This window comes from Bordetella genomosp. 5 (assembly GCF_002261315.1).
GTDB lineage: Bacteria > Pseudomonadota > Gammaproteobacteria > Burkholderiales > Burkholderiaceae_B > Bordetella.
The window spans coordinates 171,298-223,970 of record NZ_NEVP01000008.1; the positions used below are offsets into that span (position 1 = coordinate 171,298).

A 52,673-nucleotide genomic window follows, 5' to 3' on the forward strand; every position below is an offset into this window, starting at 1 on the left:
GGGTGCCGTCATCGAGCTCTAGGCTGGCCGCCCCGGCGTGGTCGTGCAGATTGAGCCGCAGCGCGCTGGAATAGGACCAGGCCTGCCAGAGGCCGTCGGCGTCGCGGGCCAGCAGGCGCTGGTCGGTGGCGAGCACCAACCCGCTCGCGTACCGCAGGCGCGCGTCGAGGTCGGTTTCGAGCCACGCCAGGATGGACTCGCCCTCGCCCAATTGGGCGTCGGCCTCGGCCCGCCACGACGAGGGCAACTCGCGCGTGTTGGCGCCGGAAGTTGTTTGGTGATTTTTCATCAGAACGCGTATTACACCGCTCCCAGCCGGCCATGAGTCATCTACTCAGGCCACGGACCGAAAACGTGTCCGTTCCTTACAACAGCGCGAGTTTATATGGGCAAAAAGGCGGCGTATAGTAGCAGCCGATTTTCGTATTTTCCACCGTAGGAAATCTCCACTCACCACACATAGGCTACACCCCGTCCGGCACCAGTCTGGCTCTACGGCCTGCCCCGGGAAATCCCTCCCCTGCCTATGTGTAAACGCACCCCAAGCATCCATGAAAAAAAAGGACATTGAATTTCTCGATGTCGTGGCTTTGCGCGGCCCGAACATTTGGACGTACCGACCGGTGCTGGAAGCCTGGGTCGACATCGGCGAGTTGGAAAACTACCCGTCGAATGTCATTCCCGGCTTCTACGAGCGGTTGACGGCCTGGCTGCCCACGCTGATCGAGCACCGGTGCAGTCCGGGTGTGCGCGGAGGCTTCCTGCAGCGCCTGCGCGAAGGCACCTGGCCCGGTCACATCCTCGAGCACGTCACGCTCGAGCTGCAGAACCTGGCCGGCCTTCCGGGCGGCTTCGGCAAGGCCCGCGAGACGTCCACGGTGGGGGTCTACAAGGTGGTGGTGCGCGCCTGGCACGAACAGGTCACCCGCGCCGCGCTGGCGGCCGCGCGCGACCTGGTCATGGCGGCCATCGAGGATCGGCCGTTCGACGTCGACGATGCGGTGAGCGACCTGCGCACCCTGGTCGACCGTCATTGCCTGGGTCCGAGCACGGCCTGCATCGTCGATGCCGCCGATGATCGCGATATTCCTTATATTCGTTTGTTTGAGGGCAATCTCGTCCAGTTCGGTTACGGCGCGCGTCAGCGCCGCATCTGGACCGCCGAGACCGACCGCACCAGCGCCATCGCCGAAGGCATCTCGCGCGACAAGGATCTCACCAAGTCGCTGCTCTCCACCGCCGGCGTGCCGGTGCCCGAGGGCCGTCTGGTCGAAACCGTCGAAGACGCCTGGGACGCCGCGCAGGACATCGGCCTGCCGGTGGTGGTCAAGCCGTACGACGGCAACCACGGACGCGGCGTCTTCACCAACCTCATGACGCGCGAAGAGGTCGAATCGGCCTACGCCGTCGCGGTCGAGGAAGGCAGCGGCGTGATCGTCGAGCGCTTCGTGCTGGGCATCGAGCATCGCCTGCTGGTCGTGGGCGACCGCATGGTGGCCGCCGCCGCCGGCGAAGAAGCCTGGATCACGGGCGACGGCACGCAGACCGTCGACGAGCTCATCGCGAGCCAGATCAACACCGATCCGCGCCGCGGCCGCACCGAAAACCACCCGCTCAATCCGGTCCGGCTGGATTCGGCCGCACGCCTGGAGATCGCGCGCCAGGGCCTCACCGCCGACAGCGTGCCGGCCGAAGGCCTGCGCGTCCTGATTCAGCGCAGCGGCAACGTCGCGTTCGACGTGACCGACAAGGTCCACCCCGACATCGCCGAGCTGGTCGTCCTGGCCGCCCGCGTGGTGGGCCTGGACATCGCCGGTGTCGACCTGGTCGTGCAGGACATTACCAAGCCGCTCGAGGCACAGCGTGGCGCCATCGTCGAAGTCAACGCGGGCCCGGGCCTGCTGATGCACCTGAAGCCGGCCGAAGGCACGCCGCGCCCTGTCGGCCGCGCGATCGTCGACCATCTCTTCCCCGACGGCGAGTACGGCCGCATTCCGGTCGTCGGCATCACCGGCACCAACGGCAAGACCGTGGTGGCGCGCCTCGTCGGCCGCATCCTGCACCTCTCCGGCAAGCAGACCGGCGTGGCCTGCAGCGAGGGCCTGTACCTGAACAAGCACGCGGTCCAGCAGGGCGATTGCGCCACCTGGGCAGCGGGCCGCCGTGTGCTGATGAACCGCTCGGTCGACGCCGCCGTGATCGAAAACGACAGCGGCGTGATCCTCGGCCAGGGCCTGGCCTACGACCGCTGCCAGGTCGGCGTGGTCACCAACATCGACGAAGGCGATCACCTCGGCGACTTCGACATCAACGAAACCGACCGTCTGTTCAACGTGTTCCGCACGCAGATCGACGTGGTGCTGCCGGGCGGCGTGGGCGTGCTCAACGCCCGCGACCCGCGCGTGGTCGAGATGGCCGAGCTCTGCGACGGCGAAGTGATGTACTTCGGGCTCACGCCCGACGTCCCGGCGCTCGCCTCGCACGTGGCCCTCGGCAAGCGCGCCGTGTTCGTGCGCGACGGCCGCATCGTGCTGGCGCGCGGCCGCGACGAAGAGCAGCTTGCCGACATCGCCGCCGTGCCGCTCACCCATGGCGGCCGGGTGCAGTTCCAGATCGAAAACGTGCTGGCCGCGGTGGCCACGGCCTGGGCGCTCGACGTCCCGGTCGAGGTGATCCGCGCCAGCATCGAGACCTTCGACATCGACCAGGCCGATGCGCCGTGGCAGTTCACGCTGTTCGAACGCGACGGCGTGTCCGTCGTGGTCGACGACGTGCACAACGTGCCCGGTCTGCGCGCGCTGCTCGCGTCGGTCGACCAATTTCCCAGCCAGTCGCGCACGGCCGTTTACTCGGCCGGCCAGGACCGGCGCGACGAAGACCTCATCGAGCAGGGTCGCCTGCTCGGCGCGGCATTCGATCGTGTCGTCCTCTACGATGACTGCACCGTGAAGAGCAAGCGCCCGGCCGGTCAGGCGCGCGCGCTGCTGCGTCAGGGGCTGGAACAAGGAGGCCGGACCGTCGAGATTCTCGACGAACCCGACCATGCGCAAGCCATTCTCCGGGTGCTCGCGCAGCCGGTGGCTGGTGAGTTCGTGCTGCTGCAATCCGATGAAGCGTTTTCTGGTCCGACCATAGACCTGGTGCGCCGCTGGATCCAACAAAACTGATAACCGACTCAGCGCCGTCGCAAGACGGCGCACTTTCCCGACAGGAATGCCTGCCATGGAAGTTTCTCGCATCCGCGCGCTGCGCGGCCCCAATCTCTGGAGCCGCAACACGGCCATCGAGGCAATCGCCTCCTGCGCCGACCAGGAATGTTCGCTGGCGTCGCTGCCTGATCTCGAAGCGCGGCTGCGAGCCCGCTTTCCCCAGCTCGGGCTGTTACAGCCCGAGGGTCACGCCGACTCCGTGTCGCTGGCCCACGTTCTGCAGATCATCGCGCTGTCGTTGCAGGCCCATGCGGGCTGTCCGGTGACCTTCGGGCGCACTTCGCCCACGATCGAACCCGGCGTGTTCCAGGTCGTTGTCGAGTACAGCGAAGAAGAAGTCGGCCGCCTTGCCATGACGCTGGCCGTCGAGCTGATCGAGTCGGCGCAGGCCGACACGCCGTTCGACCTGCCCGACGCGCTGCGCCGCCTGCGCGAGCTCGACGAAGACGTGCGCCTCGGTCCCAGCACCGGCTCGATCGTCAACGCCGCCACCGCGCGCAACATTCCCTACCATCGCCTCACGCAGGGCAGCATGGTGCAGTTCGGCTGGGGCCGGCGTCAGCGCCGCATCCAGGCCGCCGAGACCGACCGCACCAGCGCGATCTCCGAATCGATTGCTCAGGATAAAGACCTGACCAAGATGCTGCTCGACGCCGCCGGCGTGCCCGTCCCGCTCGGCCGCTCGGTCGACAGCGCCGAGGCCGCCTGGGAAGCCGCCCAGGAGCTCGGTGGCCCGGTGGTGGTCAAGCCGCGCGACGGCAGCCAGGGCCGCGGTGTCGCGGTCAACATCGAAACGCGCGAGCGCGTGCTGGCCGCCTTCGAGGCCGCCTCCGACATCAGCTCCGAAGTGATCGTCGAGCGCTACATTCCGGGCCACGACTTCCGTCTGCTGGTGGTGGGCAATACGCTCGTCGCCGCGGCCCGCCGCGACCCGCCGCAAGTCACCGGCGATGGCGTGCAGACCATCCGCCAACTGGTCGAGCAGGTCAATGCCGACCCGCTGCGCGGCGATGGCCATGCCACCTCACTCACCAAGATCCGTTTCGACGACATCGCGCTGGCCACCCTGCGCAAACAGGGTTACGAGGCCGACTCGGTGCCGCCCGCCGGCACGCTGGTCGTGCTGCGCAACAACGCGAACCTGAGCACCGGCGGCTCCGCCACCGACGTGACCGACGAAGTGCACCCCGAAATGGCCGCCCGCGCCGTGACGGCCGCGCGCATGATCGGCCTGGACATCTGCGGCGTGGACGTGGTTGCCGAGACGGTCCATCTGCCGCTCGAAGACCAGCACGGCGGCGTGGTCGAGGTCAACGCGGCGCCGGGTCTGCGCATGCACCTGAACCCCTCGTTCGGCAAGGGCCGCGCGGTGGGCGAAGCCATCGTGGGCCAGATGTTCGCCGACGGCGACGATGCGCGGATTCCCGTCATCGCGGTGGCGGGCACCAACGGCAAGACCACCACGGTGCGCCTGAGCGCGCACCTCCTGACCTGCGCCGGCAACAACGTCGGCATGACGAACTCCGACGGTGTGTACGTCGGCAAGCGCCGCATCGACACCGGTGACTGCAGCGGCCCGCGCAGCGCGCGCCGCATCCTGCTGCATCCCGAGGTCGACGCGGCCGTGTTCGAAACCGCGCGCGGGGGCATCCTGCGCGAAGGCCTGGCCTTCGACCGCTGCGACGTCGCCATCGTGACCAACATCGGCATGGGCGACCACCTGGGTCTGGGCTATATCAGCACCGTCGAAGACCTGGCCGTGGTCAAGCGTGTGATCGTGCAATACGTGAAGAACAGCGGCATGGCCGTGCTCAACGCGGGCGATCACATCGTGGCCGAGATGGCCAGCGCCTGCCCGGGCGAGGTCACCTATTTCGCGCTCGACCGCAACCATCCCCTGATCGCCACCCATCGGGCCCAGGGCAAGCGCGTGGTCTATCGCGATGGCGACCACATCGTGGCCGCTCAAGGCACCCAGGAAATCACCCTGCCGCTGGCCGCCATTCCGCTCACGCGCGACGGCGCGATCACCTTCCAGGTCGAAAACGCCATGGCCTGCGTGGGCGCGGCCTGGGCGCTCGGGCTGGATTGGCAGGTCGTGCGCGACGGCCTCGCCAGCTTCGTCAACGACGCCGCCACGGCGCCGGGCCGCTTCAACGTGTTCGACTACCGCGGCGCCACCCTGATCGCCGATTACGGCCACAACCCCGACGCCATCCTGGCGCTGGTGCAGGCGGTGCAGGCCATGCCGGCCAAGCGCCTGAGCGTGGTCATCAGCGGCGCGGGCGACCGGCGCGACGAAGATCTCAGCCGCCAGACCGAGATCCTCGGTGATGTGTTCGACGACGTGATTCTCTACGAAGACCAATGCCAGCGCGGCCGCGCCGACGGCGAGGTGCTCGCGCTGTTGCGCCAGGGCCTGGCCAACGCACAGCGCGCCAAGCATGTCGAAGAGATCCGCGGCGAGTTCATCGCCATCGACCGCGCGCTCGAACGCCTCAACCCGGGCGACCTCTGCCTGATCCTGGTCGACCAGGTCGAAGAAGCGCTCGCGCACATCGCCGAGCGCGTGGCCGGCCGCTGAGACGTCCCCCTGCCCGGCCTGCTGTCCGCGTGACGGCAGGCCGGCGCGCCCCCTCCGCCCGGCCTCAGCGCCTCCCCTCTTCGCTCCTCTTCGCCCGGTCGGCACCCCCATTCCAGATACATTCAGTTAATTAATCGGCGCGAAAGCGCCGTTTTGTTTATCTGAATGCAACTGACGCCTGGCTTTACTCCATCCCCGTTTATTGCCCGGCAAGCGTTACAAATTCGATTTTCGCTATGGCGTTTTACTGAAATCGCATTTGTAACAGCGACCTCGGGCACGACCCTTGCTCATGAGAAGTGTGTTGTCGATCAAGGGCTTACATTTGCCCACACCCCGGCTTTGACAGGCCGCGCCGGGGCCTCGTACGGTAGGAACCGTGCTGATCAGCAACCAAACATCCCGGCGGCACGAGACACCCAGGCCACGGTGGATCGGTCACCAAGCAACGCAAGGAGAGGCAGATGAACAACGACATCATCGCAGGCAAGTGGAAGCAACTGAGCGGTAAGGCCAAGGCGGCCTGGGGCGACCTGACCGACGACGAGCTGACGCGCACCGAAGGCAACGCCGAACGTCTGGCCGGCCTGATCCAGGAGCGTTATGGCAAGACCAAGGACGAAGCCAAGAAGGAAGTGGACGACTTCTTTGATCGCAATCGTTGATGGCGCGGGGCGTGCCTCGGGCACGCCCCTTGCTGAATAGGGTACGCCCCCCGATCGCATCGGGAAATTCCTCCGAGGAGCACCATCATGCTGTATTACGCAGCTGTCTTCTTCGTGATCGCCATCATCGCCGCTGTGCTCGGCTTTGGCGGGATCGCCGCCGGCGCTGCCGGTATCGCGAAAGTCCTGTTCTTTGTCTTCCTGGTCCTGGCCCTGCTCTCCATCCTGAGCGGCGCGCTGCGCAGGAAATAGGCGGTGGCGTGGCATCTGGCGCCGGTCTGATCCGCGCTCATGCTGGCCCGGCCTCACAGGCCGCCGCGTGAGCCCCCCTGGGCCGGACCGGCCCTCGATGCCAGGCCCGCAACGCCCCTAAGACCAACAAACAAATCATTCTGGAGTAATGCCATGAACACTCGCAAACTGATCGCCGCTATCGCTATCGGCAGCACCGCCATCCTGGGTACGACCGCTTACGCCGCCGACGACGGCAAGCCCAAGCAGTCGGTCGGCGAATACGCCGGCGACGCCGCCGTCACCACCAAGGTGAAGGCCGCCATCGTGGCCGAGAAGGATCTGAGCGCCCTGGACGTGGCCGTGGAAACCAACAACGGCGTCGTGACGCTGACCGGCACCGTCGGCACCGCCGACCAGGCCGACCGCGCCGCCAAGGTTGCGCGTGGCGTCGACGGCGTCAAGCAAGTCGAAAACAAGGTCAAGGTGGACCCGGCCAAGGCCAAGTAATAGGCCAACCGGAAGGCCGCGCCAGCGGCCTCCACGCACCGCCTCGCGCGGTCTTGCTTTGAGTGACCCCGTCCATCCCCGCGATGGACGAATCTTCCGGGCCCCTGTGGCCCGGTTTTTTTTTCTGTCTCGGGACCGTGCAGGTCGCGTCGTCATGCGGCCACGGGCGACGACACGGGCCGGGCGGCCGCGCTTCAAGCCGCCGCCGGCGGCTCCCCCCCGGCATGCGATTCGCACGCCATCCGCTCGGCCAGCTTCGCGTCCCAGCCCCGTTCGCGGCACAGCACATCGAATTCGCGCGCCAGATCGGCCAGCGCGATACGGCCCAGGCGCTCGACCAGCAGGGCCTCGGCCTGCCTGAGCGCGTCGTCCAGCGCGGCGTTAACCACCTGCTCCACCCCGCACTCGGGATTCTCGACCTCGTTGCCGATGGCAAAAATGCGCGGCCCGCCGACGGCGTTGTGCACGTCGAGCAGCGTCACCTGCGCGAGGTCGCAGGCGAGCGACCATCCGCCACCGTGGCCCTTTTCCGAACGCACATAGCCCGCTTGCCGCAGACCCGCCATGGTCCGGCGCACCACCACCGGGTTCGTGCCTAGCATTTTGGCGATCTGCTCGGAGGTGTACGGCGCGTCGTGCCGCGCCATGTGCAGCAGCACGTGCAGCATGCGCGATAGACGGCTGTCGCTTCGCATCGAATGCTCTCCCTGTCGAATACGAAACATTATAAGTTGCGTGATGCCCGGCGCGCGGCTACCATGACGGCACATCACGTAACTTTAAATGTTTCGATAGGCCGGCACACCGGCCGAACGCAAGGAGCCCGTATGTTTCATGACGCCCTCATCATCGGCGGCAGCTATGCCGGCATGGCCGCCGCTCTGCAATTGGCGCGCGCACGGCGGCGCGTGCTGGTCGTCGACGCAGGTCAGCGACGCAACCGCTACGCTGCGCACTCGCATGGCTTTCTGACCCGGGACGGCGAGTCGCCCGCTGCCATCGCCGATATCGCGCGGCAGCAGTTAATGGCCTACGACACGGTGACGTGGATCGACGGCACGGCGGAATCGGCCGAGCGCATCGAGGGCGGCTTCAGCGTGACAATCGGCAAGACGGGCGCGGCGCGCGCCCGGCGCCTCATTCTGGCCACCGGCCTGCGCGACCACCTCCCCGAGCTGCCCGGTCTAGCCGAGCGCTGGGGCCGATCGGCCTTCATGTGTCCGTACTGCGATGGCTATGAACTCGATCGCGGCCCGGTCGGCGTGCTGGCCACGTCGGCGCTCGCCATGCACCAGGCCCTGCTGCTGCCGGATTGGGGGCCGACCACGCTGTTGCTGAATGGGGCGTTCGTGCCCGATGCGGATCAGGCCGCACAGCTGGCGGCGCGCGGCGTCGTGCTCGAACCCGCGCCCGTGCTGCGGCTCGAGGGCAAGGCCGACGTGGTCATGGGCGATGGCCGGACGCTGTCTTTCGCCGCCGTGTTCGTCGCGACCCGGATCGAGCTTGCCAGTCCGATCGGCGCCTCCCTGGGCTGCGCCCTGGACGACTGGCCCCAGGGCCGGACGCTGCGCACCGATGCTCTCAAAGCCACCACGGTCGAAGGCGTGTACGCCTGCGGCGACGCGATCCGCGCCGCGGGCTCGGTGTCCCTCGCCGTCGCGGACGGCGCCATGGCCGGCATGGCGGTGCACCGATCGCTCGTGTTCCCCGCGCACTGAGGCAGGCGCGGGGGGCAGCGCATCAGGGCAGGCGGACTTCGCCCTGCCCCAATTCGATCACGCGGCCTCCGACCTGGATCGCACCCTCGGCGCTCAGGTCGAGCAGCAGGCGGCAGGGCCGGGACACCTGATCGCCCTGGCTCACGCGCAGGCTGGCCGGCGGGGATTCGCCGCGCGAGAGCAGCCAGCCGCCCAGGTTGGCGCACGCCGACCCGGTGCCCGGGTCCTCGGCCACGCCCCCGCCCGACTTGGCGAAGAAATAGCGCGCGGTCACGGGGCGTCGGCCATCGGCCTGCGCGTCGCCTTCGAACGCGAACACATAAGCGGTGCGGCGGCCCAGGCTGGACAGCTCCCATTCATCGAGCCGCGCGCCATCCGGTTGCGCGCGCAACACCGCCTCGGCGGTCTTGACCGGCACCAGCAGTTGGTCCGCGCCGGTATCGACCCAGCGCGGTGCATCCAGCAAATCCGACTCGGCCAGACCGAGGTGGCTCGCAATCGTGGCGGGGTCGAGCTTGGCCGCCGCCGTGCGCGGCGCGCCCTCGGTGGGCGCCGTGAGCGTCCAGGTATCGCCTTGTGCCCGCACGCCGACAATGCCGGCCGGGAACGACAGCCTGACCTGATCGCCCTTGCCTTGCAGCGCACGCACGACATGCGCCGTGCCGAGCGTGGGATGCCCGGCAAAGCGCATCTCGTAGCCGGGCGTGAAGATCCGCACGCGTGCATCGGCGCCATCGGTGGCCGGCAGCACGAACGTGGTCTCGGACAGATTGAACTGCAGCGCCAGGGCCTGCATGGTGGCATCGTCCATGCCTTGCGCGTCTTCGAACACGCACAGCGGATTGCCGCCGAACGTGGACTCGGCAAAGACATTGAGCAGACGATAACGATAGATCTTCATGGCGGGCCGCTCCTCGGGCACATCGAACGAGCGGCCACTATACCGGCGGCCCCGCGCGCCTCACAGATACAGTTCTGCCGAAACGCGCCGGCACAGCCGGGCCGGCGCACCGGTACAGCGAGCGCCCCGCCGCGATCGGCGAGGCGTGCTGGCGCTCACCAGGCGATGAAGAACAGATACCAGGCGAGGCAGAACGGCACGAGCCCGGCGGCGGCCATGCCCCACGCGAGCGCGCGTCGCGGCAGGCCGTGGCCACGCTGCGCCAGCACGCGCCACAGCAGGCGCAGCGTCCAGGCCACCGCGAGCGACAGCAGCGTGAGCCGTACCGGCGTGGCCCAGCCCGTGCGCACGCCTTCGTGCTGCAGCAGGGTGAGCGTGGTGGCCGACAGGCCGAGAAACACGCCGATGCCCGCCGTGGGAATCAGGGCCTGCGCCAGCTTGTGCAGGCCGGCGAATCGGCCGTGCGCGACGTGGTCGGGATGTTCGGCATCGGCCGGCGCGACGACCGCGGCGGTGAGCGGCGCGATGCGATCGGACAGCCACAGCGCCAGCCACGCCACACCGCCCACGCACACGGTGCTGCCCGCGCAGAACGCCAGGATCGCCCCGCCGTCGAGCCACGAGAAGCTGTCGTTCACCTCGGGATAGTGCGTGAGGATGAACCACGGCGCGTTGTCCGCCAGCGGCCACATGATGTCGTGCTCGACCAGCCAGGTGGCGGCCCATTGCTTGAGCGTGACGTACCAGGGGCTCGCGCTCCAGAGAAACGCGCCGATCGCGATGCCCATCAGGCCGAACAAGATGAGCGCGGTCTGCCAGCCGTCTCCCTGCGCCACCTGCACGATTTCTTCTTCGGGCGAGCGCGGCGTGAGCTGGATCGCGCCCCGGTAGTCGCTGCAGCGGCCACAGACATGGCAATCCCCGGCCCCCTTCATATGACGCAGCGGCACCAGCGGCGCGCAATTGACCGGTTCGATCCGGATCACCGGATGGCGCCAGGCCTCTTCATTGACCTTGAAATGCCAGGGCGCCAGCTTGGCGAGCAGATTGAACACGCCGTTGACCGGGCACAGATACTTGCACCACACGCGCTTGCTGCGGCCGTAGAGGTAGCCCACGATCATGGCCGCGACGGTCGAGCCGCCCAGCACCGCCAGCACGGCCAGCGGATACTGATACACGCTCACCAGCTGGCCGTAGACCGTGGTGAGCGCGAACGCCACGAACGGCCAGCCGCCCCAGCGCATCCACTTCGGAATCGCGCGGCCGCGGCCGCGCTCGCTGGCCCACTCCGTCAGCATGCCCTCCGGGCAAAGCCACCCGCACCAGGCGCGCCCGAGGATCGGCATCGACACCAGCACGAAGGGCCACCACACGCCCCAGAACGCGAACTGCGCCACGATGGTCAGGTTGTCGACCACCGATGCCGCGTTGTCGGGCAGCGGCAGACAGGCGGGCACGATGAGCAGAAAAGCGTAAACCGCGACGATCCCCCACTGCAGCTTGCGCAGCAACGGGGCATGGTCGCGGAGAAAGTCGGCAAAGCGGGCGGTCGCCCGCCCGAGCACAGCTGCCATGGTAGAACCTTAAAGAATCATCCGGGGTGGTGCCGCTCCGGCATGTCAGGAGACCGCGCGGGCCGGACGACCCGCGGCGCCGCGGCTGGCGCGGCCGAGCAACAGCCAGACCACCACCCAGTAGGCCACCCAGATCAGCACCGACGAGAGCGCAGGGAACGCGCGATAACCCGCGAAATCCGCCAGCAATTTGCCCAGGCCGCTGCTGTCGTCGAGCAGCCACGAGCTGTCCCACACCGGATCGACCAGCGTCGGCACGACGCCGAGCGAGATCAGGCGGTCGATGCCACCGACCAGCAGCGCACCGGCGAGCAGCAGCAGGAGCACTTCGGTCAGCACAAAAAAGCGGCGCCAGGTGATGAGCTTGCCGCCCAGCTGCAGCAGCCAGAACGTCAGCAGCGCGACGGCAAAACCACCGAGACCCGCGAGCGTGAGCGCCAGCGCGCCGCCCTCCTGTTGCGCGGCCGCCACCGTGCCATAAAGAAACACCACGGTCTCGCTGCCCTCGCGCGCCACGGCGATCATGACCAGCACGAAGAGGCCCCACCAGCTGTCCCGGACGAGAGACTCCTGCGCACCGCCTTCGAGCTCTCGCTTGAGGGTGCGGCCGTGGCGCTTCATCCAGACCACCATCTGCACGACGAGCGCGCAGGCGACGAGCGACATGCCCGCCTGGAACCACTCCTGGCCCTCGTCGCTCAGCCACTCGGACACGCCCAGCAGCACCAGCGCCAGCGCCAATGCGAGCGCCAGCCCGGCGGCCACGCCGCCCCACAGATAAGGCATGCCGCGGCGCCCTTGCGGCGCGGCGCGCAGCCAGGTGTACAGAATGCCCACGACGAGCAGGGCTTCGACGCTTTCGCGCCAGACGATGAATAGAACCTGTTCCATGAAACTCTCGCGCTCAGTCTTTGGGCTTGACCACCAGCGTGCCCTTCACGTCCTGGTGGAAGTCATCGAAGAACGGATACTCGCCGGGCCGCGAAATCGTGATGACCACAAAGGACTTCACGCCCGGGCCCAGCACTTTTTCCTTGCGCAACGGAATGCTCTCGAACTCGACGGGCGCGTTGCTCTCGTTGATGAGTTCGATCTTGAAGCGCCCTGCCGGCACTTCGAGCCGCGCGGGCTCGAAGGTGCCGTCGGGTTTGAAGGTCAGCGTGAACGTCGGCAACTCGGCGGCACGCGCGGCCTGGGGCCACGCCAGCGCCACGGCCAGCACGCACGCGAACAATCCTGCCCACAAGGCGCGCACGATCAGTACCCGCCCTTCTTGCCGGTGCCGGCGAAGACGAATTCGTAATCGATGTCGAAGGGTTCGAACCACGGACCCACGCCGGTTTCCTTGTCGACGTGGCGGCCGAAGTGGCTCATCTTGTCGGCCGAGGGCGGCAGGATCGAATACTTGAGCTTGTACTTGCCGGGACCGTCGAGCTTGACGTTGTCGCCGTAGTGCGGACCGTCGTTGGCCACCATGGGCATGAACGTGCCCTTCTGCACCTTGTCGCTACCGACCTTTTGCAGCTCGTACTTGACCACGAGATACGGCATCCATTCGCCTTCGGGGAAGCCCGTGACGTTGCCGGCGGTGGCGTGGATGTCGGCTTCGAGGTGCACATCGGAATCCTTGGCCGGACGCATCATGCCCGGAGGATCCATCTCGATCGGCTGCAGGTAGACAGCACCGATTTCCATGCCGCCTTTTTCCACGGGCTTGCCGATCGGGTACTCGGCGGCGATCGCGGCGGCGGAGAACGTCATGCCGGCGAGTGCCAGCACAAGGGCTTTCTTCATCATCAGGGGATCCTTGAAAACAGCGGGCAGTTCAAAAACAAACAAGAACTGTTTTCATTAATGTAGCCCCGATGAACTGACATTCTCCTTAAGTTAAAGGCTCCAAAACAAAGCGGCGCCGTATCAACGGCGCCGCTTTGCGGTGTATCAATCTCGGATTCGAGCGCGCAATTACTTGCGGCCGCCCGGGGGCGTGGTGCCCGGCGGGAACGGGAAATTCGAGAACATCGCGCGCGTCTGGTCCTGCATCTGATCCTGCATCTGCACGAACAGATTCTTGCTCTGGTCGATGTAGTTGTTCATCATTTTCTGCAGCATGGGCGTCTGCACATTCATGAACTGCGTCCAGGCTTCGGGACCGAACTGGCTGCCGTAAACGCCCTTGGACTGCTCGGCCATGCGTTGCTGGATTTCCATGAACGCCTGGATGTTCTTCTCGAGGTACGACCCCATGATGCCCTGCATCGCGTGGCCGTAGAAACGGATGATCTGCGAGAGCATGTTGGACGAGAACATCGGCATGCCGCCGCTCTCTTCTTCGAGAATGATCTGCAGCAGAATGCTGCGCGTGAGGTCTTCGCCGCTCTTGGCGTCGACGACCTGAAATTCTTCGTTGGCCAGCACCAGTTGCTTGACGTCGGCCAGCGTGATGTACGTGCTCGTCTGCGTGTCGTACAGGCGGCGGTTGGGATACTTCTTGATGAGGCGCAGGGCGGCGCCCGTTTGTGCTTGCGTCATGTCTGTCCCCGAGATCGGGAGATCTCTTTAACTTTGAATGATTTTACGTGCATTGCCGGATGCCCGCTGGCAGCGCGCATCCGGCCCTCCTGTGCATGGATGTATGACGTCAGCCCATATGCAGCCCGCCGTTGAGCGAGAAGTCGGCGCCCGTGGCGAAACCCGACTCTTCACCCGCCAGCCACGACGTCATGGAAGCGATCTCTTCGGGCGCGCCCAGGCGGCGCACCGGGATCGTGGCCACGATCTTCTCGAGCACGTCCGGACGAATCGCGCGCACCATGTCCGTGCCGATATAACCCGGCGAGATCGTGTTGACGGTCACGCCCTTGCTCGCGAGCTCCTGTGCCAGCGCCATGGTGAAGCCATGAATGCCGGCCTTCGCGGTCGAGTAGTTGGTCTGGCCGAACTGGCCCTTCTGGCCATTGACCGAGCTGATGTTGATGATGCGGCCGAACTGACGCTCGACCATGCTGTCGATCACCTGCTTGGTGACGTTGAACAGGCTGTTGAGGTTGGTGTCGATCACCGCGCGCCAATCGTCGACCGTCATTTTGCGGAATAGTCCGTCGCGCGTGATGCCCGCGTTGTTGACCAGCACGTCGACTTCGCCCAGCTCCGACTTCACCTTGTTGAAGGCATCCACGGTGGATTCCCAGTCGGACACGTTGCCCACCGACGCGTAGAACGTGTAGCCCTGCGCGGCCTGCTCGTCGATCCACTGCTGATAATTGCGGCTCGGCCCGCAGCCCGCCACGACGCGGAAACCATCCTTGGCCAGCCGTTGGCAGATCGCCGTTCCGATGCCGCCCATACCGCCCGTCACATATGCCAGTTTTCCGCTCATTTGAAACCCTCCTTGGGGTGACGCACGCATGTTGATGGATGTAGCACCAACGCCCCGCCATGCGCGGGGCGCGGTAGTGAGGTTTAAACCGCTCGCACTTTGACGTAGCTGCCAGGCGCCGCCTCGATCGGCGCAAAGCGTGCGTTGCCCAGCTTGCGGCGCGCGGCCACGCGCGTGCCGCCCTGGCCCGACAGCCACTCGGCCCAATCGGACCACCAGCTGCCTGGGCGCTCTTGCGCCTGCGACAGCCAGGCGTTGGGGTCGCCCGGAAGGCTTGCGCCCTCGGGAGCGACCCAGTAACTGCGTTTTTTCTTGGCCGGCGGATTGATCACCCCGGCGATGTGCCCCGACGCGCCCAGCACGAAGCGACGGGGGCCGCGCAGCAGTTGGGTGGAGGCATACGCCGACACCCACGGCACGATGTGGTCTTCGCGCGAGCCGAACAGATATGCCGGCATCTCGAGCCGCGTGAGATCGATCGGCGTATCGGCGGCCTGCGCGAGGCCAGGCACCTTGAGGTTGTTTTCGAGGTAGGTATTGCGGAAGTACCAGGAAAAAAACGGGCCCGGCAGATTGGTGCTGTCGGCGTTCCAGAACAGCAGATCGAACGCCGGCGGCGTCTGGCCCTTGAGGTAGTTGTTGACCACGTAGTTCCAGACGAGCTCGTTGGGCCGCAGGAACGAGAAGGTGGTGGCGAGATCGCGCGCCGGCATCAGGCCGCCCTTGCCGAACTGCTGCTCGCGCACCTGCGCATGCAGCTCGTCGACGAACACCTTCAGCACGCCGGTATCGTGAAAATCCAGCAGGGAGGTCAGCAGCGTGAGCGAAGCCACCGGCTCCTGGCCACGCGCGTGCGCCAGCGCGAGGGCCGAGGCCAGCATCGTGCCGCCCACGCAGAAGCCGAGCGCATTGACCTGCTTTTCGCCGGTGATCTCGCGCGCCACGTCGAGCGCGCGCAGCACGGCGTCATCGAGGTAGTCGGACCAGGTGGCCGTGTCGACCCCATCGGCATCCGACGCCAGCGGATTGCGCCACGAAATGATAAAGACCGTGTGGCCCTGCTCGACCGCGTGCCGCACGAACGAGTTCTCGGGCTGCAGATCGAGGATGTAGTACTTGTTGATGTTGGGAGGCACGATCACCAGCGGCCGGCGGTACACCTTGTCGGTGAGCGGCGCGTACTGGATCACCTGCATCAGCGGATTCTGGAAGACCACCGAGCCCGCCGTGGTGGCGACGTTGCGGCCGATCTCGAAGTGCGTCTCGTCGGTCTGCGTGATGCGGCCGCGCTTGATGTCGGCCAGCAGATTGGCCATCCCGGCGCTGAGCACCTTGCCCGCGCTGTCGATGATCGACTGCTGGGCGTCGGGGTTGAACGCGAGAAAATTGGCGGGCGAGAGCGCATCGATCCATTGCATGATCGAAAAGCGCAGACGCTGACGCAGCGGCTCGCTGACCTGCGCGGCATCGACCATGCGATTGAGCGCGCGCGCCGACAACAGATAGGCATGCACCATCAGCAGGTGCGGGCCGGCCTTGGCCCAGGCTTCACCGGCGAAGCGGCGATCGGCAGGCGGCGGCAAGGAGCCCGCCTTGGCCTGCTCGCAAAGGCGCAGCCACTCTCGCGAGAATTCGGCTTGGATGTCTGCCAGAGCGTCCGGTGCCACGCTCACCGGGACGGGCCTTGCAGCGGATAGATGGGCGTTCACTTCGACACCTTGTTATCGGAACTGCGCGAGTTGATGGTGCATGGCAGCGTCGATCACTGTCAATGCGGGTATACCTAGGATAATGCATCCGGCAGCCTGCCCTGCGGCGCCGCACGCACGGCACGGGCCGTGAAAATGCTGCGCTGCCTTGGCAGCGATCAAAGCGGCCGCAACCAGGCGAGCAATGCCATGCGTCCGGTGACGCGATCGCGCCGGTACGAAAAGAACCGCGCCGGGTCACTGACCGTGCACAGGCCGCTCAGTTCGACCTCGGCCACGCCGGCGCGCCGCAGGCGCAGCCGCGCCAATGCGGGCAGATCGGCCAGCCACTTGCCGGGGATGCCCGGCCGTGGCGTAAAGCACGCGGCGGCCTCCGGGCCGTCGGCGGTGAAGGCCTCGAGCACGTCGGCGCCCACCTCGAAATGCGCCGCGCCGATGCCCGGGCCGACCCACGCGCGGAAGTCGCGCGCCGCGGGGGCCTTGGCCTGCATGGCGGCCATCGTGTTTTCGAGCACGCCACCAGCCAGACCGCGCCAGCCCGCGTGGGCGGCACCCAATACGGTGCCGGCCGCGTCCGCGATCACCACCGGCAGACAATCGGCCACCATGACGGCCAGCACCTGCCCCGGCCGGGTGGTGACGCTCGCATCGGCAGCAATCTCGCCCTCGGGCGCCGGTCCGTCGGCATCGTGCACCTCGGCGCCGTGCACCTGACGCAGCCAGCGCGGCTCGCCCGCGACGGCCGCGCGCACGCGCCGGCGGTTCTCCGCCACGACCTCGGGTGCGTCGTCGGCCCGGATGCCGAGATTGAGACTGGCGTGAGGCCCCTGCCCGGCGCCACCGGCGCGCGTGGTGCAGAAATACTCGACGCCGGTCCAGGCCGCGCCGCTCACCACCGGCAAGCCGGCCACTATGCGTTCCATGTGATCGTCTCCTGTACGGCGCTCATGTCGGCCGGCACGGGCGCCTGAAAGCTCACTTCGCCGCCGCCACCGGGATCGTCGAAATGCAGGGCACGCGCGTGCAGCATCTGCCGCTGCGCGCCCGCCAGCGGCTTGCCGCCGTAGATGGCGTCGGCCAGCAGCGGATGGCCGAGGCTGGCGATATGGACGCGAATCTGATGCGTGCGGCCGGTTTCGAGGCGGCACACGATCTCGGTGACGCGCTCGCCTGCCGGCGCCGTGCCGCGGCGTTGGGGTTGGTAGTGCGTGATGGCGGGCTTGGGCGCCACCGGGCGCTCCACGCTCATGCGCACCGGCACCCGCGGATCCCGACCGATGGGTCGGTCGACGGTGCCGGAGGCCGTGAGCCAGCCGTGCGCCAGCGCCACATATTCGCGGCCCATGGAGCGGGCCTGCAGCTGACGCACCAGATGCGTCTGCGCGACATCGTTGCGCGCCACCACCATCAGGCCGGAAGTGTCTTTGTCGAGGCGGTGCACGATGCCGGCCCGGGCCACGCGGGCCAGTTCCGGGTATCGGTGCAACAGGCCGTTGAGCAGGGTGCCGCTCCAGTTGCCCGCGCCGGGATGCGTCACCAGGCCGGCCGGCTTGTTGACCACGATCCAGTCGGGGCTGTCGGCGATCACGCCGAACTCGACCGGCTCGGGCGCGAACGCCTGGCTTTCGGGGGAGGCCTGCTCCCAGACGGTGAGCACGTCACCGGGGCCGACCGTCTGGCGCACCTTGGCCGGTTTGCCGTTGACCTGCACATGCCCATCCTCGATCCAGCCCTGCAGACGGCTGCGGGAATGGTCCGGCAAAAGCCCCGCCAGGACCTTGTCGAGCCGGTCGGCCCGGACCGTTTCGGGCACCGTGAGCAGCTGGGGTTCGTCGTCGGAAAGCGCTTCTGCGCTGACGGCTGTATCAGACATGGAGACAAATCATATAATCAGCCCAGCATGCTAACACCAAGGAAACGACTCTCGTGATTCTCCGCCACGCTGCTCCTACGAATACCGCCCCTCGAAAAGGGGCGGTCCTTGCCGCGGCAATCGCGCTGGCCGGCGTTCTGCTCGTCTCCGGTTGCGGCGGCGCCGACACCAAGTACGACAAGACCGCCGGCTGGAGTGCCGAGCAACTCTACGCCGATGCCAAAGAAGAAGTTTCCGCTGGCAACTGGAACGAAGCGCGCGAACGCCTGACCGCGATCGAGAGCCGCTATCCGTTCGGGACCTACGCCCAGCAGGCCTTGATCGAACTGGCCTACGTCAACTGGAAAGACGGCGAAAACGAACAGGCCCTGGCTGCCTGCGACCGCTTCCAGCAGCTCTACCCGAACCATCCCGGCACGGACTACGTTCTGTACCTCAAGGGTCTGGTCAGCTTCACGCCGGCCAGCGCCTTCATGAGCAACCTGACGGGTCAGGATCCGGCCGAGCGCGACCCCAAGGGCCTGCGCGCGTCCTACGATGCCTTCGGCGAGCTGGTCAAACGCTATCCCGAAAGCAAGTACACGCCCGATGCGCAAAAGCGCATGACCTGGCTCGTGAACGCGATCGCGATGAACGAAGTCTACGTCGCCCGCTACTACTACGAGCGCGGCGCCTACGTGGCCGCGGCCAGCCGTGCCCAGACGGTCATCACCGACTTCGAGGGTGCCCCCGCCACCGAAGAGGCGCTGTACCTGCTGGTGCTGTCGTACGACAAGCTCAACATGACCCAGCTGCGCGACGACGCCAAGCGCGTGCTCGACCAGAACTTCCCCAACAGCCAGTTCAACCAAAAGGGCCTGGCCGCGGACAAGAGCTGGTGGAACCCCTTCAGCTGGCGCTGAGCCCGGCGCAGTTCATGCAAAAGGCCTCGCAACCCAAGGGTTGCGAGGCCTTTTGTTTGGCAGGCGCGACCGCGTTCAGCGGGTGCGCCTGCGACGGCGCGCGGCTCAGTCGCTGCTCTCGGCCTTGCGCTCCAGAAAAGCCAGCGCTTCGTTCAGCTCGCGCGTGCGGGCAAACGGCGGCAGGCCGCGCCACAGGCGCTTGCCGTAGGGCTTCTCGACCAGGCGCGCGTCGCCCACCATCAGGACGCCCCAATCGGACTCGGTGCGGATCAAGCGCCCTGCCCCCTGCTTGAGCGAGATCGCGGCTTCCGGCAACTGATACTCGGCGAACGGATTGCCGCCTTCGGCACGGCAGGCACGCAGCCGCGCCTCGATGACCGGATCGTCGGGCGGCGCGAACGGCAGCTTGTCGATCGCCACCAGCGTGAGGATGTCGCCGGGCAGGTCGATGCCTTCCCAGAAGCTCTGGCTGCCCACCAGCACCGGGTGCTTCAGCTTGGCGAAGCGCTCGAGCAGGTCGCGGCGGGTGGACTGGCCCTGGCGCAGCAGGGGCCAGTCGTGGCCGGCATCCTCGAAGGCATCGGCGAGCAGGTCGGCGACGCGCTCGACCGCACGCAGCGTGGTGCACAGCACCAGCGCGCCGCCGGGGCTCGCCTCGAGCAGCGGCATCAGGGTTTCGACAAAGCGCCCCACGAACTGCGGCGCGTGCGGCTCGGGCATGTCGCGCGGCACGAACAGCAGGCCCTGGCTGGGATAGTCGAACGGCGACTCCCATTTGCCGGTGCGCGCGCCCTCCAGGCCGAGCTGACGCAGAAAATGCTGAAAATCGCCCTGCACCGACAGCGTGGCCGAGGTCATGACCCAGGCCTGATCGCCCTTGCGGTAGCGCGAGAACGCCTTGGCCACCGAAAGCGGCGCGGCGTGCAGGCGCACGTGATGCTGTCCCTGCTCGACCCAGCGCACGGCCGGACCGCTCCAGCTGTGCTGGGCCTGATCGGCCAGCGCGGCGATCTCGCTCGCCACGGCGGGCGAGGTGTCTTCGGGCAGGTTGATGTCCTGGCCGAAACCGTCGTCGTCGGCGCCGGGCGCGCCATGCCGCGCCGGCGTGGCCCAGCGCGACAGACGCAGCGACAGGCCCGCCCCGGCGCGCGCGGCCGCCATCAGATCGGGATGCTTTTCGGCCACGCCGGTGAGCGCGCGGGTGGCCGCGTCGACGACTTTGCGCAGATGCGCCAGCGCCACGTCGAACTCCGCGGCATTCGGGATGGCCTCGAAGGTGGCCTTGCGGCCGGGCATCTGCTCCAGCGGCGCACAGACGAGGCGCAGTTCGCGCGCGGCGGTCTCGACCTGGCGGCTCACGTCGCTCCATTTGGCGGCCTCGCGCGCATAGGCGAGGCCCGCGGCTTCGAGGGTGCGGCCAAAATCGAGCAACTGGTGCGTCGAGACGCTGCTGCCCAGAAAACGCGTGGCGGTGTCGGGCAACTGATGCGCTTCGTCGAAGATGACCGTATCGACTTCGGGCAGCAGGTCCGTGACACCCTCTTCGCGCAACACCAGGTCGGCCATGAAGAGGGCGTGGTTGACGACCACGACGTCGGCCTCCTGCGCCGCCCGGCGTGCCTTCACGACGAAGCAGTCGCGGATGCGCGGGCATTCCTGGCCCAGGCAGTTTTCGCGCGTGGAGGTCACGCGTTGCCAGATCTCCGCGTCTTCGGGGATCTGCGCCAGATCGGAGCGGTCGCCCGTTTTGGTGATGCCCGCGAAGACCTGGATCTTGCGCAACTGGGCGACTTCGGAGCGCGACTTGAGCGCGCGTTCGTCGCCCTGCAGGCGGTCGAGGTGGTAATGACAGACGTAGTTGCCCCGGCCCTTGAGCAGCGCGGCCGTGACCGGTGCGCCCAGCGCGGCGCGCACGCGCGGCAGGTCGCGCGCATAGAGCTGGTCTTGCAGCGTGCGGGTGCCGGTGGAGATCAGCACCTTGCCGCCCTGCACGAACGCCGGCACGAGATAGGCCCAGGTTTTGCCCGTGCCGGTGCCGGCCTCGGCCACCAGGGTGGCGCGATCGACGATGGCCTCCTCGATGGCCTGAGCCAGCGCCACCTGGGCGGGCCGCGAGCGGTAGCCCGGCATGGCTTGCGCCAGCGGGCCGTCGTCGGCGAAGAATTCCGAAATGTTCAGGTCCAGCATCGATGCGGTGGGTGCGCTAAAGTGGCAGGCATTTTAGCGCGCCGTCCTGTAGGGGCCCGGCGCAGCCTCCCCGATTTGACGGGGAAATCCGCCTTTCTGCCAGAGTGACAGCCATGTCTCGTAACAGGGCGCCACGGGCAGCTTATGGCACAATCCGCCCCTTGTTTTCCCTTTGACGCCGTCTCGAGATGTCCGAAATTTCCGTCACCACGCCCGCCGTGCCGAGCGTCGATCACGCCCGGATCCTTGCCCAACTGGCCACCGAACTGGGCGCCCGCGCCGCACAGGTGTCGGCCGCCGTCGAATTGCTCGACGATGGCGCCACCGTGCCCTTCATCGCGCGCTATCGCAAGGAAGCCACCGGCGGCCTGGACGACACCGCGCTGCGTAACCTCGAAGTGCGCCTCGGTTATCTGCGCGAGCTCGAAGAGCGCCGCGTCGCGATCTTCGAATCGATCACGCAGCAGGGCAAGATGACGCCCGAACTGCACAAGGACATCACCGGCGCCGACACCAAACAGCGCCTCGAGGATCTGTACGCGCCGTACAAGCCCAAGCGCCGCACGCGCGCCCAGATCGCGCGCGAAGCCGGCCTCGAGCCGCTGGCCGACGCGATCCTGGCCGACCCGGCCTGCGATCCCGCCGCGCTGGCCGCCGGCTACCTCAACGCCGAAGCCAACATCACGGATGCCAAGGCCGCGCTCGACGGCGCGCGCGACATCCTGGCCGAACGCTACGCCGAAAACGCCGACCTGCTCACCGACATGCGCGAGCATCTCTGGGGCACGGGCCTGCTGTATTCGAAGATGGTCGACGGCAAGGAAAACGACGGCGCCAACTTCCGCGACTGGTTCGATTTCAATGAGGCGGTTCGCACCCTGCCCTCGCACCGCATCCTCGCCCTCATGCGTGGCCGCCAGCAAGGCGTGCTCGAACTGCGCCTGGGCCTGGACGCCGAGCTCGAAGCCCAGACGCCGCATCCCTGCGTGGCACGCGTGGCCAACTTCCTCAAGCTGGGCAATCTGTTCGCCCTCGACGCCACGCCGCGCGCGCGCTGGCTGGGCGAAGTGTGCCGCTGGACCTGGCGCGTGAAGCTGCTCACGGCGTTCGAGAGCGAGCTATTCTCGCGCCTGCGCGAGACCGCCGAGGCCGAGGCCATCCGCGTGTTCGCCGCCAACCTCAAGGATCTGCTGCTGGCCGCGCCGGCGGGCCCCAAGACCGTGCTCGGCCTCGATCCCGGCATCCGCACGGGCTGCAAGATCGCCGTGATCGATCGCACCGGCAAGGTCGTCGACACGACCACCGTCTATCCGTTCGAGCCGCGCCGCGACCGCGAAGGCACCATCTCCACGCTGGCCGCGCTGTGCAAGCGCCATCAGGTCGAGCTGATCGCCATCGGCAACGGCACCGCATCGCGCGAGAGCGAAAAGCTGGTCGGCGACATGATGAGCCTCTATCCCGACATGAAGCTCACCCGCGTCGTCGTGTCCGAAGCCGGCGCCTCGGTGTACTCGGCTTCCGAGACCGCGGCCCTCGAGTTCCCGGACCTCGACGTGACGCTGCGTGGCGCCGTGTCGATCGCCCGCCGTCTGCAGGATCCGCTGGCCGAGCTGGTCAAGATCGATCCCAAGGCCATCGGCGTGGGCCAGTACCAGCACGACGTGAACCAGCGCGAGCTGGCCCGTTCGCTGGACGCCGTGGTCGAGGATTGCGTGAACGCCGTGGGCGTGGACGTGAACACCGCTTCGGCCGCCCTGCTCGCCCGCGTGTCGGGCCTGAATTCGTCGCTCGCCAAGAACATCGTCGCCTGGCGTGACGAGAACGGCGCGTTCCCCACCCGCAAGCAACTGCTCAAGGTGCCGCGCTTCGGCGATAAGGCCTTCGAGCAGGCCGCCGGCTTCCTGCGCATCCCGTCGGGCGACAATCCGCTCGACGCCTCGGCGGTCCACCCCGAGGCCTACCCGGTGGTCGAGCGCATCGTCGCCCGCATCAAGGCCGACGTGAAGCAGATCATCGGCCAGCGCGAAGCCCTCAAGGGCGTGTCGCCGTCCGAATTCACCGACGAACGCTTCGGCTTGCCCACGGTGCGCGACATCTTCGCCGAGCTCGAAAAGCCCGGCCGCGATCCGCGTCCCGAGTTCAAGACCGCGCAGTTCAAGGAAGGCGTCGAGACCCTCAACGACCTGCATCCCGGCATGCTGCTCGAAGGCGTCGTGACCAACGTGGCCAACTTCGGCGCGTTCGTCGACATCGGCGTGCACCAGGACGGTCTGGTGCACATCTCGGCGCTGGCGGAGAAGTTCGTCAAGGATCCGCGCGACGTGGTCCGCGTGGGCCAGACGGTGCAGGTGAAGGTGCTCGAGGTCGACGTGCAGCGCAAGCGCGTCGCGCTCACCATGCGCCTGAACGATCCCGCCGAACCGGCACGCCGAGGCGGCGCCGCGGGCGCCAGCACCGGCGCACCGCGCGGCAACGACCGGGGCGGCCGCCGTCCGCAAGGCAGCGATGCCGGCCGCGGCAGCAGCCTGGGCAACAGCGCGATGGCCGACGCATTCGCCAAGCTCAAGCGCTGAGCACGCCCAAAACAGAAAAGCCGCCAGGGTAGACACCCCACCTGGCGGCTTTTTTCATGGCGCGGCGCCGCGGACGCGACGCCGTTGCGATGCGGACTACTGGGCCAGCGAGGCCAGCGCGTCCTGCACCTGCACGGCCTGCGCATCGGCGGCCGCCGCATCGGCGGCGGGCGCGCCACGGGCCACTTCGGCGCCGTCCAGGCTCGCCACCACGGCCAGCCCGTCCAGCGTGACCACCGCCACGCCGGGCTGCTGCAAACGCTTCGTGAGCGCGCCAGCGGCCTTGGGATCGGCATGGCTGCCCGACACCAGCAGCTCGTTGCCGTCGGCGCCGAGCAGGCGGAAACGGAACGAACCGTCGTCGTCGCGGAAGCTGACGAAGCGTGCGCCCTTGGCCGCCTTCTTGGCGCCCGCGGCCGCCTGGACCGGGCCGCTGGTGAGGTTGCGCAGGCCCACGGCCTCACGCAGCGCCTCGATGGCGGGTTGAGCCAGCTTGCGCGCCTTCTGGGCGCCGGCCTGCAGAATCTCCTCGATACGGCCGGGGTTGGAGATCAGCGCATCGTAGCGGTCGCGCATCGGCGCGATGTCCTGCTCCAGGCGCTGGATCAGCGCTTCCTTGGCGTCGCCCCAGCCCATGCCGTCGGCCAGTTGCGCGCGCAACTGGGCCGATTCGGCCTGGCTGGCGAAGGCGCGGTAGATCGTGAACAGATGCGCGCTGTCGGCATCCTTGGCCTCGCCCGGCTGGCGCGAGTCGGTCACGATGCGCGACACCGCCGCGCGCAGCGCGCGGGCGCCACCCTCGAACAGCGGAATCGTGTTGTTGTAGCTCTTGGACATCTTGCGGCCATCGAGGCCGGGCAAGGTGGCGACCTCTTCTTCGATGACTACATCGGGCAGCACGAAGAACTCGCGGCCGTACAGGTGATTGAAGCGCTGGGCGATATCGCGCGTCATCTCGATGTGCTGCACCTGATCCCGGCCGACCGGCACCTTGTGCGCGTTGAACATCAGGATGTCCGCCGCCATCAGAACCGGATACGAGAACAGGCCCATAGTCACGCCGTCATCGGCTTCCACGCCCTTGGCGGTGTTCTGGTCGACCGACGCCTTGTAGGCATGGGCACGATTCATCAGGCCCTTGCCGGTCACGCACATCAGCAACCAGCACAGCTCCGGAATCTCGGGAATGTCGGATTGGCGATAGAAGGTCGCGCGATCGGTGTCCAGGCCGCCGGCCAGCCAGGTGGCCGCGATTTCGAGGCGCGAGCGGGCCACGCGGGCCGGGTCGTCGCACTTGATCAGCGCGTGGTAGTCGGCGAGGAAGAAGAATGCGTCGACCCCCGGCTGGGTGCTGGCCTGGATGGCCGGGCGGATGGCGCCGGCCCAATTGCCGAGGTGAGGAGTGCCGGTGGTGGTGATGCCAGTGAGGACGCGGGTGTTCATGACGCGAGACGAAGCCTGAGGTGAACGACGATGGGCCTCAGTTTACCGTGCCCACGCCGGTGTCGAGGTGCGGCCGGCGAGGTGCGGCCGGCGAGGCGCGGCCGGCGAGGCGCGGCCGGCAAGGTGCGGCCGGCAAGGTGCTGCCGGCGAGGCATCCGATACCGGCGCGCTCAGCTCACCCAGGCGAACACGGGCGCCGCGACGGCGCACGCGCCGCCGGCGGCCAGCGCCACGCGCGGCACGTAGGTCAGCGCCCAGATCAGCAACAGACCCGCGAAGCTGAGGATGCCGATCCATTCGATGGTGCCGTAGCTCCAGCCCCAGGCGTGGGCCGAGGCCATGAGCGACAACGTGAGGCCGAGCCAGCCCAGCGTGCGCAACAGGAGCTTGTGGCGGCGCGGCAGGCTGCGGTCGAAGACATCTTCGTAGTGGCGGTCCATGCCCAGGCAAAGCGCGGCGAATCCCGCGTAGGCCAGGCAGAAAGCGGCGGCGTTCATGTCATCACCTCGTGGCGGCGGAAGGATTGCCGTCGATCGGCGCGGATTGGGGGGCGGGCTTGGGGGTGGGTTTGGCCCCGGCCTGCGGCGCGGCCTTGGCACCGCGCGCGGCGGGCTGCGGGCGGCCACGGCCGGACTTGTAGGCGATCCAGCCCAGCAGCAAGGCCGTGGCCAGGCAGGTCAGGTCGAAGCCGGCCATGACCCAGTCGCCCTTGGCCAGCGACACGCCGAGATGGCGCTGCGTCGTGAACGCGTTCACCACCGGCACCAGCGCGAACAGAATCGCGCCCAGCGCGCTCAGGTCGCGCCACTTGGTCTTTTGACGCAGGAAGGCGTAGACGAAGCACAGGCCCCAGGCCCAGAAGAACACGCGCACCTCGAGCCGGGCGTGCTGCGCGACCGTCGGATCGAGCAGGCGGTTGGCCCAGAAGAAGGCCGCGATGGCGACACCGATGCCGGCGATGGTGCCGGCGTTCAGACCGTCGACCAGGCGCAGCGAGAACGCCTCGCGCTGACCCTTCACGTTTTTCTGACGCCGTTTGGCGATCCACAACACCAGCCCGGTGCCGACCATGGCCGTGCCGGCCAGGCTCACCAGGAAGTAGAACCAGCGCAGCAGCGGTTCGGCGAAGAGGCCGAGATGCAGGCCCACGATCGTGCCCGCGGTGACCGCGGCCGCGCTCGGCGCGGCCGCCGCGCTGATCAGCTCGCCGGTCACCCCGTTGTAGCTGTTGGTGGGGGCCATGCGGCCGTACGACACGCGTTCACTCACCGCGCGGGTGACGGTGACGGTCGAGCCCGCGTCGAACGGGTGATTCACCACGACGCGGCCGGCGCGACCGCCCTCCCAGCCGGCTTCGGCCCGGTCGACCACGGTATTGAGGTCGACCAGCGTGGCGGGCTGTTTGGTGGGCTTGGGCACCGCGAACGCCGGGAACATCTCGTCGAAGTACTCGCGGTCGCTCTTGTAGGCCGACAACACGCTGGCCGGCATCAGCATGTACACGAACAGGATCAAGCCGCTGAACGTGATCATGAGATGGAACGGCAGGCCCAGTACGGAGAGCGCGTTGTGCCCGTCCATCCAGGCCCGTTGCCCGCCCTTCTTGGGCCGGAACGTAAAGAAGTCGGTGAATATCTTTTTGTGCGTGATGACGCCGCTGATGATGGCCACCAGCATGAACATGCCGGCGATACTCGCCAGCCAGCGTCCCCACGGAAAGCTCATCTCGAGCTCGAAGTGGAACCGATAGAAGAAGTCGCCGCCGCGGGTCTCGCGCGCCTTGATCTCGTCGCCCGACACCGGATCGATCGTGACGCGTTTGAATGCGCGCTCGCCAGGAGGCGGCTTGGCCCGCTGGTACGAGGCATGGATCGCGGGCTCGCGATCGGAGGGCAGCGAGATGAACCAGCGCGTCGAATCCGCGGCGTGGGTCTCGAGGTACTTGCGCGCGACCGCCAGGGCCTGCGCCTGCGGCACCTTCTGGACCTCGATCTCGGGCTGCATCCAGCGCGTGATTTCGGGGCGGAAGAACGCCAGCGTGCCGGTCAGGAACATGGCGAACAGCACCCAGCCGAAGATCAGCCCGGACCAGGTGTGCAGCCAGGACATCGCCTGGCGCAGCCCTTCGCCCTGCGCGGCGTCTTTCTTGGCGGAAGCGGCTTTGGATGCGGCGGGGCGTGCGGCCTGGGGCGTACCCGGGAGGTCGGACCCGGCGCCCGTCTTGGCGTCAGACATGGATTGCAGCGAAGTATCAGAAAGAGGCGTGGAACCGCTCACGGCCGGCCCACCCAATAAAGCAGCGCGAAAACCAGGGTGGGCGCGATCACGCCCACCCAGGCGCGCACCGTGGTGCGCGTTGCGAAGACCCATATCACGGCGCAGGCGTACACCACGAAGGATGTCAGTTGCGCGATCACGACGGCGTCGAGACGGCTGAGCGGCAGCCAGACCGCCAGGGCGGCTGCGACGGCCGACGCGAGCAGATATCCGCCGCCGACGGCGGCAAGCGCGCGAGAAGCGACGATGAAGCGATAGCGCAGCATGCCTGCGCCGGATACGGGCGCTTTCACTTTGAACGATCGAAGGTCAGGGTGGTGACGTAACGGACCTTGGTGTAGGGCTTGCCACCGTGGTCGCCGGTCTTGTCCTGGGCATGCGCCGCTTCGAGCACGTACTGGCCGGTCCAGGGCGTTTCGATCGTGAACTTGCCGGACTCATCGGTACGGAACTGCTTGAGCCACTTCGGCGGACCGAAGACGGTCACCTCGGTCTTCGGCAGCGGCTTGCCGTCGAAGGTCAGCACGAAGGAATTCGAGCCCGCTTCGGCCGGCACGATCTCCAGCGGCAGTTGCGCCTTGGTGTCCTGGCGGCCGACGCGCGCGCCGTACTCCACCAGCGTTTCCTTGAAGAGCGCGGCCTGGCCCAGACGCGTATCGCCGCGGGCGTCGAACTCGTAGTAGTCGGCACCCGACGCGGCCGGCTTGACGGCCTTGCCGTTGAGCTTGGGCTCAGTCAGCACCTTGCCCAGGAAGCCGTCGGTCTTCTCGCGCATGTCGTCGGCCCATTCGCCGAAGTAGGCACGAACCTTGGATTCACCGGCCGGCTCGAGCCAGACGAAGTGGGCCGATGCCATGCTGGTCCAGCCCAGCAGCGCGAGCGCCGCGACGGATTTGATGATGCGCATGTTGCTTTCCTTGTGGTGATACGGATTGCGCGCCGTCCCCCTCGACGGCTGCGCGTGCCCCGTGTCTCTTTGGACGCCAACGGAGCCCTTCTCCGATGACGATTTGCCAGTACGCCCTGCCCCGCTCCCGTCAAAAGAGCGCGCCAAAGCGAAAACACCCGCAAATTATAATCATTCTTAATTAAAGAGTCGCCCGCCTATCGTTGCGCGCGCCACTACTTTCCTGTTTCACACCATTGCGCCGCCTTTACCAGCGGTAGCGCAGCGACGCCTTGACGGTGCGTTCGTAGCCGTACCAGCACCACGCGCCCGACGAGCATGCGGCGATGTATTCCTTGTCGAACAGGTTCGACACGTTCAACGCCACCTGCATCCCCTTGAGCGCGGGGGAGGCCCGGCCCAGGTCGTAATCCAGCATCAGGTCGAACAGCGTGACCGACGGCACCTTGAAGCTGTTGACGTCGTCGCCGTAGCTCGAGCCGAGATAGCGCACGCCACCCCCCACGCCGAGACCGGCGAGCGGGCCTTCCTGCATCTGGTAGCGGGCCCACGCGGAAGCCTGGTGCTGCGGAATGCCGGTGGGACGCTTGCCCTTGAGGTTGAGGCCGGCGGCGTTGGGGTTGGCGCGCTCGTACTCGTTGTCGAGGTAGGAGTAGCTTGCGATCAGGCTCAGGCCGCGCACCGGCTCGGTCTTGGCTTCGAGCTCGATGCCCTGCGTGCGCAGTTCACCGGCCTGCACCGAGCACCGGCTCGCGCCGCACATGTGCGTGGGATCCGGATCGGTGGTGAGCATGTTTTCGCGGCGGATATCGAAGGCAGCGGCGCTCAACAGCGTGGCGGAACCCGGCGGCTGATACTTCACGCCCACTTCGTACTGCTTGCCCTCGATCGGCTTGAACGGCGAATTGTTCCAGCCCGTGCCCGACTGCGGCTCGAACGACTCCGAGTAGCTGACGTACGGCGCCACGCCATTGTCGAAGTTGTAGATGAGACCCACGCGGCCCGTGAACGCTTCGGCCTGCAGCGCGGAGCTGCTGTGGCTGCCGGTGATCGGGTTGTCCGTGCCGCTGTGCGTGCGCGACCAGTCGTAGCGTCCGCCGAGCAATACCGACAGACGATCGATCTTGATCTGATCCTGCGCGTACAGGCCCGTCTGATACTGCCACTGCGTCTGATCGCTGGTGAACGCCGGCGTCGCGATGTTCATGTGATTGTTCGGATTGAACACATCGATCGGAGGCGCCGTGCCGAAACCGGACAGCGTGTCGGTCTCGACGCGCTGGTAATCGAAGCCGAGCAGCACCTTGTGACGCAGCGGACCCGTGTCGAAGTCGGCCTGCAGATTGTTGTCGACGGTGAACGCGTTCACATCGACATCGGTGGCGATCACGCCACGGCCTTGGTAGCGGTAAGAGGCGTCGGTATAGCCATAGGTGTTGGCCGTCGACGTGCCGTACACGCTGCGATAGATGCCTTCGGAGTGCTGATAGCGCAGGCTCTGAGACGCCTTGAACGTGTCGTTGAAACGATGCTCGAGCACGTAGCCCAGCGCATAGCTCTTGCGGTCGCTGCGCTCGAAGTTCGCATCCCCGTCGTAGTAGCTGGGCGACAGGCGGCGGCCATCCGGCGCGGACAGCACGGTGCGCATCGCCGGCACGGCCCCATAAGAGCCCATGTCCGGATCTCGCTGGAAGTTGGTGAGCAGGGTGAAGGACGTGTCCGCGTTCGGCTTCCAGCTGAACGACGGCGCGATGAAGTAGCGGCGTTCCTTGGTGTGATCGACCTGCCCGTCCGCGCGGTAGCCGGCGCCCGTGAAGCGGTAGCCGAACTTGCCCGCCTCATCGATGGGGCCGGTGAAGTCGAAGTTGGCGCGGCGGAAATCGTAATTGCCGCCCATGATCTCCACTTCGTTGAAGCGCTCGCTCAACGGGCGCTTGCTGACCTGGTTGACCACCCCGCCCGGGCCGCCCTGGCCGTACATCACCGACGACGGGCCCTTCAGCACATCCACGCGTTCCAGACGATAGGCATCGACCTGCGGCAGCGCGTCGCGGCCACCGAACACCCGCATGCCATCCAGATAGGTGGCGGCCGAGAAGCCGCGCACATTGAACTGATCCAGACGCGTGGCCGTCGCGCCGCGCGCCTCGGTCGTGACACCGGCCGTGTAACGCAACACCTGATTGAGCGTCTGCGCGCCCTGCTCCGCGATCTGTTCGCGCGTCACGACCGAAATCGACTGCGGCGTCTCGATCAGCGGCGTATCGGTCTTGGTGCCGCTCATGCTCACCGTCGACACGTAGCCCAGCGTCGGGCCCGACGCGAACTCGGAGGCGCCCGTCACCGTCACCGGCGCGAGCGTGGTCGCGTCGCCCGACGGCGCGGCGTGCAGCGACCAGGCACGGTTGCCATCGGCGCGTGCCACGAGACCGGTGCCGGCCAGCAATTGCGCGAAGCCCTCGGCCACGCCGTACGAACCCGACAGACCATTGGAACGGCGCCCGGCCGCCAAGGCCGGATCGAAGGACAGGACGGCCCCTGCCTGACGGGCATAGCGCGTGAGCGCGTCTGCCAGCGGACCGGCGGGGATGCTGTAGGTCTGGCGTACCGGCTGCGCCTGGACCGGCGTACCGGAGCCGGCGAGCACGAGCGTGCCCAGCGTGGTGCCGCCGAGCGCGGCGATCAGCGCCCGGCTGGCGGCGCTGCGTTTCAGACGCAGACGCACGGGATGTTGCGACACAGGGTTCTCCTCAGAAATGCAGAAAGCAAAAGCGTTTACTCATGGCTTTCCGCACCAGCGAAGCAAACCTGCAGTCCCGCGACAAAAAAAGATGTAACCGTGGCGGCTCAGGCCTCGCGCGGCCCCACGCTGAGCCAGTAGCGGCTGCGGCGTTGCACCGCGATCGGCAGCGACTTCGCGACGGCGGCCAGCGCGCGCTCGGCGTCGTAGAGCGGGAACACGCCCGAGATGGGCAGCTCGGCCACGCGCTCGTCGACCCGGATCAGACCGACGCGATTATCGGCAAGCCGCCGCACCAGCCGGGCCAGCGGCCACGCCTGAGCCACGATCAGCCCCTGCGCCCAGGCCGCGGCATCCGGATCAGCCACGCCAGCGCGTGCCGCGCCGTCGGCGGCGATCGTCAGGCTCTCGCCTGCCCGCATCAACAGAGTGCCCGGCACATCGTCGCGGTGCAGCGCGACGAAGCCTTCATACACATCGATCCGGCAGCCCGAGACCATGCGCCGCACGCAGAAGCGAGCCTCTTCGGCGCTGAGCGTGCCGTAACCCGTATCGACATTCAGCACCGGCTGCAGCACCGCCAGATGCGCGGCACGCACCAGGATTTCCCCGCGCAGCAGGCTGACGGCGCGCCGCTCGTCCCGCAGTTCGGTGCGGATGGCGGTGTCACCCGCCAGCGTCAGGCTGAGGCCCTCGGCCAGCGCGATCTCGCGCGTCTCGCCGGTGTCGGTGCTGTAGTCCGCGACCAGGCGTTGCCAGGGCGCATGCCGGTACACCAGCCCGCCCGTACCCGCCAGCACCGCGCCCGCGACCAGGCCGCGCAATACGGCCCGGCGTTGTGGCCGCGGCACGCGCGGCGCGCGGTCGAGCGCGGCATGCGCCAGCCCCGCCGGCACGCGGCTCACGCCCTGTGCGACAAGGTCGACGCGCTGCCAGGCGGTGCGGTGCGCGGGATCCGCGTCGATCCAGCGGGTGCAGGCGGCGCGCAATCCATCGTCGGCCTCGCCCGACTGCAGCCGGGCCCACCAGGTGATGGCCTGTCGCACCACCACGTCGCTGGGCGTGGACATATCAGTCATGGAACGCGGCATAGCAGGCGCTCATCGCCCGCACCATGTATTGCTGCACCGAGCTCACGGACACGCCGAGGCGCGCGGCGATCTCGGCATAGCTCAGCCCATCGACCTGCGACAGCAGGAAAGCCTCGCGCGCCCGGGGCGGCAGGCCGTCGAGCATGCGATCGAGTTCGGCCAGCGCCTGCAGCAGTTCGATGCGCTGCTGCGGCGACGGCGCGGCCGCGGGCGGCAGGCTCTCGAGGTAAACCAGGTAGGCGGCTTCGAGGGCGGCATGGCGGTGATGGTCGATCACCAGGCCTCGCGCGATCGTAGTGAGCAGCGCGCGCGCCTGCTCGATCCGCACGGCCTTGCTGCCCTGAATCACACGGACGAACACGTCCTGCGTGAAATCCTCCGCGCGGTCGCGGCAACCGAGCCGGCGCCGGAACCAGCCGGCCAGCCAGGAGCGATGCTCGCGATACAGGCCCTCGACGGGCATGACATCGGACGCTGGCGCGGACGGGGAATGAAGCGTGGACACGGGCAAGGAGGGCAAGACGGTAAGACCAGCCGCCCATACTAGTGATAATCAACATCATTATCAATTTTCAGGCCCAAATCCGGCGGGTTGAACGCGCCGGGTGTGCCAAAAAAACAACCCGCTTAGAATCCCGGGATGATCTGGATCTCCCCTGGAAGGCGCTGATGCCACGGCTCGAATACCTGTCGCTCGATACGCCCGTGGGCACGCTCAGGCTGATTGCGCGCGGCGACCTTCTCGCGGCCGTCCTGTGGCCGGACGAACGTCCGGGCCGGGTGCCGCTCGACGCGCCGCTGGCCAACCCGGCGCATCCGGTGCTGCAGCAGGCGCGCACGCAGTTGCAGGCCTACTTCGCGGGCGAGCTGCGGCGCTTCGACCTGCCGCTGGACTTCGCGGGCACGGCCTTTCAACAGCGGGTCTGGCAGGCACTGCTGGCCATTCCGTATGGTCAGACGCGCAGCTATGCCGAGATCGCGCGCCAGCTCGATGCACCGGCGGCGGTGCGCGCCGTGGGCGCGGCCAACGGACGCAACCCGCTGTCGATCATCGCCCCCTGCCACCGCGTGGTCGGCAGCGGCGGCGCCTTGACGGGGTTTGCAGGCGGGCTGCCGGCCAAGACCTGGTTATTGCGTCATGAGGGCGTGGCGATCGACGCCGGCCGGATCACACGCCCGGCGTAACGGCGCCTTCGCCCGCCGCGGCATGGGCCGCCCCGACATCGGCCGCCGCGGCATGGGCCGCCCCGGGTTCGCCCGCCGCGGGGTCGCCCGCCGCAGCATCCGCCGCCGCGATTTCGATGTCCGCGGTGTCGCGCGCGGCGACGGGGCTTGCGGGGGTGGCTTCATGGCGGCCGGCCCCTGCGCCCGCCACGCGCCGCACCGGGTCCGGGCGAAAGAAATCGGCAATCACATCGGCGCCGTCCATCACGCCCCCACCCGGTAGTAGACGAAGCCCGCGTGATGCAGGGCGCCGTCGCGGAACACGCCATCGGCGGCGTGGCCGCTGTCGTCGCGGTACTCGATGTAGTTGCCCTCGATCCAGAAACGCCCGGCGGCGCGGCGGGGCTGGTCCCGGCGCGCCTCGTGATAGCGGCCGTTGGACCGCAGCTCGTGACGCACGCTGCCGTCGGCCGTGACCCAGGTGCCGAGAAACTGGTCGGGGTGCACCGGCGCATCGCGGTCGACACCGCGCGCGGCCATGGCCTGGGCGCCAAACATCGCCTGGGCGCCGCCGTGGCGGTTCGAAGGCCCTCGAGGACCTCGGGAGAAAAGCGCGGGATTCTTGATATTCATGGCTGGACTCCTTCAGGTACGACATCCGCCGGGAGGTTTCCGACGTTGATCGACATGTTAGGGATCACCCGAAACTGGGGAAATATCCAGGACTCCTGCGTTATTGCCTATTCCTCCAGGATTTTGATAGCAAGCACCATACGGGGGCATATTTATGGTCTATTGCTACTTTCCTTGCCGCCGCACGTAAATCATGACCGCGCATGTCGATCCCGCCCTCACCCGCCAGACCGTCGATCTGGTCCTGCAACTGGCGCCCACCGAAGGCTATACCCTGACCGCCCTGCCCGGGGTCAAGCTGATGCGGTCGCAGCGCTCGCTGCCGCGTACCCAGGTACTTTACGAGCCCAGCATCGTCATCGTGTTCCAGGGGCAGAAACGCGGTTTTCTGGGCGACTCGGTCTACATCTACGACGCGCAGCACTACCTCGTGCTGTCCGTGCCGCTGCCCTTCTCCACCGAGACCCAGGCCACGCCGGACCAGCCGCTGCTCGCCATGTCGATCCAGCTCGACATGACCGCGGTGGCCGATCTGGTGCTCGCGATCGACCAGTCCGGTCATCACGCGCCGGCGCCGCCTTGCGGCATCATTTCCACCCCGCTCGACGACACCCTGGCTCACGCCACGCTCCGGCTGCTGCGCGCGCTGTCCCATCCGCTCGAGGCCGAGGTGCTGGGCCCCGCCATCGTGCGCGAGATCAGCTACCGCGTGCTGATGGGCGAGCAAGGCGGCGCCGTGCGCGCCGCGCTGGCGCAGCATGGCCACTTCGGCAAGATCGCCAAGGCCTTGCGCCGTATCCATACCGATTACGCCCGCTCGCTCGATGTGTCGGGTCTGGCCGATGAGGCCGGCATGAGCGTGGCGGCCTTCCACCTGCACTTTCGCGCCGTCACCCAGACTTCGCCGATCCAGTACGTGAAGTCGACGCGCCTGCATCAGGCGCGGCTGCTGATGATCCGCGAAAGCCTGACCGCGGCGGCCGCGTGTACGCGCGTGGGCTACGAAAGCCCCTCGCAGTTCAACCGCGAGTTCAAGCGCTTCTTCGGCCGCACGCCGGGCGAAGAAGCGGAGCTCATGAAGGGGCTGTTCGCCACCGAGCGGCTGCAACCCGTCCTGACCGAGCGCTACGTGGCGACGCTGCGCTGATCCCGCCGCGCGGCCCGGGGCGAACCCGGCGGCGGCCGGTCGGGCGGGCCGGTGCGGGTCTGGCGGCGGCCGGTCGGGCGGGCCGTGATCAACGCGGCTTGCGCACGCGGGTGCGCGCCGGCGCGATCGGCTCGCCGGCGGCATCGCGCGGCGCCATGTAGGGCACGGCCTTGCCCGTGTCGGTGTCGAGCAGGACCGAACGCGCCTCCCCGCGCGCGAACAGATGATGTTCGCCCCACTGGCGCAAGGCCACGACCACCGGAAAAAGCGACTCGCCCCGGGGCGTCAGCACATACTCCTGATAGGCCGATCCATCGGAGGCAGGCTGCAGCGCCAGGATCTCCGCATCCACGAGACGACGCAGGCGGTCGGCCAGGATGTTGCGGGCCGCACCCAGGCTGCGTTGAAAATCGCCGAAGCGCCGCATGCCATCGAAGGCGTCGCGCACCACCAGCAAGGCCCAGCGGTCGCCCAGCAGCGCGGCGGAACGCGCCACCGGGCAGGTCGAACCCTCGGCTTCTTTCGTTGCTGCCATCACACCCTCCGCTCACGCCATTCGATAGTGCAACGACGCCCCGCGTCGCCGCCAATGTAGTTGCATTTTAAAACCGCCAGGCCTACCATCCAACTGGTTTTTATTTGAAACCAGGTTGCCATGAGCCAGGAACACAGCCCTGCCGCCCCGCCCCCGCCCCCGCTCTCGTCCGGGCAGGTGCTGCTGCTGGCGGTCGCCAGTGGCGCGAGCGTCGCCAACGTCTATTACGCACAGCCGCTGCTGGACACGCTGTCGCGCGACTTCGGGATCGGCACCGCGGCGGTCGGCGGCGTCGTCAGCGCCACGCAGCTGGGCTGTGCGCTGGCCCTGGTGCTGCTGGTGCCGCTGGGGGACCGCCTGGAACGCCGCCGCCTGCTGACGCTGCAACTGGCCGCGCTCGCGGGCGCCCTGGTCCTCGTCGCGTGCGCCCCGTCCGCGTCCGCGCTGCTCGTGGGCATGCTGGCGGTGGGGCTGCTCGGTACGGCCATGACCCAAGGGCTCATCGCCTACGCCGCGAGCGCGGCGGCGGGCGCGGGACAGGGGCGCGTGGTGGGCGCGGCGCAGGGCGGCGTGTTCGTCGGCCTGCTGCTGGCGCGCGTCTTCGCGGGCGCGGTCAGCGATCTCGCGGGCTGGCGCGGCGTGTATGCCGGCGCGGCCTTGCTCATGCTGGCGCTGCTGCTGCCCTTGTGGCGGCGCCTGCCGGCCCTGCCGCCCGCGCGGGCGCCCCTGCCCTACCTGGCGCTGCTCGGGTCCATGTGGCTGCTGCTGCGCGACGAACGCGTGCTGCGGGTGCGCGGCACGCTGGCCCTGCTGATGTTCGCCGCGTTCAATATCTTCTGGAGCGCGCTGGTGCTGCCGCTCTCGGCGCCCCCGTACGCGTATAGCCATACCGCCATCGGCGCCTTCGGCCTGGTCGGCGCGCTCGGTGCGCTGGCGGCAGCGCGCGCGGGCCACTGGGCGGATCGCGGCTGGGAGCGGCGCACCACCCTCGCCGCACTCGTGCTGCTGCTGATCGCCTGGTGGCCGCTCGCCCGGTTGCCCCACTCGCTGGGCGCGCTCATCGTGGGCATCGTGCTGCTCGATCTCGGCGGCCAGGCCCTGCACGTCACCAATCAGTCGATGATCCTGCGCACCCGGCCCGACGCGCCCGGCCGGCTCATCGGCGTGTACATGCTGTTCTATGCCGTGGGCAGCGGCCTGGGCGCGTTGGGTGCGACGCAGAGCTACGCGTTCGGCGGGTGGACCGCCGTGTGCTTGCTCGGCGCCGCGGTCAGCCTGGCGGCGCTGCTGTTCTGGGCCGCCACCCTCGCTTCTTCGCGCCACGCGCAGCGCCCGCGCTGAGCCGCGGCGCAAACGCGCAGGCCGCGCGTCGCGCGGCCTGCGTCTGTCGGACCCACCCGGGAACGCGGCCCGGAACGGGCGCGATCGCGGCGCGTCAGAGGTTGGCTGTCTGGCGCCGCTCGGCCTCGAGGTACTCGCGCGACTGCATTTCCAGAATGCGCGACACCGTGCGATGGAACTCGTTGGCGAGCGCCCCCTCGGTGTAGATCTCTTCGCACGGGCACTCGGCCGACATGATGAGCTTGACCTTGTGGTCGTAGAACACGTCGATCAGCCACGTGAAGCGGCGCGCTTCGGACGCCTGTCGCGGTCCCATGCGGGGCACGCCCGACAGGATCACCGAATGGAATCGGTTGGCGAGCTCCAGATAATCATTCTGCGAGCGCGGACCGCCGCACAGCGTGGCGAAGTCGAACCAGACCACCGAGCCCGACAGGGCCACCGCGCGAATCTCGCGATGCTCGATGTGCAGCACCGGCTCCTGCGGCGGCGTGTCGGCCAGGCCGTCGAACGCTTCCTGCAACGCCGTCTGTGCGCGCTCGTCGAGCGGCGAGTGATACGCGTGCACCTGCTCGAGCGTGCGCAGGCGGTAATCCACGCCGGTGTCCACGTTCATGATATCCATGCGGCTCTTGATGAGCTCGATGGCGGGCAGGATGCGGTCACGGTGCAAGCCGTCGGGATACAGGGTCGAGGGCTCGTAGTTCGAGGTCATGATGAATGACGTGCCGTACTCGAACAGCTTGAGCAGCAGCCGGTACAGGATCATGGCATCGGCCACGTCCGACACATGGAACTCGTCGAAACAGATCAGGCGGTAGCGCTTGGCGACACGCTTGGCGACCTCGTCGAGCGGGTCCTGCATGCCCTTCACGTTTTCGAGTTCGCGGTGCACGCCGCGCATGAACTCGTGGAAGTGCAGACGCGTCTTGCGCACGACCGGCACGGTCGCGTAGAACGCATCCATCAGGAAGCTCTTGCCACGGCCCACGCCGCCCCAGAGATACACGCCACGCGGCACGTCGGGACGATTGAGCAGCTTCTTCAGCGCATTGGAGCGCATCGCCTTGAAGCGCAGCCAGTCGTCGTAATAGCGTTGCAGGCGCTCGATGGCGCGCTCCTGCGCCGCGTCGGGCTTGTAGCCGCGCTCGGCCAGGGCATGTTCGTAGTATTCGCGGACGTTCATGTCGCTGCAGGAGTCCTAAAAGCAAAAAAGGCGGATCGCGCGATCCGCCCAGATGTCGCCGCGGGCGCGGGCCCGCGACGCCGGGACGCGGCGGCCGGGGCCGCCCGCGTTCCGGACACGCATCAGAAGTTCAGCGTGCGCTTGTCGACGGCCAGCGCGGCTTCCTTCACGGCTTCCGACAGGGTCGGGTGCGCGTGGCAGATGCGGGCGATGTCTTCGGCGGCGCCACGGAATTCCATGATGGTCACGGCTTCGGCGATGAGCTCGGAAGCCATCGGGCCGATGATGTGCACGCCCAGGACCTCGTCGGTCTTGGCGTCGGCGATCACCTTGGCGAAGCCGGTGGTGTCACCGATGGCGCGCGCACGGCCGTTGGCCATGAACGGGAACGAACCGGCCTTGTACTCGCGGCCTTCGGCCTTGAGCTGCTGCTCGGTCTGACCCACCCAGGCGATCTCGGGCGAGGTGTAGATGACCCACGGCACGGTCGCGAAGTTGACGTGACCGTGCTGGCCGGCGATACGCTCGGCCACGGCAACGCCTTCTTCTTCGGCCTTGTGCGCCAGCATCGGGCCACGCACCACGTCGCCCACGGCCCACACGTTCGGCAGGTTGGTCTTGCAGTCGCCGTCGACGGCGATGAAGCCACGCTCGTCGAGCTTCAGGCCCACGGCGTCGGCATTCAGGCCGCCGGTGTACGGCACGCGGCCGATCGAGACGATCAGCTTGTCGACCACCAGCTTCTGCTCGCCACCCTTGGCGTCGGTGTAAGGCACGGTCACGCCCTTGGCGGTGGCCTTGATTTCGCCGATCTTCACGCCGGTCTGGATGTCCAGGCCCTGCTTGGTGAACGACTTCAGGGCTTCCTTGGCGACCTGCTGGTCGGCGGCCGCGAGGAACTCGGGCATCGCTTCCAGCACGGTCACTTCGGCACCCAGGCGGCGCCACACGCTGCCCATTTCGAGGCCGATCACGCCGGCGCCGATCACGCCCAGCTTCTTCGGCACGGCCGACAGATTCAGCGCGCCGTCGTTGGACAGCACGGTCTTTTCGTCGAACGGCACGCCCGGCAGTTCACGGGCCGACGAACCGGTCGCGACGATCACGTGCTTGGCAACGAGCTCTTCTTCGGTGGTGCCGGAGACCTTGATGGCCCAGCCGCCTTCGACCTGGCCGGTGAAAGCACCCTTGCCGTGGAAGAAGGTGACCTTGTTCTTCTTGAACAGGTACAGGATGCCGTCGTTGTTCTGCTTGACGACCTTGTTCTTGCGGCCGATCAGCGTGTCGAGCTTGAGCGTCACGCCCTTGACTTCAATGCCGTGCTCGGCGAAGTGGGTGTTGACCTCTTCGTAGTTTTCCGAGGACTGCAGCAGTGCCTTGGACGGGATGCAGCCGACGTTGGTGCAGGTGCCGCCAGGCGCCGGGGCGCCTTCGCCGTTCTGCCAGGCGTCGATGCAAGCCACGGTCTTGCCGAGCTGGGCAGCGCGGATGGCTGCGATGTAACCGCCGGGGCCGGCACCGATGACGACGACGTCGAATTGTTTGGACATAGTGTTCTCGCGATGAGTGAGGTTCAGGCAGGAGCCCTGTGCGGGACTCGTGCGGCGCGGGCGCATCGCAGCGCCCCTTTACGCCAGAGCGGGCGGCCGAGGATCAGCAGCCTGCGAAAAAACGGGCGAAACGGTCAGCGCCATTTCGCCCGTTGCTGTCGGATTACAGCTCCAGCAGCAGGCGCTGCGGATCTTCGAGCGCTTCCTTCATGGCAACCAGGCCCAGGACGGCTTCGCGGCCGTCGATGATGCGGTGGTCGTAGGACATGGCCAGGTAGTTGATCGGACGGATCACGATCTGGCCGTTCTCGACGACGGCGCGTTCCTTGGTGGCGTGCACGCCCAGGATGGCCGATTGCGGCGGGTTGATGATCGGGGTCGAGAGCATCGAACCGAACACACCACCGTTGGAGATCGAGAAGGTACCACCGGTCATTTCTTCGATGCCCAGCTTGCCATCGGCAGCGCGGCGGCCGAAGTCGGCGATGGTCTTTTCGATGTCGGCGATCGACATCTGGTCGGCGTTGCGCAGGATCGGCACCACCAGGCCACGCGGGCTGCCCACGGCGATGCCGATGTCGAAGTAGCCGTGGTAGATGATGTCCTTGCCGTCGACCGAGGCGTTCAGGAGGGGGTACTTCTTCAGGGCGGCAACGGCAGCCTTGACGAAGAACGACATGAAGCCGAGCTTCACGCCGTGTTCCTTCTCGAACTTCTCTTTGTACTTGTTGCGCAGATCGATCACGGCCTGCATGTTGACCTCGTTGAAGGTCGTCAGGATCGCGTTTTCTTGTTGCGACTGCAGCAGACGCTCGGCCACGCGGGCACGCAGGCGGCTCATCGGAACGCGTTGTTCCGGACGGCCGTCGAGCGAGAACGTGGCGGGCGCGGCCGGAGCGGCAGCGGCCTTGGCGGGCGCGGCGCCAGCCTGGGCGGCCAGGGCGTCGCCCTTGGTCACGCGGCCATCACGGCCCGAACCGGACACGCTGGCGGCGTCCACGCCCTTTTCGGCGAGGATCTTCGAAGCAGCAGGCGAAGCGACGCCGGCGGCGGCGTTGCTGGCCGGGGCGGCAGCGGGAGCGGCCGGAGCGGCAGCGGGCGCGGCGGCCGGGGCTTCGGCAGCGGCCGGAGCAGCGGCGGCGGCCTTGCCAGCCGTGTCGATCTTGGCGATCAGCTGACCCGAGGTGACGGTGCTGCCGTCACCGGCAACGATTTCCGCCAGCACGCCGGAAGCCGGCGCGGGCACTTCGAGAACCACCTTGTCGGTTTCGACTTCGATCAGGATTTCGTCGGCCTCGACCGCGGCGCCAGGCTGCTTCTTCCAGGTCAGCAGAGTGGCTTCCGAAACGGATTCGGACAGTTGAGGGACGACAACGTCGGTAATAGCCATGGTAATGAATTCCGTAAAGTTGGTGTTCTGAGTCGCTGGATTACTTGGTCAGCATGAAGCCCTTGTACTTCGCGGCGAAGGCCTGCTCGATGAGCGCCTTCTGCTGCTCCTGGTGCTTGGCCAGGTAGCCCACGGCCGGCGAGGCCGATGCGGGGCGACCGGCATACGCCAGCTTCTGGCCTTCGGCCATGTTTTCGTACAGGTGGTGCTGAACGTAGAACCATGCGCCCTGGTTCTGCGGTTCGTCCTGAACCCAGATCACTTCGGTCGCCTTCGGGTACTTGCGCAGTTCGGTCTCGAACGCCTTGTGGGCGAACGGGTACAGCTGCTCGACGCGGACGATCGCGACGTTGTCGGCTTCGCGTTCGCGGCGTGCGTTGACCAGGTCGTAGTAGACCTTGCCCGAGCATGCCAGCACGCGCTTGACCGAAGCGGCCTTGATCGAATCGTCGACTTCGCCGATGACCGGGCGGAAGCTGCCGCCGGCCAGGTCGGTGAGGGGCGAACCCGCGTCTTTGTTACGCAGCAGCGACTTGGGCGTGAAGATCACGAGCGGCTTGCGGAACTGGCGGATCATCTGACGGCGCAGCAGATGGAAGATCTGCGAAGCCGAGGTCGGCTGAACGACCTGGATGTTGTTGTCGGCGCACAGTTGCAGGAAGCGCTCGATACGGCCCGACGAGTGCTCCGGACCCTGGCCTTCGTAGCCGTGCGGCAGCATCAGCGTGAGACCCGACTGGCGGCCCCACTTGGCTTCGCCCGAGCTGATGAACTGGTCGATCACGACCTGCGCACCGTTGACGAAGTCACCGAACTGGGCTTCCCAGATCGTGAGCGTGTTGGGCTCGGCCGACGAGTAACCGTATTCGAACGCGAGCACGGCTTCTTCGGACAGCACCGAGTCGATCACCGTGAAAGGCGCCTGGCCTTCGGAGACGTTCTGCAGCGGAATGTAGGTACCGTCGTTCCAGCGCTCGCGGTTCTGGTCGTGCAGCACGGCGTGGCGGTGCGTGAACGTGCCACGGCCCGAATCCTGACCGGTGATGCGGATCGCGTAACCCGAAGCGACCAGCGTGGCGAAAGCCAGATGCTCGCCCATGCCCCAGTCGAGGTTTTGCTCGCCCTTGGCCATGTTGCGACGGTCGTTCAGCAGCTTGGCCACCAGCGGGTGCACCGTGAAGCCATCCGGCACGGACGTGATGCGTTCGCCGATGCGCTTGAGCTCGGCCAGCGGCACCGCGGTGTCGGCCTGGTCGGTCCACTTGGCGCCCATGAACGGGGACCAGTCGATCGCGTACTTGCTCTTGTAGTCGGTCAGCACGGGCTCGATCGTGCGCTGGCCGTCTTCCATCAGCTGGCGGTAATCCTTGACCATCTGATCGGCATCGCCTTCGGCCAGGACGCCCTGCGTCTGCAGCTTCTCGGCGTACAGCTTGCGCGTACCGCCGTGATGGCCGATGCGCTTGTACATCAGGGGCTGCGTGAGCGACGGGGTGTCTTGCTCGTTGTGGCCGAGCTTGCGGAAGCACACGATGTCGAGGACGACGTCGTGGCGGAATTCCATGCGGTAGTCGAGCGCGAGGCGGGTCGCGAACACGACGGCTTCGGGATCGTCGCCGTTGACGTGGAACACCGGCGCTTCGATCATCTTGACCACGTCGGTGCAATACAGCGTGGAGCGCGAGTCGCGCGGATCCGACGTCGTGAAGCCGATCTGGTTGTTGATGACGATGTGCAGCGTGCCGCCCGTACCGTAGCCGCGCGTCTGGGCCAGGTTGAGCGTTTCCATCACGACACCCTGGCCAGCGAAAGCCGCGTCACCGTGCACCAGCACGGGCAGCACTTGCTTGCCTTCGGCGTCGCCGCGGCGCTCCTGGCGGGCGCGGACGCTGCCCTCGACCACCGGGTTGACGATTTCGAGGTGGGAGGGGTTGAACGCCAGCGACAGGTGCACCGGACCGCCGCGGGTCGAGACGTCGCTCGAGAAGCCGTTGTGGTACTTCACGTCACCGTCGGTCAGGCCTTCGGCGTGCTTGCCTTCGAACTCGGCGAACAGGTCACCGGGCATCTTGCCCATGATGTTCACGAGCAGGTTCAGGCGGCCGCGGTGAGCCATGCCCACGACGATTTCCTGGACGCCGGATTCGCCGGCGTGGTTCACCACTTCGTCCATCGAGGCGATGAAGCTTTCACCGCCCTCGAGCGAGAAGCGCTTCTGGCCGACATACTTGGTGTGCAGGAAGCGCTCGAGACCTTCGGACTCGGTGAGCTGCTGCAGGATGTGGCGCTTTTCTTCGGGCGACCAGGTCGGTGCCGACAGCGTGCTTTCCAGGCGTTGCTGGATCCAGCGCTTGGCAGCCGGGTCGGAGATGTGCGAGAACTCGGCGCCGATCGAACGGCAATACGTGTCGCGCAGGGCCTTCAGGATGTCGCGCAGCGTCATGGTGCTGGCGGTCGTGAAGTAGGTATTCGTGGCCGAGTAGGTCTGGTCCAGATCGGCTTCGGTCAGTCCGTAGAAGGACGGATCGAGCTCGGGGATCGGCGGACGCTCCTGGCGCTTGAGGGGATCGAGATCGGCCCAGCGCGAACCCAGCGAACGGTAGGCGGCGATCAGCGATTGGACCGACACCTGCTTGCTGGCGACCGACAGATCGGGCTCGGCAGCGCGTTGCAGGAAAGCATTGGCGCGGGCACGTTGCGCAAACGATTCGACGACGGGCGCATGAGCCTGGTCACGCGTGGCTTCTTGGCCATCCGTGGCGGGTGCATGCTGCAGCTGGTCGAAATATTCGCGCCAGTTGTCCGCGACCGAGCCGGGATTGTCGAGATACTGTTCGTAGAGTTCTTCTACGTACGGCGCATTACCGCCGAACAGATAGGAGGTAGATAGGGATTCTGATTCCGTAGACATAATGTCGCTTCACCTTGACGAGTGCTTCACTCGCATACGATGCAGGAAAACCTTCCGCGACACGGGCTTCCCGTTTGGCGGATAGCAGGGGCAGAAGGCACGTACAAGCCTCGAAAGCCGTGTCGGCAGTATACCCCCTGAAGTTTGGGGGCGTCTTGCTGCAATCGCGTGACATGCGCCGAAGATCAAACATGGATGCATTCCTGGCAAGAATGCCTCGCGCTTCGCCGCGCATAACGGTGTCTACACGTCGCCATTATCGGCAATCGGTCGCGCCGGGGTCGGGTGGCCCGACCTCCGGCAAGTGTGTCCAGAATACGACGCAAATCAGGGTCGCGCCAAGACCCTGCGTCCAATCCACACCGCCACAAGGGCAAAAACGGCCAATCCGAGCCAGCGCGCGGGGCCTTCGAAGTCCGCGCCGACGAGCGCCAGCGGCGCGTCCTGGCCGCTGAACCCGATCACGCCGGCGAGCAGCACCCCGACGAGGCTCTCGCCCACGATCAGGCCCGACGCGATCAGCACGCCGCGCCGGTTCGGCGCGTCGGCATGGGCTTCGTAGGATTCGCCGGCGGCCGCGGCGCGCCGGCGCAGGCGCCGCGACAGCACCCACGCCAGAAGCGCACCCACCACGATGGGCGCGCTGGCGGTGGGCGGAAGATAGATGCCGATGCCGACCGCCAGCACCGGCAGCCGTGCAACGGCGCAGGTCGACTTCAACACCTGGTCCACGACGATCAACGCCGCGCCGATCGCCATGCCGATCAGAATCATGGTCCAGTTCAGATGGTGCGTGAAGATGCCCTGCGCGATGGCGAGCATCAGCGTAGCCTGCGGCGCGGCGAGCGCCTGATCGGGGTCCATGCCGGGGCGCGGCAAGGCATCGGCGAAGCCGTAGGCGTTGTAGAGCAGGTCCAGCACCGGCGAAATGACGGCGCCCCCCACCACGCAACCGATCAGCAACGCCACCTGCTGACGCCAGGGCGTGGCGCCCACGAGCCAGCCGGTCTTGAGGTCCTGCAGGTTGTCGTTCGAGATCGAGGCCACCGCCACGACCGCCGACGTGGTGAAGATCGCCAGCGCGATGCCCAGGCGCACGCCCTGTTCCGTGCCGAGCAGGCCCTCGCCGTCGTTGAGCATCACCATCAAGAGCGAGACCAGCACGATGGCCACGATCCCCACGCCGGAGATCGGGCTGGTCGAGGAGCCCACCAGCCCCGCCATATAGCCGCAGGCCGCCGCGACCAGGAACCCGAACACGAACGCGAACAGCACGGCGTAGGCCACCAGCACCCCGATGCGGCCGGGCGAGAGCGGCGCGCCGCTCATGAACGCGAGGAACGTGAATACCAATATGGCCAGCAGCACGAGCGAAATGCCGATGACCCACGACGCGGGCAGGTCGCGCTCGGTGCGCGGGGCATCGCCACGCGGGCGCCCGCCCTTGCCCACCATCGACATCGACGCGCGCACGCCGCGCACCATGGGCACGAACAGCGTGGCCAGGGTCCAGATGGCGCCCACCCCGATGACGCCCGCGCCGATGAAGCGGACCTGCGTGCTCCAGAGACCGGTCGCGTAGTCGGCTAGCGACACGTCCGCGGCACGCTCGCCCAGCGCCGTCAGGACCGGCACCGCGATGCCCCAGGCGATCACCAGCCCGGTCAGCATGGCCAGGCCGGCGACGATGCCGATCAGGTAGCCCGCGCCCAGCAGAGCCAGCGAGAAGCCCATCGGCAGACGCAGCACCGCTGCGCCGATTGCGAGAAAGCTGCTGGCGCCATCGGCGAGCAGGCGCAGGCCACCGGTCGCGAAGCTGACCACGGCCGCGATGCCGCCACCAAACAGGATGTCGGCCATGCCCGTGCCGCCCGGTCGTGGGGCGACGGGGGCCGTTCGGGCTGTGTCAGGGTGTACGGTGCCGGTGTGCACGGCGCCCGTCTGCACGGCGCCGGCATGCACCGCGCCCGTCTGCACGGCGCCGGTATGCACCGCGCCCTCCCCCTCCCGTTCCTGGGCTCGGGCGGCGCTGCCCACACGCAGGATCTCCGCGGCCGCCACGCCTTCCGGGTAAGGCAGGTTGCTCTGCACCACCATCACGTGGCGCAGCGGGATGGTGAACATCACGCCGAGCATGCCGCCGGCCGCGCAGATCGCCAGCGTCTGCCAGAACGGGAACGCGCTCCAATGACCCAGCATCACCAGCGCGGGCAGGATGAAAATGATGGACGACAACGTGCCGGCCGCGGAGGCCTGGGTCTGCACCATGTTGTTCTCGAGGATGTTCGCGCCTTTGAACATGCGCAACACCGACATGGAGATCACCGCCGCCGGAATGGCCGACGAGAACGTCAGGCCGACTTTCAAGCCGAGAAACACGTTCGAAGCCGTGAACACGATCGTGATCAGGGCACCGAGGATGACGCCGCGCAGCGTCAGCTCGGGCAGTGTCATGGCATCGGGCACCCGCAGGCCTGCGCTCATCGTCAACTCCGAAAATTCTAAAAGTGGCGCGAGTGTAGCGTCCACCACCTGGACATTTCCTGACAGCGCGCCCCGCGCCGCCGCCTCGGACCAACGCCCGATTTCGCCGATGTCCGGCAGATCGTGCTGCATAAATCCACCAGACAACGCGTTCATGCCGCCAGCATGGCCTACGGCCTATCGGCTTCGGTCACTTGTGCGTCTCAGGTGGCGCTAGCATGGGCGACACGCAGACCAAGACAAAAAGCATCGGAGACAACGCATGACACCGCCCCTGCCCGCCCCCGGCCATCAGCAAGCGCCCTTCCTGCGCGACGATACCGACCCCGAAGAGACCGCCGAGTGGCGCGATGCCCTCGACGCGCTCGCGCAAACCGAAGGCGCGCCGCGCGCGGCCTATGTGCTGGCGCGCCTGCTCGACCATGCGGCCAGTCTGGGGGTGCGGGCCGGCGGTCAGGTCAGCACCGCCTATCTCAATACGATCGCGGTAGCCGACGAGCCGCCTTTCCCGGGCGATCTCGGTCTCGAAGAACGGATTGCATCCATCAATCGCTGGAACGCGCTGGCGATGGTCGTGCGTGCCAACCAGGCGCACGGCGAGCTGGGCGGACACATCGCGAGTTACGCGTCGGCGGCCGATCTGTTCGAAGTCGGCTTCAACCACTTTTTCCGCGGACCCGACGCGCCGGGCGGCGCGGACCTCGTCTATATGCAGCCCCACTCGGCGCCCGGCATCTATGCCCGCGCCTATCTCGAAGGCCTGCTCGACGACGAGGATCTCGCGCTGTTCCGCCAGGAGATCACCGCACGCGCCGCCGGACGCCGCGGCCTGTCCTCGTATCCGCACCCCTGGCTGATGCCGGATTTCTGGCAGTTCCCCACGGGCTCGATGGGCATCGGTCCAATCAATGCGATCTATCAGGCGCGCTTCATGCGCTATCTCGAGCATCGCGGCCTCGCGCCCGAGTCACAGCGCAAGGTCTGGGGCATCTTCGGCGATGGCGAAATGGACGAGCCCGAATCCATTGCCGCGCTCACGCTGGCCGCGCGCGAGCGGCTCGACAATCTCGTGTTCGTCGTGAACTGCAACCTGCAGCGCCTCGATGGCCCGGTACGCGGCAACGGCCGCATCATCGACGAACTCGAAACGCTGTATGCCGGCGCGGGCTGGAACGTCATCAAGGTCGTGTGGGGCAGCGACTGGGACGCCCTCTTGCGCCGCGATGCGAGCGGCGCGCTGGCACACGCCTTCGCGCACACGGTCGATGGCCAGTTCCAGACCTTCGCGGCCAACGACGGCGCCTACAACCGCGAGCACTTCTTCGGCCAGGACCCCGCGCTCGCGGCGCTGGTGGCCGACTGGCCCGACGAGGCGATCGACCGCCTGCGCCGTGGCGGCCACGACATGACGAAGATCCACGCGGCGTATGCCCGCGCGGTGGCGCATCGCGGCCAGCCCACGGTGATCCTGGCGCAGACGAAAAAAGGCTTCGGCATGGGCGCCGCGGGCCAGGGCAAGATGACCACCCATCAGCAGAAAAAACTCGACGACGACGCGCTGCTGGCGTTTCGCGATCGCTTCGCGCTGCCGCTCTCCGACGCCGACTGCCTCGCGCTGCGTTTCTATCGGCCCTCGTCGGACAGTGCCGAGATGCGCCACCTGCAGGCGCGGCGCGCCGCGCTCGGTGGCCACCTGCCGCGCCGCCGGGCGCAGGCCCAGCCGCTGGCGGCGCCGCCGGTCACTCAGTGGGCCGGCTTCGCGCTCGCGCCCGACGGCAAGGAGATGTCGAGCACGATGGCGCTGGTGCGCATGCTGACGCAGCTGCTGAAAGACCCGGCGCTGGGCCCCCGCATCGTGCCGATCGTGGCGGACGAGGCGCGCACCTTCGGCATGGCCAATCTGTTCCGCCAGATCGGCATCTATTCGGCGCAGGGGCAACTCTACGAGCCCGAGGACATCGGCTCGGTCCTGTCGTATCGCGAGGCGCGCGACGGCCAGATCCTCGAAGAAGGGATCACCGAGGCCGGCGCGATCTCGTCGTGGACGGCGGCCGGCACCAGCTACTCGGTGCACGGCCTGCCGATGCTGCCGTTCTATATCTATTACTCGATGTTCGGCTTCCAGCGCATCGGCGACCTGATCTGGGCGGCCGCGGATCAGCGCACCCGCGGCTTTCTGATCGGCGCGACCTCGGGCCGCACGACGCTCGGCGGCGAAGGTCTGCAGCACCAGGACGGCTCCAGCCATCTGATCGCCGCCACCGTGCCCAACTGCCGCGCCTACGATCCGGCGCAGGCCTACGAGGCCGCGCTGATCGTCGAGGAAGGCATGCGCCGCATGCTGACCGAGGACCACGACGAGTTCTATTACCTGACGGTCACCAACGAGAATCTGCCCCAGCCCGACCTGCCCGATGCCAGCGTGGCGCCGGACTGCCGCACGGGCGTGCTGCGCGGCATGCATCGCGTACGTACCTGCGATGCCCCCCGCGTGCGGCTGCTCGCGGCGGGCCCGGCGTTGGCGGAGGCCCTGCGGGCGGCCGAGACCTTGCAGAGCGAACACGCGGTGCCTTGCGAGGTCTGGAGCGTCACGAGCTACAGCGAGCTCGCGCGCGATGCCCGCCGCGTCGAGCGCGCCCGCGTCCTCGGTCTGAATCATGAGCCATCGTGGCTCGCGCACTGCCTGGGCCAGGACGGCCCGCCGGTGCTGGCGGCTAGCGATTACGTCTGCGCGGTGCCCGATCAGATCCGCGCCCATGTGAGCGCGCCCATGCGCAGCCTGGGCACCGACGGTTTCGGCCGTAGCGACACGCGGGCCCGCCTGCGCGACTTCTTCGAGGTGAGCGCGGCGTGGATGGTGCTGCACGCGCTCGATCTGGCGTGTGCGCGGGCCACCGATGCCGAGGCCGCGCGGCTGCAGGAGGCCATCGCGCGGCAACGCGCTGCGCTCGACGCCGCCGGGCGCGACGCGCCGCCCTGGCTGCGCTGAGGCGGAGGCGGCACTTTCGCTGCGCTGCAACAAGAACGCAGCGCCGCGTTCTGTGTTGAAATACTGGGCTGTTCCAGGCCGCATGCGGTTTTGCGGGCGTGTGTCCCACGCCCGCCGCGGCCGACAACGCGCAGCGATATTCCCGATTTCGCCGTTCCTCACGCTTTCCAGTTAGCGCCAAAAAGGCTGTACCTCATGGACGAAACCCTCTCCAAGCGGGCGTTGGATTACCACGCCTATCCCACCCCGGGCAAAATCTCCGTCACCCCCACCAAGACGCTGGCCAACCAGGACGACCTGTCGCTGGCCTACTCGCCCGGCGTGGCCGCGGCGTGCATGGCGATCTTCGACCAGGGCAATGACGCCGCCTCGATGTACACCTCGCGCTCCAACCTGGTGGGCGTGATCACGAACGGCACCGCGGTGCTCGGCCTGGGCAACATCGGCCCGCTGGCCGCCAAGCCCGTGATGGAAGGCAAGGGCTGCCTGTTCAAGAAATTCGCCGGCATCGATGTGTTCGACATCGAGCTGGCCGAAAACGACCCCGACAAGCTGGTCGAGATCATCGCGGCGCTCGAGCCCACGCTGGGCGGCGTCAACCTTGAAGACATCAAGGCGCCCGAGTGCTTCTACATCGAGAAGAAGCTGCGCGAGCGCATGAAGATCCCCGTCTTCCACGATGACCAGCACGGCACCGCCATCATCTCGGCCGCCGCCATCCTCAACGGCCTGAAGGTCGTGGGCAAAGCGATGGGCGACGTGAAGCTGGCTTGCTCCGGCGCCGGCGCCGCCGCCATCGCGTGCCTGGATCTGCTGGTCGACCTGGGCATCAAGCGCGAAAACATGTACGTGGTGGACTCCCGTGGCGTGATCTGGGAAGGCCGCGACGAAAACATGGAGCCCAACAAGCGCCGCTACGCGCAGAAGACCGACGCGCGCACGCTGGCCGACGTGGTCAACGGCGCCGACGTATTCCTGGGTTGCTCGACCGCGGGCGTGCTCACCGGCGACATGGTCAAGACCATGGCCGTCAAGCCGCTGATCCTGGCCCTGGCCAATCCCGAGCCGGAAATCCGCCCCGAGATCGCCAAGGCCGCCCGCCCCGACTGCATCATCGCGACCGGCCGTTCGGACTACCCGAACCAGGTCAACAACGTGCTGTGCTTCCCGTTCATCTTCCGCGGCGCGCTGGATGCCGGCGCCAGCCGCATCACCGAAGAGATGAAGCTCGCCTGCGTGAAGGCGATCGCCGAGCTGGCCCAGGCCGAGCAGAACGACGAAGTGGCGCGCGCCTACGCGGGCGAAGAGCTGTCGTTCGGCCCCGACTACATCATTCCGAAGCCGTTCGATCCGCGCCTCATCGTGCAGATCGCGCCGGCCGTGGCCCAGGCCGCCGCCGCGTCGGGCGTCGCGGCTCGCCCGATCGAAGACATCGAAGCCTACCGCCGCAAGCTGATGGGCTTCGTGTACCACTCGGGCCAGCTGATGCTGCCGCTCTTCCAGGAAGCCCAGAAGGCGCCCAAGCGCGTCGTCTACGCCGACGGTGAAGACGAGCGCGTGCTGCGTGCCGTGCAGGTCGTGGTCGACGAGAAGCTCGCCTTCCCGATCCTGGTGGGCCGTCCCGCCGTGATCGAGATGCGCGTGCAGAAGTTCGGCCTGCGTCTGGTCGCCGGTCAGAACATCGAGATCGTGGATCCCGAAGACGACGCGCGCTTCAACGAAACGTGGCAGGGCTATTACGAGCTGCGCGGCCGCGAGGGCGTGACGCCGGCCATCGCCAAGGCGATGATCCGCAAGCACAACACGCTGATCGGTGCGATGCTGCTGCGCCGTGGCGATGCCGACGCGCTGCTGTGCGGCGTGGCCAGCAAGTACGACAATCAGCTGAAGTACATCGACGAAGTCATCGGCAAGAAGCCCGGCCAGACCTATGCCGCGCTCAACGTGCTGATGCTGCCGAACCAGACGCTGTTCGTCGCCGACACCCACGTCAACGAAAACCCCAGCGCCGAACAGATCGCCGACATCACGATCCAGGCTGGCGAAGAAATGATGCGCTTTGGCGTGGTCCCCAAGATCGCGCTGCTGTCGCACTCCAACTTCGGCAGCCGCCCGACCGAGTCGTCGCGCAAGATGGCGCATGCGCGCCGCCTGGTGTCCGACCGCGCGCCTCACCTCGAAGTCGATGGTGAGATGCACGCCGACGCCGCGCTGTCCGAATCGATCCGCACGCAGGCCTACCCCGACAGCTCGCTCAAGGGCCGCGCCAACCTGCTGGTCATGCCGAATCTGGACACCGGCAACATCACCTACAACATGCTCAAAATGACGGGCAGCAACGGTGTGGCCATGGGCCCCATCCTGCTGGGCGCCGCCCGTCCGGTGCACATCCTGACGACCAGCGCCACCGTGCGCCGCATCGTCAACATGACGGCCCTGGCCGTCGTGGACGCGCAGCAGGAAGCCACGCAAGGCTGATCGCACGCGCATCGAGGCAAGAGGGCATCCCGCGAGGGATGCCCTTTTTTCTTGGTCTCGCTGCCGACCGGGGAGGTCTGAACGGATCTCGAGGAAGCGGCACGCCGGATTGCCGCACCTCCGCGAGAATGCAAGGAAGCGCCCTCCCCCGGAAACAGGCAGGCCTCCCCAACATCAGGGAGGCCTGCGTGCCTTCGGCTACTTGCCCAGCGGGATCGCCACGTTCAGGTTGAGCGAGTAGTCGCCGCGACCCGACTTGCCGGCGTAGTCCTGGCTGATGCGGATCTGCGACTTGCCCGGACCCTGCATCTCGTAGCCCAGACCGAAGCGCGTCACCACCTTGCCCGGCTGTGCCCCGTTCACCGCGAAGGACGTGCCTGCGGCGTCCT

43 protein-coding genes (1 of these 43 running past the window's edge) are annotated in these 52,673 nt (G+C 67.3%); 13 read left to right on the forward strand and 30 right to left on the reverse strand.

Annotated elements, in window-relative coordinates; translation table 11 throughout:
- Positions 1-289: the 5' end (the start) of an ABC transporter ATP-binding protein gene (locus CAL25_RS14310; RefSeq protein ID WP_094801092.1), read on the reverse strand. The gene continues 1,994 nt to the left of window position 1, outside the view; 289 of the gene's 2,283 nt are visible here — the first part of the coding sequence; its start codon is at positions 287-289; its stop codon lies beyond the left edge, outside the window.
- Between the two features lie 262 nt (positions 290-551).
- Between CAL25_RS14310 and cphA (CAL25_RS14315) the strand changes: the two genes are divergently transcribed.
- From cphA (CAL25_RS14315) to CAL25_RS14335, 5 genes are all read left to right on the forward strand, one after another.
- Entirely contained in the window at positions 552-3,167 is a 2,616-nt protein-coding gene (cphA, locus tag CAL25_RS14315) for a cyanophycin synthetase (protein WP_094801094.1), read from the forward strand.
- A 55-nt stretch (positions 3,168-3,222) separates the two neighbouring features.
- Positions 3,223-5,793: a cyanophycin synthetase gene (cphA, locus tag CAL25_RS14320; RefSeq protein ID WP_094801096.1), complete on the forward strand. Its 2,571-nt coding sequence runs from the start codon at positions 3,223-3,225 to the stop codon at positions 5,791-5,793.
- A gap of 464 nt (positions 5,794-6,257) precedes the next feature.
- Positions 6,258-6,458: a CsbD family protein gene (locus CAL25_RS14325; protein WP_094801098.1), complete on the forward strand. Its 201-nt coding sequence runs from the start codon at positions 6,258-6,260 to the stop codon at positions 6,456-6,458.
- An 87-nt stretch (positions 6,459-6,545) separates the two neighbouring features.
- Positions 6,546-6,710, forward strand: a complete 165-nt coding sequence (locus CAL25_RS14330; RefSeq protein WP_094801100.1) for a DUF1328 domain-containing protein — start codon at positions 6,546-6,548, stop codon at positions 6,708-6,710.
- A gap of 153 nt (positions 6,711-6,863) precedes the next feature.
- The gene (locus CAL25_RS14335; protein WP_094801102.1) at positions 6,864-7,199 is read left to right on the forward strand and encodes a BON domain-containing protein; all 336 of its coding nucleotides are present in this window, start codon (positions 6,864-6,866) and stop codon (positions 7,197-7,199) included.
- Positions 7,200-7,393: 194 nt separating this feature from the next.
- On the opposite strand, the gene CAL25_RS14340 is transcribed toward CAL25_RS14335, so the two are convergent.
- Entirely contained in the window at positions 7,394-7,894 is a 501-nt protein-coding gene (locus CAL25_RS14340) for an Rrf2 family transcriptional regulator (protein ID WP_094801104.1), read from the reverse strand.
- Between the two features lie 132 nt (positions 7,895-8,026).
- Between CAL25_RS14340 and CAL25_RS14345 the strand changes: the two genes are divergently transcribed.
- The gene (locus tag CAL25_RS14345) at positions 8,027-8,917 is read left to right on the forward strand and encodes an NAD(P)/FAD-dependent oxidoreductase (RefSeq protein ID WP_094801106.1); all 891 of its coding nucleotides are present in this window, start codon (positions 8,027-8,029) and stop codon (positions 8,915-8,917) included.
- A gap of 22 nt (positions 8,918-8,939) precedes the next feature.
- Here CAL25_RS14345 and CAL25_RS14350 read toward each other — a convergent pair whose 3' ends face one another.
- From CAL25_RS14350 to CAL25_RS14395, 10 genes are all read right to left on the reverse strand, one after another.
- Positions 8,940-9,818: a PhzF family phenazine biosynthesis protein gene (locus CAL25_RS14350; protein ID WP_094801108.1), complete on the reverse strand. Its 879-nt coding sequence runs from the start codon at positions 9,816-9,818 to the stop codon at positions 8,940-8,942.
- Positions 9,819-9,973: 155 nt separating this feature from the next.
- Positions 9,974-11,395 (reverse strand): 4Fe-4S binding protein, encoded by a 1,422-nt coding sequence (locus CAL25_RS14355; protein ID WP_094801110.1) that lies wholly within the window; start codon positions 11,393-11,395, stop codon positions 9,974-9,976.
- A gap of 45 nt (positions 11,396-11,440) precedes the next feature.
- Entirely contained in the window at positions 11,441-12,286 is an 846-nt protein-coding gene (locus CAL25_RS14360) for an FTR1 family iron permease (protein ID WP_094801112.1), read from the reverse strand.
- Between the two features lie 13 nt (positions 12,287-12,299).
- Positions 12,300-12,650 (reverse strand): cupredoxin domain-containing protein, encoded by a 351-nt coding sequence (locus tag CAL25_RS14365; protein WP_094801114.1) that lies wholly within the window; start codon positions 12,648-12,650, stop codon positions 12,300-12,302.
- A 2-nt stretch (positions 12,651-12,652) separates the two neighbouring features.
- Positions 12,653-13,192 carry an iron transporter gene (locus tag CAL25_RS14370; RefSeq protein ID WP_094801116.1) on the reverse strand — a complete coding sequence of 180 codons (540 nt, stop codon included), beginning with the start codon at positions 13,190-13,192 and terminating at the stop codon, positions 12,653-12,655.
- A 168-nt stretch (positions 13,193-13,360) separates the two neighbouring features.
- Positions 13,361-13,927, reverse strand: coding sequence for a polyhydroxyalkanoate synthesis repressor PhaR (phaR, locus tag CAL25_RS14375; protein WP_094801118.1), 567 nt, complete (start codon positions 13,925-13,927; stop codon positions 13,361-13,363).
- 109 nt (positions 13,928-14,036) lie between these two features.
- The gene (gene phbB / locus CAL25_RS14380) at positions 14,037-14,774 is read right to left on the reverse strand and encodes an acetoacetyl-CoA reductase (protein ID WP_094801120.1); all 738 of its coding nucleotides are present in this window, start codon (positions 14,772-14,774) and stop codon (positions 14,037-14,039) included.
- A gap of 83 nt (positions 14,775-14,857) precedes the next feature.
- Positions 14,858-16,483, reverse strand: coding sequence for a class I poly(R)-hydroxyalkanoic acid synthase (gene phaC, locus CAL25_RS14385; protein WP_094801122.1), 1,626 nt, complete (start codon positions 16,481-16,483; stop codon positions 14,858-14,860).
- 158 nt (positions 16,484-16,641) lie between these two features.
- Entirely contained in the window at positions 16,642-17,406 is a 765-nt protein-coding gene (gene pgeF, locus CAL25_RS14390; RefSeq protein ID WP_094801124.1) for a peptidoglycan editing factor PgeF, read from the reverse strand.
- A complete protein-coding gene (locus CAL25_RS14395) occupies positions 17,394-18,356 on the reverse strand; it encodes an RluA family pseudouridine synthase (RefSeq protein WP_094801126.1) in 963 nt (320 codons plus the stop codon). Before CAL25_RS14395 ends, pgeF begins: the two co-directional genes overlap by 13 nt.
- A gap of 53 nt (positions 18,357-18,409) precedes the next feature.
- Between CAL25_RS14395 and CAL25_RS14400 the strand changes: the two genes are divergently transcribed.
- Positions 18,410-19,258 carry an outer membrane protein assembly factor BamD gene (locus CAL25_RS14400; RefSeq protein ID WP_170948498.1) on the forward strand — a complete coding sequence of 283 codons (849 nt, stop codon included), beginning with the start codon at positions 18,410-18,412 and terminating at the stop codon, positions 19,256-19,258.
- Between the two features lie 105 nt (positions 19,259-19,363).
- On the opposite strand, the gene CAL25_RS14405 is transcribed toward CAL25_RS14400, so the two are convergent.
- Complete coding sequence (locus CAL25_RS14405; RefSeq protein WP_094801128.1) at positions 19,364-21,445, reverse strand: ATP-dependent DNA helicase; 2,082 nt, start codon at positions 21,443-21,445, stop codon at positions 19,364-19,366.
- Between the two features lie 188 nt (positions 21,446-21,633).
- Here CAL25_RS14405 and tex point away from each other — a divergent pair, with 188 nt between their 5' ends.
- On the forward strand, positions 21,634-24,018 hold the full coding sequence (gene tex, locus CAL25_RS14410; RefSeq protein WP_094801130.1) for an RNA-binding transcriptional accessory protein Tex: 2,385 nt from the start codon (positions 21,634-21,636) through the stop codon (positions 24,016-24,018).
- Positions 24,019-24,114: 96 nt separating this feature from the next.
- Here the strand turns inward: tex and CAL25_RS14415 are convergent, their stop codons facing one another.
- The 8 genes from CAL25_RS14415 to CAL25_RS14450 all read right to left on the reverse strand — a co-directional run bounded on the left by CAL25_RS14415 (position 24,115) and on the right by CAL25_RS14450 (position 32,939).
- Positions 24,115-25,461 (reverse strand): tryptophan--tRNA ligase, encoded by a 1,347-nt coding sequence (locus CAL25_RS14415; RefSeq protein WP_094801132.1) that lies wholly within the window; start codon positions 25,459-25,461, stop codon positions 24,115-24,117.
- 170 nt (positions 25,462-25,631) lie between these two features.
- Positions 25,632-25,958 (reverse strand): DUF3325 domain-containing protein, encoded by a 327-nt coding sequence (locus CAL25_RS14420; RefSeq protein WP_094801134.1) that lies wholly within the window; start codon positions 25,956-25,958, stop codon positions 25,632-25,634.
- A 4-nt stretch (positions 25,959-25,962) separates the two neighbouring features.
- Entirely contained in the window at positions 25,963-27,570 is a 1,608-nt protein-coding gene (locus CAL25_RS14425; protein WP_249279089.1) for a PepSY-associated TM helix domain-containing protein, read from the reverse strand.
- 164 nt (positions 27,571-27,734) lie between these two features.
- Positions 27,735-28,031, reverse strand: coding sequence for a DUF3649 domain-containing protein (locus CAL25_RS14430; RefSeq protein ID WP_249279082.1), 297 nt, complete (start codon positions 28,029-28,031; stop codon positions 27,735-27,737).
- Complete coding sequence (locus tag CAL25_RS14435) at positions 28,028-28,645, reverse strand: DUF4198 domain-containing protein (RefSeq protein WP_094801140.1); 618 nt, start codon at positions 28,643-28,645, stop codon at positions 28,028-28,030. Before CAL25_RS14435 ends, CAL25_RS14430 begins: the two co-directional genes overlap by 4 nt.
- 247 nt (positions 28,646-28,892) lie before the next feature.
- Complete coding sequence (locus CAL25_RS14440; RefSeq protein WP_432759240.1) at positions 28,893-31,385, reverse strand: TonB-dependent siderophore receptor; 2,493 nt, start codon at positions 31,383-31,385, stop codon at positions 28,893-28,895.
- Positions 31,386-31,492: 107 nt separating this feature from the next.
- The gene (locus tag CAL25_RS14445) at positions 31,493-32,464 is read right to left on the reverse strand and encodes a DUF4880 domain-containing protein (RefSeq protein ID WP_170948499.1); all 972 of its coding nucleotides are present in this window, start codon (positions 32,462-32,464) and stop codon (positions 31,493-31,495) included.
- Complete coding sequence (locus CAL25_RS14450) at positions 32,457-32,939, reverse strand: sigma-70 family RNA polymerase sigma factor (protein WP_432759241.1); 483 nt, start codon at positions 32,937-32,939, stop codon at positions 32,457-32,459. The genes CAL25_RS14445 and CAL25_RS14450 overlap by 8 nt, the downstream gene beginning before the upstream one ends.
- Before the next feature lie 206 nt (positions 32,940-33,145).
- Between CAL25_RS14450 and CAL25_RS14455 the strand changes: the two genes are divergently transcribed.
- Complete coding sequence (locus CAL25_RS14455; RefSeq protein ID WP_094801144.1) at positions 33,146-33,661, forward strand: methylated-DNA--[protein]-cysteine S-methyltransferase; 516 nt, start codon at positions 33,146-33,148, stop codon at positions 33,659-33,661.
- Here the strand turns inward: CAL25_RS14455 and CAL25_RS14460 are convergent.
- Both CAL25_RS14460 and CAL25_RS14465 read right to left on the reverse strand, forming a co-directional pair.
- Positions 33,645-33,905, reverse strand: coding sequence for a hypothetical protein (locus tag CAL25_RS14460; RefSeq protein ID WP_094801146.1), 261 nt, complete (start codon positions 33,903-33,905; stop codon positions 33,645-33,647). The two genes, CAL25_RS14455 and CAL25_RS14460, sit on opposite strands and share 17 nt — an antisense overlap.
- Positions 33,905-34,273: an Atu4866 domain-containing protein gene (locus CAL25_RS14465; RefSeq protein WP_249279083.1), complete on the reverse strand. Its 369-nt coding sequence runs from the start codon at positions 34,271-34,273 to the stop codon at positions 33,905-33,907. Before CAL25_RS14465 ends, CAL25_RS14460 begins: the two co-directional genes overlap by 1 nt.
- Positions 34,274-34,466: 193 nt before the next feature.
- On the opposite strand from CAL25_RS14465, the gene CAL25_RS14470 reads away from it, so the two are divergent.
- The gene (locus CAL25_RS14470; RefSeq protein WP_094801147.1) at positions 34,467-35,420 is read left to right on the forward strand and encodes an AraC family transcriptional regulator; all 954 of its coding nucleotides are present in this window, start codon (positions 34,467-34,469) and stop codon (positions 35,418-35,420) included.
- 88 nt (positions 35,421-35,508) lie between these two features.
- Here CAL25_RS14470 and CAL25_RS14475 read toward each other — a convergent pair whose 3' ends face one another.
- Positions 35,509-35,955 carry a winged helix-turn-helix transcriptional regulator gene (locus tag CAL25_RS14475; protein ID WP_094801149.1) on the reverse strand — a complete coding sequence of 149 codons (447 nt, stop codon included), beginning with the start codon at positions 35,953-35,955 and terminating at the stop codon, positions 35,509-35,511.
- Positions 35,956-36,075: 120 nt separating this feature from the next.
- On the opposite strand from CAL25_RS14475, the gene CAL25_RS14480 reads away from it, so the two are divergent.
- Positions 36,076-37,296 (forward strand): MFS transporter, encoded by a 1,221-nt coding sequence (locus CAL25_RS14480; RefSeq protein ID WP_094801151.1) that lies wholly within the window; start codon positions 36,076-36,078, stop codon positions 37,294-37,296.
- A gap of 94 nt (positions 37,297-37,390) precedes the next feature.
- Here the strand turns inward: CAL25_RS14480 and zapE are convergent, their stop codons facing one another.
- From zapE to CAL25_RS14505, 5 genes are all read right to left on the reverse strand, one after another.
- Positions 37,391-38,482 (reverse strand): cell division protein ZapE, encoded by a 1,092-nt coding sequence (gene zapE, locus CAL25_RS14485; RefSeq protein ID WP_094801153.1) that lies wholly within the window; start codon positions 38,480-38,482, stop codon positions 37,391-37,393.
- 122 nt (positions 38,483-38,604) lie between these two features.
- A complete protein-coding gene (gene lpdA / locus CAL25_RS14490; protein ID WP_094801155.1) occupies positions 38,605-40,032 on the reverse strand; it encodes a dihydrolipoyl dehydrogenase in 1,428 nt (475 codons plus the stop codon).
- Between the two features lie 163 nt (positions 40,033-40,195).
- Positions 40,196-41,422: a 2-oxoglutarate dehydrogenase complex dihydrolipoyllysine-residue succinyltransferase gene (gene odhB, locus CAL25_RS14495; RefSeq protein WP_094801157.1), complete on the reverse strand. Its 1,227-nt coding sequence runs from the start codon at positions 41,420-41,422 to the stop codon at positions 40,196-40,198.
- A 40-nt stretch (positions 41,423-41,462) separates the two neighbouring features.
- The gene (locus CAL25_RS14500; RefSeq protein WP_094801159.1) at positions 41,463-44,333 is read right to left on the reverse strand and encodes a 2-oxoglutarate dehydrogenase E1 component; all 2,871 of its coding nucleotides are present in this window, start codon (positions 44,331-44,333) and stop codon (positions 41,463-41,465) included.
- A 327-nt stretch (positions 44,334-44,660) separates the two neighbouring features.
- Positions 44,661-46,817: an OPT family oligopeptide transporter gene (locus tag CAL25_RS14505; protein WP_094801161.1), complete on the reverse strand. Its 2,157-nt coding sequence runs from the start codon at positions 46,815-46,817 to the stop codon at positions 44,661-44,663.
- A 262-nt stretch (positions 46,818-47,079) separates the two neighbouring features.
- On the opposite strand from CAL25_RS14505, the gene mdeB reads away from it, so the two are divergent.
- Together mdeB and CAL25_RS14515 are read left to right on the forward strand one after the other, a co-directional pair.
- Positions 47,080-49,806, forward strand: coding sequence for an alpha-ketoglutarate dehydrogenase (gene mdeB, locus CAL25_RS14510; protein WP_094801163.1), 2,727 nt, complete (start codon positions 47,080-47,082; stop codon positions 49,804-49,806).
- A gap of 195 nt (positions 49,807-50,001) precedes the next feature.
- Positions 50,002-52,284, forward strand: coding sequence for an NADP-dependent malic enzyme (locus tag CAL25_RS14515; protein WP_094801165.1), 2,283 nt, complete (start codon positions 50,002-50,004; stop codon positions 52,282-52,284).
- A 198-nt stretch (positions 52,285-52,482) separates the two neighbouring features.
- On the opposite strand, the gene CAL25_RS24250 is transcribed toward CAL25_RS14515, so the two are convergent.
- Positions 52,483-52,673 (reverse strand): hypothetical protein (locus CAL25_RS24250; protein WP_170948500.1); only part of this gene is annotated, 191 nt, incomplete at its 5' end.

Excerpts from the sequence above, each read along its gene's own strand:
- CAL25_RS14325 (WP_094801098.1), top strand. The coding sequence starts at position 6,258 with ATGAACAACGACATCATCGCAGGCAAGTGGAAGCAACTGAGCGGTAAG.
- CAL25_RS14470 (WP_094801147.1), top strand. The coding sequence starts at position 34,467 with ATGACCGCGCATGTCGATCCCGCCCTCACCCGCCAGACCGTCGATCTG.
- CAL25_RS14370 (WP_094801116.1), bottom strand. The coding sequence starts at position 13,192 with ATGATGAAGAAAGCCCTTGTGCTGGCACTCGCCGGCATGACGTTCTCC.
- CAL25_RS14350 (WP_094801108.1), bottom strand. The coding sequence starts at position 9,818 with ATGAAGATCTATCGTTATCGTCTGCTCAATGTCTTTGCCGAGTCCACG.
- CAL25_RS14355 (WP_094801110.1), bottom strand. The coding sequence starts at position 11,395 with ATGGCAGCTGTGCTCGGGCGGGCGACCGCCCGCTTTGCCGACTTTCTC.
- CAL25_RS14445 (WP_170948499.1), bottom strand. The coding sequence starts at position 32,464 with ATGACTGATATGTCCACGCCCAGCGACGTGGTGGTGCGACAGGCCATC.
- CAL25_RS14345 (WP_094801106.1), top strand. The coding sequence starts at position 8,027 with ATGTTTCATGACGCCCTCATCATCGGCGGCAGCTATGCCGGCATGGCC.
- CAL25_RS14435 (WP_094801140.1), bottom strand. The coding sequence starts at position 28,645 with ATGCGCATCATCAAATCCGTCGCGGCGCTCGCGCTGCTGGGCTGGACC.
- CAL25_RS14460 (WP_094801146.1), bottom strand. The coding sequence starts at position 33,905 with ATGGACGGCGCCGATGTGATTGCCGATTTCTTTCGCCCGGACCCGGTG.
- CAL25_RS14500 (WP_094801159.1), bottom strand. The coding sequence starts at position 44,333 with ATGTCTACGGAATCAGAATCCCTATCTACCTCCTATCTGTTCGGCGGT.
- pgeF (WP_094801124.1), bottom strand. The coding sequence starts at position 17,406 with ATGGAACGCATAGTGGCCGGCTTGCCGGTGGTGAGCGGCGCGGCCTGG.
- CAL25_RS14455 (WP_094801144.1), top strand. The coding sequence starts at position 33,146 with ATGCCACGGCTCGAATACCTGTCGCTCGATACGCCCGTGGGCACGCTC.
- CAL25_RS14360 (WP_094801112.1), bottom strand. The coding sequence starts at position 12,286 with ATGGAACAGGTTCTATTCATCGTCTGGCGCGAAAGCGTCGAAGCCCTG.
- phbB (WP_094801120.1), bottom strand. The coding sequence starts at position 14,774 with ATGAGCGGAAAACTGGCATATGTGACGGGCGGTATGGGCGGCATCGGA.
- CAL25_RS14425 (WP_249279089.1), bottom strand. The coding sequence starts at position 27,570 with ATGTCCTGGCTGCACACCTGGTCCGGGCTGATCTTCGGCTGGGTGCTG.
- cphA (WP_094801096.1), top strand. The coding sequence starts at position 3,223 with ATGGAAGTTTCTCGCATCCGCGCGCTGCGCGGCCCCAATCTCTGGAGC.
- CAL25_RS14465 (WP_249279083.1), bottom strand. The coding sequence starts at position 34,273 with ATGAATATCAAGAATCCCGCGCTTTTCTCCCGAGGTCCTCGAGGGCCT.
- CAL25_RS14395 (WP_094801126.1), bottom strand. The coding sequence starts at position 18,356 with ATGTCTGATACAGCCGTCAGCGCAGAAGCGCTTTCCGACGACGAACCC.
- CAL25_RS14450 (WP_432759241.1), bottom strand. The coding sequence starts at position 32,939 with ATGCCCGTCGAGGGCCTGTATCGCGAGCATCGCTCCTGGCTGGCCGGC.
- CAL25_RS14335 (WP_094801102.1), top strand. The coding sequence starts at position 6,864 with ATGAACACTCGCAAACTGATCGCCGCTATCGCTATCGGCAGCACCGCC.
- CAL25_RS14405 (WP_094801128.1), bottom strand. The coding sequence starts at position 21,445 with ATGCTGGACCTGAACATTTCGGAATTCTTCGCCGACGACGGCCCGCTG.
- zapE (WP_094801153.1), bottom strand. The coding sequence starts at position 38,482 with ATGAACGTCCGCGAATACTACGAACATGCCCTGGCCGAGCGCGGCTAC.
- mdeB (WP_094801163.1), top strand. The coding sequence starts at position 47,080 with ATGACACCGCCCCTGCCCGCCCCCGGCCATCAGCAAGCGCCCTTCCTG.
- odhB (WP_094801157.1), bottom strand. The coding sequence starts at position 41,422 with ATGGCTATTACCGACGTTGTCGTCCCTCAACTGTCCGAATCCGTTTCG.
- CAL25_RS14515 (WP_094801165.1), top strand. The coding sequence starts at position 50,002 with ATGGACGAAACCCTCTCCAAGCGGGCGTTGGATTACCACGCCTATCCC.
- CAL25_RS14415 (WP_094801132.1), bottom strand. The coding sequence starts at position 25,461 with ATGAACACCCGCGTCCTCACTGGCATCACCACCACCGGCACTCCTCAC.
- CAL25_RS14475 (WP_094801149.1), bottom strand. The coding sequence starts at position 35,955 with ATGGCAGCAACGAAAGAAGCCGAGGGTTCGACCTGCCCGGTGGCGCGT.
- lpdA (WP_094801155.1), bottom strand. The coding sequence starts at position 40,032 with ATGTCCAAACAATTCGACGTCGTCGTCATCGGTGCCGGCCCCGGCGGT.
- CAL25_RS14330 (WP_094801100.1), top strand. The coding sequence starts at position 6,546 with ATGCTGTATTACGCAGCTGTCTTCTTCGTGATCGCCATCATCGCCGCT.
- CAL25_RS14480 (WP_094801151.1), top strand. The coding sequence starts at position 36,076 with ATGAGCCAGGAACACAGCCCTGCCGCCCCGCCCCCGCCCCCGCTCTCG.
- CAL25_RS14505 (WP_094801161.1), bottom strand. The coding sequence starts at position 46,817 with ATGAGCGCAGGCCTGCGGGTGCCCGATGCCATGACACTGCCCGAGCTG.
- tex (WP_094801130.1), top strand. The coding sequence starts at position 21,634 with ATGTCCGAAATTTCCGTCACCACGCCCGCCGTGCCGAGCGTCGATCAC.
- CAL25_RS14420 (WP_094801134.1), bottom strand. The coding sequence starts at position 25,958 with ATGAACGCCGCCGCTTTCTGCCTGGCCTACGCGGGATTCGCCGCGCTT.
- CAL25_RS14340 (WP_094801104.1), bottom strand. The coding sequence starts at position 7,894 with ATGCGAAGCGACAGCCGTCTATCGCGCATGCTGCACGTGCTGCTGCAC.
- cphA (WP_094801094.1), top strand. The coding sequence starts at position 552 with ATGAAAAAAAAGGACATTGAATTTCTCGATGTCGTGGCTTTGCGCGGC.
- phaR (WP_094801118.1), bottom strand. The coding sequence starts at position 13,927 with ATGACGCAAGCACAAACGGGCGCCGCCCTGCGCCTCATCAAGAAGTAT.